Origin of the sequence: Mucilaginibacter polytrichastri, from assembly GCF_001911425.1 — a bacterium.
In the GTDB taxonomy this organism is placed as follows: domain Bacteria; phylum Bacteroidota; class Bacteroidia; order Sphingobacteriales; family Sphingobacteriaceae; genus Mucilaginibacter; species Mucilaginibacter polytrichastri.
The window spans coordinates 2,925,151-2,982,821 of sequence record NZ_MPPL01000001.1 but is presented as its reverse complement, the minus strand read 5'-3'; the positions used below and the strand labels follow the sequence as shown (position 1 = coordinate 2,982,821).

The window sequence follows — 57,671 nt, the reverse complement described above, 5'->3', positions numbered from 1 at the left end:
GTGAGCTTTAAAAATGCTTTCGTGCACCCGGCTAAAATCAAACCGAACAATTACCTTAATACCATGCTGATGGCATTTGGCAACCACATTACCCAGCATGTTATTGGGTTTTAGGTATGGATTGGTGTATTCAAAATCCAGCTTAGTGGGATAAAAAGCCATAATGCCGCCCGCATTAATAATCAGCGTATTAGCCGAACATGCCATGAGGTCTTCAACCAGCGAATCGGGGTTGAGGGTAGCTGCTTTATAATCTGGCAGGTTGGCCTGGATAACCCGCAGGTTATTTTGTTTCCACCAAAGTTTTTGAGATCCATTTTGGGCGCTAACATTAAGTAAGCCAAGTATAAAACACAGTAACAGGCAGCATTTTCTCATGTCGTGTAATTATACTGCTATTAAGGTATGCTCTTTACGGATATAGTGCGACCGGTACTCGAGCGGGTGTTTGTTGGTAATGGTTTTAAACTGGTGGTAAAAGTGCGAAATGTTATTGTATCCGCAGGAATAGCCAATTTCGGCTACATTAAGGTCTTGCTCAACCAGCAGTCGGCAGGCGTGGCCAATGCGTACTTCAATTAAAAAATCGAGGTAAGTTTTCTTGGTTTTGGCTTTAAAGTACCGGCAAAAAGAATGCTTGCCCATGGCAATCAGCGCGGCAACATCTTCTACCAGTATTTTGCGCTGAAAGTTATTAAAGGTGTATTCGAAGATTCTGTTAATCCGCGATTTATCGAGACTGTTAACCTCGTGGAAAAAGCCATTGCTGGATATGGTTTCGTACTCCTGGGTGGATGCAATAATCTCGAGCGCCGAGAGCAGGTGGATCATCCTTTTGGTGGGCGATTCATGCATCATTTCTTCAATTATTTTAGCCACTTTTCTGCGCGATTCGCCTTTAATACGTAAGCCCAGGCGGGCAGATTCGAGCAGGCGGAGCAGGCATTGGGTTTCGGGCAGGCTTAAAAAATAGTTGCCCCACAATTCCTGCTGAAAAAGCACGACTACAGATTCGCCTATTTTTTCATCGGTACGGTGCAGGTATTTTCTTTCGTGCCTGAAGGTATGCGGCAGGTTTGACCCTAAAAGGTATACATCATTGTTTTTAAACGGGCCGACAAAATCGCCGATGAGGCAGGTGCCCGAGCTGCGCTTAATAAGCAGTAACTCTATTTCGGGGTGATAATGCCACGAGCTTAGCATGGCTGCACCCACATCTTTGTGGATATTGAATGAATGATCGGGTGTGGTGGTCGTTTTTTTTAAGATTGCTTTCATGATGATAATTATTGGCGTAATTATTTTTGAAACCGTTATTTTGAAATCATTTAATTTGAGACCATAATTTTAACTACTACTCTTTTATCGGTATCGTAACCATCGGTTTTTAAACCGGCGCGGTGCACCTGCCCGGGAAAGAACAATAAAATTTGCCCCGGTTTAACCGTGTATGATGCATCTGTAGTGGCATTATAATTAATGTTATCTGTTTTAGCATCATAAGGGTTGCTGATGGTAGCCGTACTCATGGGGGCGGTTTGCATTGTTTCAGCATCTTTAAGCACACATTGAAAATCAATATACTTGAGGTGCGATTCCCATTTGGCTTGTTCGGGCGTTTTGGTGGGGCCTTGTATCACAATGGCGTATACGCTATCGCCGGCAATGGCATACCTGCCGGGTGCGGTGTTATCAAAATCTGTTTTGGCCAGGTAATCAAAAGCCCGATCCCAAAGGGCCTTGTTGCCTGTATATTGTTTTAGAAATGTGGCTTTGTTGATAGATGAGTCGGGGATAAGGGGCGTGCCATTAACCAGTTTCTTGTTTTTAAAGATCTTGTTAACTTGTGATGCCTGTTTTTTTGCCTGTGCAGCCGCATTTGAATGCAGCGCCACGATGGCAAAAAGACTCACGAATAATACGGGTAATAGTCTTTTCATCCTGATGGAAATTGGGTGCCGGTATAAAATGTATAAACGACGTTAAATTGGTTGAGTTAAAATTACATAAAACGGTAGCATTTTTAGTATGTAATATTTAACTAAAGGTTGTAGTTTATTTTCAAATTACGACATCATGTTGCCTCATTTATAGGTATGGTTTTTACACTATCTCCAACCTGTTTTCCGCTTTATAAATCATAATTAAAAATAAAATGCCTGTCCAGTTAGTATAGCACAGGCATTAATTGTCATTTCATAAAGCCAGCCCATAATTATTCTATTAAATTACCCAATGTTATTAAGGAAGTAACATTTTGGTTACTAGTGAGTTGCTTATTTAAAAGGTCAGGTTTTAATTCAATCCCGGCTCTGCCGGGTGTTGCTTGCAAATGCTGCAAATGAGCAACAGCAGGGAAGTGTTGGAAACCAGTGTGGTGGGAAGAGTTTTTTTATTCCTGGATACGGAAGATTTTTACCGCGATTATAATCGTATGTAGGCTAACAACATCACTTTTTGTGCGCGATCCATTAGTTGAAAGTTACGGTACTGTTACAGTCTTTAAGGACTTGTACGGGAACCTATGGTACCTTATTCAACGATCAAATCGTGTTTAATTTTATCCTGATTTTTTAAGTGAACAAACTAACAACCTGTTATGCTTAGCTAATTAAAGGATGCTTTCAGCTTGCAGCAAGGTGGCCAGTAGCTCATTTCCGGCATCTTCCAGCAGTCCATCATTATGTATGCTCGTAAACAGTTCGCTGTGGGTATCAATCATTTTACTACGGTTAATACGTTCGTTAATGCTTTCGCTGTCTTCGCGGCCACGTCTTAACAGTCTTTCCCTAAGCGTTTCGGCAGTTGCTTCTATCAATATGGGTTTTATTGCAGGGTATTTTTCCATGGCTATGGGCAGGTACTCGCGCGAGCCATTGATCACCACATTAAAGTCGTTTTTTAACCACAGGTTTATTTCAATGCCTATACCGTAGTACAAACCATGGCTTACCCAGTGCATGGCAAACAGTCTATTTTTTAAGCGTAGTTTAAATTCTTCTTCGCTGAGGCTTACATGGTTTTCGCCGCCTGCATTGGCCGGGCGGGTAATGTAACGATGTGCAAAAATAACCGGTAACATCCCGTCAATCTGGTTGCGGCAATAGTTAATCAAAGTGTCTTTACCTGCACCGGATGCCCCGGCGATATAAAATAGGGTGCCCATTTTTAATATAAAATAAGGTAATTGTTAAAGGAGTATTGGTGATGCAATGTTTTTGTTTTTCATGTGTTTAAGCGGTGTTTAGTGTAGTGCTTATACCAAAATGGTCGCTGGCGTACATGCCAGAATCATCCGGAAGGTTCAATACCGTGGCAGATTTTATTACGTTTGGGTATTCACTCAATCTGCCTGCGGGTAAGGCAAAAATGTAATCAACATTTCGCTCTGTTCCGTTTTCTTTCAGGCTAACTCTCGGTGCCTTACCGCCGCCGGTTTCATAGCAATCAATAGCTTCTGATTGTGTTTTAAAATGAATTAGCTCTGCAGAATCGGGTGTGGTGTTAAAATCGCCGCAAATAATATTATAATCAAAGTTTTTCCCGGCTGTTTTATGGGCTATCTGTGTTAGCTGGTTTTTACGCAATGTTGCGGCATTATGTAAGTGGGTAAGGTGTACATTAGTTAACAATAGCCTTTTATGCTCAGTTATTTCAATACTAACCTGCTGCACTTTGCGTTCGCCATCGGCCTCATTAAAAGGCAGGTCAAATGCTGCCAGCACCTTAATAGGGAAGGCAGAGAGCACACCCAGCCCCGAGTAACTGTTCACCTCATCATCGCCTAACAATCGGGGCTTCAGGCGGGCAGGGGTAAAGTGGTAATACATGTCCAGTTCTTCGGCCAAAAAACGCAGGGTGTCTACCTTTTCGTCTTCGGTCAAAAAGCATTCCTGGCAGGCTACAATGTGTGGTGTAAGGGCTTTAAGCTGGTTGGCAAGCAATTGGCGGCGGTTGTAATAGTCGCCATCGCACTTCCAGGTATTAAGGGTAACAATTTGTATCTGCATGTAGTACTGTGCTTATTATTTACTGTAAAAGTGTAAATCAGGTATTCGATATTAATTAGCCTCATGTTATTTGTTTGTTAAAATCGGGTTTTGAATTAAAGCACAACATAAATTAGGGGGTACACCCTGTAATTGTTAGCCAAATGTTAGCCAATGGCTATTAAAGCACTTTTGGTATAATAATTTAACAGTAAATGGCCATTTCTTATCAGAATTTAATATTTGGCTAAAGTTAGCTTCAAGTTATAGCGGTAATATTATACTGTAATTTAATAGGGGCAGTAAAAGCTTCGGGATGTACCGCTTAAACAAATTGCGATGAGGAAAAACAGGCTGGTTATTATTGACGATCATTACGATGTGCTGGAGCTGCTTAAGTACAATTTTGTGAAAGAAGGGTACGAGGTGAAATTCTTTTTTACCGCGGTAGATGCACTCAAATACATCACCAACGAAAACACCGATCTGGTAGTTACCGACTGGATGCTGCCCGAAATGGATGGCCTCGAATTATGTAAAAACCTTAAGCTAAGCCCTGCTACAAAAGATATCCCTTTGGTGATGCTGACGGGTAAGAATGATGAGATAGATGCCGTAACCGCCCTGGAAGTTGGCGCTGATGATTACCTGGTTAAGCCCCTGCGGGTAAAAGAAATGCTGACGCGGGTTAAAAAGATCCTTCGCCGTACAGACGCAGCGCAATTGATGCCGGCCAGGAATGATGGCAGGGAATACCTCGAATTCGGTGCTTTAAAGATAGACCTGATTAGTTATAAAGTATTTTTGAACAGTGCCGTGCTCGACCTTACCATGGGCGAGTTTAAATTACTGGAACTAATTGCCAAATACCCCGGCAAGGTTTTTTCGCGCAACCAGATCATCGAAAAAATTAACGGCCCGCAATATTTTGCCACAGAGCGATCTACCGATGTGCAAATTGTGGGCCTGCGCAAAAAACTAGGTATTTATAAGGATGCCATAGAAACCGTACGCTCCATAGGTTACCGTTTTAATGGTAATAAATTCGAGCTGGCATAGTCGCCCACTCCCCAACCCCTTACGAAAGAGTGGTACTTTTCTTCTAATTGCTCATCATTCGCTAATAATCCATTCTAACGGTTTGCTAACAAAACAATATTTCTGCACTAATTAAGTGCAAATAATTGCCGGGTACTTTTGAAATAAATAATCGAACCCCAATGCAAGATCAGGATTATATACTGTGCGAATGCGAGTTACAACTACTGGAAGCCTTTGTGGTAACGCTCGAAACAACGGTAGAAGTGCAACTGGTAAAACAACCGGCCTTATGCATGACCATGATACAGGCAGAAGACTCTGTAGAATTTCAACCCTTTTATTTAGGCGAAGCCCTTACTACCGAATGCGAATTGTTAGTTAATGGCACCCGCGGTATAGGTATTTGCCTGGGCGATGAACCGGTACGCGCTTATTGTATTGCCTTTATAGATGCTTACAGCCAACTAAGCGACGTACCTATGCAGCCGGTTGCTGATTTCCTGTCTCAGCAAGCTGCAATTATTGAGCATAACGCCAAAATAGAGAACGATTTAATACTGCGTACCAAGGTTGACTTTAAACTAATGGAACAAGATTAATATGCAAAGCGAAATAATTTACGACGAAATATTTGATGCCCAGGAGCATTTTCGTTTGATATTAGATAGCATGGCCAGGCCGGGTAAGATCAATGTGATCCCAGATCTGGATATAAGGATGACGGCCGGTATCAGCAAAGCAAGTACGCTTATTGCCTTCTCGCTGCTAAATACCGATGCCAGTTTTTGTGCCATTGGTGAATTAAGCAATGATATAGAAGAATTTATCACCCTGCATACCACTGCCAAAATTGAAACCCTGCAAAAGGCAGACTTCGTTTTTGTAAAAGGCGACCAAAGCGCAGGTTTTATAGCAGAACTTAAAATTGGAACCCTGCCTTACCCCGAAGACAGCGCCACCATTGTAGTTGACGTATTAAACATCAGTATAGACGAAACTGCAGATTCCATACAGCTTAACCTGAAAGGGCCCGGTGTAAAAACTATAGAAACGGTTTATGTTACCGGTTTAAACCACGCCATACTGGATGCAGTAAGAGAGCAGAACTATGAGTTTCCGTTAGGGATAGACCTGGTACTAACGGATCTCGAAAACAACATGATCTGCATCCCCCGGAGTAATGATTTTACTTACGAACTGGCGGAAACAGACAATCAGCCTTATTACAATTAACCAATCACCCTATGGGATACGTTGCAGTAAAAGGTGGTACCGATGCCATACATAACTCACAGCAATTAGTTGAGTTTTACAGGCTGAAGGATGCTACCACGCCGCTTGATATTAAACAAATAAGAACGCAGCTGCGCATGGCAGTTGATAAAGTAATGGGCGAGGGAGGTGTTTATGCACCCGAGTATGCCGCCATTGCCCTAAAGCAAGCCGAAGGCGAAGTTTTTGAAGCTGCTTTTATATTACGTGCTTTTCGCGCAACTTTACAACGCAAATACTATTCGGAAGCGATTAATACCCGCGAGATGTTTGTGCGCCGCAAAATCTCGGCATCGTTTCGCGAGATCCCGGGTGGGCAAATTCTCGGTCCGACACGTGACTATACCCAGCGCATTCTGGATACCACCAAAGCATTTGAAGATCAGGAAGCGATTAAGAAGTTCCTAACCGATTTTAAGGTGCCGGTAAACAGCGATAAACTGGCGGAGATCACTACGTTCGCCAAAGTAATTGATCTGTTAAAAAACGAAGGTTTGCTAAAACCTATCGACCCCGATGAAGACCGCACACTGAAAGATATTACCCGCGAGGCGATCAAATTTCCGGCCCCGCGTTCGGCAAGGTTGCAGATGCTGGCCCGTGCCGAAACCGGCGGCTTAATGGCCCTGGGTTATGCCAGCATGCGCGGCTTTGGCAGTGTGCACCCAACAGTGGGCGAGCTAAGATATGGCGCTGTAAAGGTAAAAGTAAAAGATGCCACAGGCCGCTCGCGCTATATTGGTAAAATAGAAGTAACCGAGGCCGAAACAATTTCAGCCGGAAAATCGGCCAAAAAAAAATCAGCCCCTTATTACAATATTGGATATGGTTTATGTTTTGGGCAGAACGATACCAAGGTAATCTGTATGGGCATTCTGGACACCGCCATGCGTACACCCGATGTGAACTCGCCGGCTAACGACCAGGAATTTGTACTGTACCATACCGAGGGTATCGAATCTATGGGTTTTGTAAACCACCTCAAATTGCCGCATTACGTAACCTTCCAGTCCGAATTAAAAAACATTCGCGGAGCTGTTGAGCGGAGTGCCGAAAAGCCGACTGAACAGGCTATCCAATCACCTCAATTACAATCAGTTTAAACATGGTTGAAAATATAAAGTACGCTAACAAGTACAACTTTGCCTTTATTGATGAGGCTACAAAAAAAGAGATTAGGCGCAAACTCTTGAAGGCTGTTGCTATACCGGGTTACCAGGTGCCCTATTCATCGCCCGAGATGCCCATTGCCAGGGGTTGGGGCACAGGAGGTTTGCATGTAACGTTAGCGATCATTGGCCGTGAGGATATATTCAAAATTATTGATCAGGGTAGCGATGCCAGTGTTAATGCCTGCAACCTACGCGAGTTTGTACACCAGATGACTAACTGCCAAACCACTTACGATACCTCGGAAGCCACCCTTATACAAACCCGCCACCGCATTACCGAAGAAGAACTGACCGAAAATCAAATCTTTGTATACCAGGTACCGCAACCCGAGCCACTGCGCAGTGTAGAGCGTTACGAATACCGCACCCGCCAAATGCACGGCGAGGCCGATTATGCCAAAATGTGGGTATCGTTATATGAATCTTATGTGCGCAGCGGCGATATTATGCTGGGCGCCGGTTACCCGGTAAAGGTTAACAAGCGTTATATTATGGCGCCATCGCCAATACCAAGATGGGATGTGCCGAATTTAAATCAATCTAAAGCTTTACACCTATTTGGTGCCGGCCGCGAAAAAAGGTTGTACGCCGTGCCGCCATACACCACCGTAGAGGCGCTGGAGTTTGAGGATGTGAAATTCCATACCGAAGATTTTAAGGGTACCGAATGCTATAAAACAGGTTATAAAAAAGCTTTTTTAGATGAATTGTATTTCGATGATGGTTCTAAGCACTTCATCATCAACGACAGCAATTTTCTGGATAAGCTGGTGGAAAAAGAATCGCCCAAACAACACGAAAATAAATACATCAAGCAACTGCAATCATGAGCCGTAATGCCGACAACTGGTTGCTGCGCGTAACCAACCTCACCAAAATTTACGGTGAACCCAATGAAAATACGGTAGACCAAACCGGCCCCAAATTTAACTCCAACATTTGCCCCGAAACGGATAGCATTGTGGCCTGTGCCGATATCAGCTTCGATCTTTATCCCGGCGAAGTGCTGGGCATAGTAGGCGAAAGCGGCTCGGGTAAAAGTACCGTGGTAAAGCTGCTGTACTTTGATATGGAGAAAACCGGCGGCGCTGCCTGGCTTAAGCCTTATGCCGATGGCTCGATAGATATGCTAAGCGAATCGAACCAGAAGAAACGCTTTATACGCAATAACCTGATGGGAATGGTTTATCAGAACCCGCGCGACGGTCTGAATTTCAACTTTACATCGGGCGGTAACATTGCCGAAAAACTAATTATGGCAGGTAACTACCATGTGGGCGAAATCCGCGGGCGAGCTTCAGACTTACTCAATAAAACGGAAGTGCCTGTACTACGTATGGATGACCGCCCGGCCAATTTTAGCGGTGGCATGCAGCAGCGTGTGCAGATCTCTAAAGCCATAGCCAACAACCCGCCGCTCTTATTTTTGGATGAGGTTACTACAGGTTTGGATGTATCGGTACAAGCTAAAGTTTTGGACCTGATCCGCGAGTTGCAGCAGGACCTGGGTATCGCCATGATCGTGGTGTCGCATGACTTGTCGGTGATCCGCATGCTGACCGACCGAACCATTGTGATGAAGAACGGCCGCATTGTAGAGAGCGGTTTAACCGACCAGATTTTACAAGACCCGCAGCACGAATACTCACAGCTACTTGTCAGCTCATTGCTATAAACCTTAACCATAACCACGTATAATGAACATACTGGAAGTTACTCATTTAAGTAAGGAATTTAACCTGCATATTTTAAATAATAAGCGGATTGAATCCCTTAAAGACATCAATTTCACCATGAAAGAGGGTGAGATCATCGGGCTTACCGGTAAATCTGGTTCGGGTAAATCCAGCCTCATGAAATGCCTGTACCGCACCTACCTGGCCTCAACCGGCGAGATTATTTACCTGTCGAAAAATGGTGCGGTCGATCTGGTAAAAGCCGACGATCACCGCATCATTGACCTGCGCAAAAATGAGATCACTTACTGTTCGCAGTTTCTAAGTGTAATCCCGCGGGTAGCGGCCATAGATGTGGTTTGCGAGAATTTATTCCGGGTAGAAAAGGATAAAGACTTTGCCCGCAGCCAATCTAAAAACATGCTGGAGCAGTTAGGCCTGCCTTATGATTTATGGGATGCTTTCCCGGTAACTTTTAGCGGTGGCGAGCAGCAGCGTATTAATGTGGCTCGTGCCATTATAGCCAAGCCGCGGTTTTTGCTGATAGACGAACCAACCGCATCGCTGGATGCTAAGACCAAAGATGTGGTGGTAGATATGATTTTGCGATTGAAAGCTGAAGGCACATCTGTGTTGGTGATCTCGCACGACGAATACACACTTGACCGCCTTTGCGACCGCCGCATCGACCTGAAATTTGGTGAAATAATATCTGAAGAAATGGCTACTAACCAATAAAAAAATGAACTCATTTATCATTTATAACGCAACGATAATTACTACCAACGAGGTAATTGAGAATGCCTCGCTACTGGTAGAAGACGGTATAATTGCAAGTATAGACAGGGCCAATATCCTGTCGGATAACGACTGCGATCTGATTGATGCCCAGGGTGCTATGGTGATGCCGGGCATTATCGATATCCATACCGATGCGCTGGATGCCGAAATTATCCCAAGACCGGGTGCCGATATCCCGGTAGCAATTGCCTTCCGCGAGTTGGAGCGCAAAATGAGCGGTTGTGGCTTTACCACCGTTTATCACTCCCTGCACATAGGCTATGAGGTTGCCGAACTAACTTCGCGCAGCAAATATACCCGTAAGGAGGTGTTTGATACGGTTTACAGATCATCTTTGGGGCAAACCCTGTTGAATAATAAGATCCACATGCGGTATGAATTATCGGGCGTAAATGCTTATAATGCATGTATAGATCTGATTGATAGTGGCTACGTATCTATGCTGTCGGTAATGGACCATACACCCGGGCAGGGGCAGTACCCTAAGCCGGTGTTTATAGTACAGATGCTGAAAAGTGGTAAAACAGAAGAACAAGCTTTAGCCGAATATAATCAACGTGTGTCGCGCCCCAAAATACAGGGCGAAAAACTGGCAGCCTTAATTGCATATGCGGTAAAAAAAGGCATCCCTGTGGCCTCGCACGATGATGATACGGTTGAAAAAGTAAACCTGATGCATAGCATGGGCGTAAAGATCTGCGAGTTCCCGATCAACCTGGAAACTGCAGAACATGCCATTAACCTGGGTATGCATGTGGTTGGCGGCGCATCAAACATATTGCGCGGCGGCTCGCTTACCGGTAATGCCAACATGACGCAGGCTGTTAACCAAGGCCTTGTTGATACCTTATGTTCAGATTATTATCCACCCGCTATACTGCACGCTGTATTTAAACTGCACCGGCAAGAAGGTTTATCATTACCCGATGCTGTAAAACTGGCTACCCTGCACCCGGCCAAAGCCGCAGGCATTGCCAACCAGACAGGCAGCATTGAAGAAGGCAAAGATGCCGACCTGCTGATTGTTAAAATGGTTGATAATATCCCGATGGTTACCCATACTATTGTGCGGGGCAGCATAGTATCGCAGGCTGCGCTCAAAGCACCCGAGGAAAAATTTCAAACTGCATTTTAATAATGATGTACGAGAGGAGGTTAAAATGATAAGCAACGAAGTTAGGGTGAGAGAATTGGCTTTCCACGCTTACAACCAACGGCAGAATCTGGAAATTTCGGCCGAAAGGATTTTGGAAACAGCAACCAAGGTTGTTCCGGCAGGTAATTTTACTTTTAATGGCCGCAGTTGGGTGCCTAATGAATACATGGGTTATGCGGTAGTATCTATGCTGAATGCTAACCCGGGCAACGAGAATTTAGCCAAATTCCTGAAAGAGATCCAGTCTTTGTTAAACGAAAACCTGCAGCCTGTTAATGGTTTCTATATGCTGCCGCCCGATAGCTTCCATCAAACAGTGGCCAACACCCTTTCTGCCGATCGTTTTAAAACCAATATCCTGAATGCCGGCATAGAACCGGTGTATCCCGAAATGGTGAAACAGGCTTTCGATAAAATCCCGATGAGCCGTTTGCAAAGCCCGATTAAAATGCGTGCTACCGGGTTAGGTATTATGGGTACTGCTATAGGTATGCTGTTTACCTTTGATACTGAGGCTGACTATAACCGCATTATGCGGTTTAGAGCAGGTTTATACGATAACGAAAAACTGGCCGCCATTGATGTAAAGATGACCCGCCCTTTCATAGGGCACATTACATTGGCTTATGCCGAGCAAAAGCTCAATAAAAACCAAAAGGAACACCTGGCCACTATTATTAATGAGATCAATGAGTACATCCGCGCTAGAAAGAATTACTTTCTGATATCCAAAACAGGCTTGCGCCGGTACGATCATTTAGCTGAGTTCAAAAATGCGGATAACTATCCTGTTTATCATTTTACTGCCTAACAACAATTATCGATGAAATATATTGATAACTATCCGCCCGTAGCCGACCCCAAGCTTGCCCACGTGCTGACTAAAGAACCAAATATCCACCCCAGTTGCAAAATAAAAGACAGCACCATAGGTGACTATACGGCCCTTGCCGAAAATACTGTGATGGTTGAAACTTCATTCGGTGATTATAGCTATACAGCAGGCAACGTCCATATGATGTATGCCGAGATTGGTAAATATTGCTCGATAGCCATTAACGTGCGTATTAACCCAAGTAACCACCCGCAATGGCGCGTTACGCAGCACCATATGACGTATCGCCGCATAGATTATGGTTTGGATACGGTTGATGATACGGAGTTTTTTAACTGGCGCCGTGAACATAAATGTACCATTGGCCATGATGTATGGATAGGGCATGGGGCATTAATTATGCCGGGCGTAAAAATAGGTACAGGTGCAATTATAGGCAGCGGTGCCGTGGTTACCAAAGATGTTGGCCCTTACGAAATTGCAGTAGGCATACCCGCCAAAGTAATTAAAAAACGGTTTGATGAGGTAACCATAGCTAAACTACTGGATAGCCAATGGTGGGACTGGGACCGCGAAACGCTGGAGCAAAACTTTAAAGACCTGTTTGATGTAGCGGTTTTTTTGAACAAACACAGCACAGAAAAATTAGTATGAGAAAGATTTCCATAATGCGTTTGTACCGTACTAACTTGCCGCTAATATTAAGGGATAGTTTGATGACCGATACAAGCCTAAGCTATCTATACCAAAACACATGAAAATTGGTATCATCAGCGATATTCACGAGGATATTGTTTCTTTAAAAAGCGCGTTCCAATTACTGGAACAACTGGGATGCAGCGAAGTGATTTGCCTGGGTGATATTGCCGGTTATAAAGTTACCACCTATAATTACCTGGATACCCGCAGCGCGCACGAGTGTGTGGCCATGATAAGGGCCAACTGCAGCACCGTGGTTATTGGCAACAACGACCTTTTCCAGATCCGTAAAAACCCGGTATACCACGAGGGTGGGTTTGAGTTTCCTGAAAACTGGTACGATCTCGACTTTTTTGAGCGTAAACAATTAGGCGGCGATAAAGTTTTTTTGTATGAAGATGTACAATTACCGGCCCTGCTAACCAAAGCCGATACGGCATGGCTGCAATCTTTACCAGAGCATGCCATCCGCACTTTTAACGGCAAAAATGTCTTCTTTTCGCACTTTGCCTACCCGGATATGACGGGGATGAAAACCAGCTTCCCCAAGATGGCCGGAGACTACTATGAACACCTGCAATTCATCGCCCAAAATAACAGTAATATTGGCTTCTCGGGCCATATGCATTTTGAGGGGGTGAGTATATGTGATGTAAATAATATTCAAAGAAATATTTTTGGTAAATATTATTTATCAAGCGAATTGCAATGGCTTTACGGCCCCTGTGTGGCCCGCTGTTACTTTGCAAATGGCGCACTTGTTTTTGACCCGGATACCATGGAGATCGAAGCATTAACTATCGTGTAGCCAATGTGATAAATATTAGCTAACTGTTAGTATTGTGTTATTTTTTTAATAATAAAGTAGTTTTTGATTGAAATATCATTCCTGTTTATGCTGTAATTACTCACCCTCTCAGATGGTTTACAAGCGCAACTAACGCTATCTCAACAAAAAAAGTTTTGATTACCAAAATTGGAATTTAACCATAAGTTACAATATTTCTTTATTGCTATTAAGTGACCTTAATATTAACAATATCTAAATAATGGTAGTGTTTCATTACCATATGGTAAAGTATTGTTATTGAATAGTGACTATTTTCTTAACAATGCCAGGGTAGTTTTGCTTCAAAAAGTTATACATGAAACAAGTTTTACTTAGATTTAAATGGCTGATAATGTGCATCGTAATAACGATGGCATACGGCAATCTTTATGCCCAAAATGTGATCAGGGGTGTAATCACTGATGAAAACAATCAGCCGATGCCCGGGGTAAGTGTGTTGCTTAACAGCACCCATCAGGGTACAACCACCAATGAGGGTGGGCGTTTTACCATTTCTGCACAGAAAGGTCAAACGTTAACTGTACGTTTTTTAGGTTATCAGCAACAGGATGTTGTTATCGGTGCCGAAAATACGATAGCTATCCAGATGAAATCTGAAGGCAAAAACTTAACTGAGGTAGTAGTAACTGCCTTGGGTGTAAAAAAAGAAGTACAAAAATTAGGTTACTCGCAATCTCAAATCAGGGGCGACGAGTTAACAACTGCACGTGATGCCAACCCGCTTAACTCAATGGCCGGTAAAGTAGCCGGTTTAAGTATTGGTGCCAATGCCGAATTTGGCGCTGCACCAACTGTTGTTTTACGTGGTAGTAAAGATGTATTGTATGTGGTAGATGGTGAACCGGTAAACTCGGACACTTATGACTACAATGCAGATGATGTTGATACCTACACCGTATTAAAAGGCCCAAATGCTGCTGCGCTTTACGGTTTTAGAGGTATTAATGGTGCTATTGTTATTACTACCAAAAAAGGCAGTAAGGATAAAAAAGGCTGGCAGGTAGATTTTAACAGTACCAATATGGCCGAAAAAGGTTTCCTGGTAATGCCTAAAAGCCAGACTGAATATGGCCGTGGTAGCAACTTTGCTTATACTTACGGTAACGTATTATATGATAATACCCAGCGTTTGCCAGAATGGGGCCCGCGTTTTGATGGTATTTTCCAAACCCAGCAATACGATAGCCCATATGATCCAATAACCGGTATCAGAGGAAAAACACCTTGGTTGGCCCGTGGTGCAAACAACTTCGATAACTTTGTACAAACAGGTTATACCTCTACCAATACCATATCATTAGGAGCAAGCGGATCAAACTATGATATCCATACTTCTTATGGTCACACTTTTCAACAGGGTGATTTCCCTAACACAAAATATAACATCGATAACTTTAAGTTAGCCGCAGGTTATGATATTACTCCTAAGCTGCGTGTTGATGCTGATATTAACCTGAACGAGCAATACTCGCCAAACATCCCCGATGTTGACTATAGCCCGCAAAGTTATGTGTACATGTTTAAGGTTTACGGCTCTGCAGATTATGATGTCCGTAGCATGAAAAATTATTACCAGGGTCCGCAGGGTGTACCGGGTTTAACCCAGTATGCAGCAGAATACGGCCGTTTAAATAACCCTTACTTTGTAGCTGATAAATGGTTGAAAGGCAGGACTAAACAAACTATCAATGGTTCGTTAAAATTAACTTATAAGTTCACTAAAGATCTGAGCTTATTTGTACGCACATCATTAAATACATATAACGAAAAGAATACAGAAGATGTACCTGCAGGTGCTAACCTTAACCAATACCTAAGCTGGTATAGTTTTGGTTATTACGGTGATTACAGGCAAGATCAGCGTAACCTGTTAGAGAACAACACAGATGCGATACTGAATTATAGTCACAAATTTGGCAATTGGAATGTTTCTGCCTTAGCAGGTGGTAACGAGCGCTCTTTCACCTATACATCTGATTGGGCAACCACGCAGAACTTATCGCTTCCGGGCGTATTCGATTTGGCAAACTCTGCCGGTAAACCATACATCTACAGTTTCGATTCAAAAATGCAGGTTAACAGTGGTTTCTATTCATTTGATGTGGGTTACAAAAACTACTTTAACATTAATACTACAGGCCGTGTAGATCATCTTTCTACCTTGCCTTCCGGAAACAATACTTTCTTCTATCCATCTGTATCATTAAGCAGTGTGGTGACAGATTATATTAAATTCCCTGAAGTTATCTCTTTCTTTAAAGTGCGTGGCTCGTTTGCCGATGTTAAGGGTGGTTTAACATCAACAACTATCGGTAGCTCATACAACGCTTTACAATCTACCGCATTAGGTACCGGTTGGAACACTAAACCGGTTAGCGGTTTGCTGGGTTACGGTACAGAGCGTTACACCCCTTACAACGGCCCTACTTATGTAAATGAGTCGCCATCTGCATCTGCTACTTATTATAATGGTACACCATCTGTATCTTTATCAAATACCATAGCAAATGCTAATATCAAGCCTTATGACGTTGAATCGTACGAGGCAGGTTTCGATGCTAAGTTTTTAGGAAACAGGTTAGGTTTAAACGCCACTTATTTTACAACTACCAACGGCCCGAACATTTTCCAATTGCCGGTATCAACAGCTACAGGTAACATTAACCAATTGGTAAATGGTGTAACTACACTAAAAAAAGGTTTCGAAATTGAATTAATGGGTTCTGTTTTGAAAAACAGGGATGGTTTAAATTGGGATGTTAACGTTAACTACTCAACCTACAAAGAAACCCTGAAATCAATTTATGGCGATCAGCAATTGTTACAACAGAATGGTCACAATTATAAAGTTGGCGAAAGACTGGATGACATCTACGGTACCAAGTTTGTAAGAGACGGTAACGGTAATATTGTTAACGCAGGTGGTTTACCTGTAACATCACCGGGTGGTATCAATAACAATGGTTTATTAGGCCATGCCAACCCTGATTTCTCTTTCGGTATTACCAACAGTTTCAGCTATCATGGCTTCTCTTTAAGCTTTCAGTTTGATGGCCGCATAGGTGGTAAAATGTACGACAGAACTTACTACCAGGCTATGAATGGTGGTACAGACCTTGAAACGGCTACCGGCGCTTATGGCGCAGCACGTTTAGCAGAGTGGAACAGCACTGCCGAGGGTACTAAATCTGCAACGCCGGCATATATTGGCCAGGGTGTTGTAATTACCAGTGGTACACCGGTGTATGCCAATGGCCAGATCACCAATTTAAGCCAGTTAACCTTTGCTAAAAATAATGTGCCTGTTTTGGTTCAATCTTATGTATCAAGCGGTATAGGAGGTAATTTTGACGAATACTATATGATTAGCCGCTCTTACGCTAAGCTGCGTGAGGCTACACTTGGCTACTCGCTGCCATCTAAATTACTGCAAGGTACATTTATTAAAAAAGCAACTTTCTCTATTGTAGGCAGAAACCTGTTATACTTTGCAGCACGTAAAGACATTGACCTTGACCAGTATGCTTCTGGTTACAATGCAACAGACCGTACCCTGGTTGGCGCAAACAGCGGTGCTGACCTGGAAAGCCCTACCGCCCGCCGTTATGGTTTTAACGTCCACCTAACATTCTAATTGATCATCAATTACAAAAAATATTATGAAAATAAGATCATACATTATTCCACTGGCCTTAGCCATAACAGGCATGGTATCTTTTACCGGCTGTCAGAAAGGCGATCTGGTTGCCAACCCCAATGTTTCTGGTGCTAATGCACTTGTGCCGCCCCCATTATTGCTTAACGCACTTACAGCTACTTTAATCCGCCAAAGTGAGTTACCATGGGGTTCATCTGCGCTTGCCTCACAATACGTAGTATCTAACTATGCTTACTACAGGAGTTCTAACAGTTACAACTTTGGTAATACAACAGATAGTTATGATATCCTGAAATATGCGATAAAATTGCAACAGCAGGCTGTGGCACAACAGGGAAATTCAACCAATAAATATTACGCTTTAGCTCAATTTTTTAAGGCTTATGCAGGTATCTGGTTAACACAAAGAGTGGGTGATATTCCATTCTCGCAAGCGGGAGATGCTACCAATCTTACGCCTAAATATGATACCCAGCACGATGTTTACCAAAGCGCCCTTACACTATTAGATAATGCGAATACCTTATTAGGCAATCTCATCACTACTACACCGGCTCTTTCGAGTACTGTTTTAGATACCAATGATATTTTTGGATTTACCTACCTGCAGTGGCAAAAATTAATTAATACCTATCGTTTAAGGGTATTAATAAGCCTCAGCAAACGTGCTGCAGATAATGCCGACCTGCAAATTCCGCAGCAGTTTGCAACCATTATCGGTAACCCAACCAAATACCCGATCATGACATCTAACACCGATAACATGATCCTGAAATCTACCACAGTATCGCGTTATTCTATCTTCTCGTTAAACTATAACCCGTATAATAACTACGCAAATATTGGTAATGCTTATTTGAGCATCACCACTGCAAACTTAGATCCACGTACTTATCTATCGGCCACACCTGCGCCAATACAATTGGTAAATGGTAAAACGGTGAGCGACTTTACAGCGTATGTTGGTTCAAGCCCTAATACAGCGCAAGGTACCTTATTAAGCAATGCCAGTGCAGGCAGCCCGGCTTATAGCCAGAGCCCATATTCATTTGCTAATTATAACCGCTATTATACTTCTAACGTAGGTGCCAATGCCGAGCCGTTTGTATTTATCGGTTACCCGGAATTGTGCTTCAATATTGCCGAAGCTGTTAACAGAGGATGGGTAGGCGGAAGCGCATCAACATGGTATAACAATGGTATCACTGCTTCATTTGGTGTATATGGTTTAACCAATGGCCAGTCTATCACTATTGGTGACCTTGCCGGTAAAACATTGGGTACCGTTACGGTAAACATTCCGCAGTTCTTGACCAAAGTTGCTTACTCTGCCGACCCTGCAACAGGCTTAAAACAAATCTGGACCCAGAAATATACCGCGTTATTTAACAACTCGGGCTGGGAAGGATTTTACTTATACCTGCGTACAGGTGTACCTGCTTTAGACCAGGGTGGTGCCGGTATTGGTACGCCTAATAGCTTAATATCACGCCGTTGGATGTACCCTGCTACAGAAGCTGTTTATAATGCAGCCAATTACAAAGCAGCTATTACCTCGCAATACGGTGGTACCGATGACATGACTAAAGACATGTGGCTTTATAAATAGAATTTTCAGTTCAATTTTTTATACCGACAGGGGTTGCGCGATGCGACTCCTGTTTTTTTAATTAAATCAAAAAATGAGAAAGAATATCATCTTATCAATATTCACACTGGTGCTTAGCCACACTGCGTTTTCGCAGGTGGCCGATAGTGTGCAGCGCCATGTTGTGTTACAGGGTGCCGCCAACTTTAGAGATTTGGGTGGATACAAAACCAAAGATGGCCACGAGGTTAAATGGGGTAAGGTTTATCGCAGCGCCGATATCAGCAAATTAACCGATGCCGATTTGCAGGTATTGCAGAACAAGCACATTACTGCCGACATTGATTTTCGCGGTCATCAGGAATCTGCTTCCGCGCCAGATAAAATGAACCCTAATACTGATTATATACTTTGCCCTGCCGGCAGCGATAGTCTTAATAATTCGATGATGAAGGGTTTGATGGCACACCGTAATAATGGCGATTCGCTCATTACATCCTTTTACAGTAATACCAAATATTTGAAAGACCGTTACAAACCATTTTTTGATAAGCTGATTAACCTGCCCGATGAGCAGAGTCTGCTGTTCCATTGCACCGCAGGTAAAGACCGTACAGGTATTGGTGCAGCTTTATTTTTATACAGTTTAGGCGTACCTTACAACACCATTGTAGAAGATTATACAGCAACCAACTATTACCGCAAAGATGAAAACGTTAAGGCAATTGCCGGTATGACAAAGATGATGAATATTGACCCCAATGCTGCCAAAGCAATGATGGCTGCTAAAAAAGAATATCTGGATGCTGCGTTTGCGGCTATTAACCAGCAGTATGGCTCGGTAGATAACTTTTTGAAAACACAAATTGGCCTAACCAGCCAGCAAATTAAAACGCTTAAAGCTAAATATTTGCAATAGTTTATAATACCCTCCCCGGGTGGGTTTGCTCACCCGGGTTAATTAGTAATATGTCTGATCAATTTATAATCAGGGACGCTAGGGCAGAAGATGTTTCGCAGCTGAGTACGTTAATTACCCAGCTTGGCTATCCCAGTACCGCAGAAGAAGTACAGATCCGTTTTAGTGATATTAGCCAAAACCCGGACTACCGTAGCCTGGTAATTGCCGAAGGTGAAAATGTAATAGCATTTGCCGGTTTGGTAAAAGGGCTTTGGTATGAAAAAAATGGCACTTATGTACGTCTGCTCTCCTTTGTGGTGCGCGAAGATTACCGGGGCAGGGGCATCGGGAAAATACTGATTAAAGCGGTAGAGGACTGGGCCACAGCATTGGGCTGCAACTCGGTAGTATTGGGTAGCGGTAACCGCGACGACAGGATAACAGCCCATCATTTTTACAAAGCGCAGGGCTACGAGATCAAATCGTCGGGCTTTATAAAGGTGCTTTAAGCTATAGCTATATTTATTGCTGTAGGTTCATCTGCAAAACAGCTAACGCTTTTGTTTTCTTACTGTTGGCGTTCTGCATAAAGTAAATAAGCGACAGCACCGTACTGATACCGCCGATTACAGCTACTGCCATAGCGCCCTTGTTAAAAAACAACAACCAGCTGATTGTACCGCCATTAAGTTCTTTTACCAACAGAATGCTTACACTCCCCAGGTAGGCAATAGCATCGGCCACGTATACCACAAAGCCAACATTACTGCGGCATTTAAAAACGGCTATCATGCGTTCAAAAAACACGGCGTTATAGGGTACATAGCCCAGGTAAAGGCCCAGGCCAGCCATCGTCATCCAGGCTACAGGGCCAATTAAATGCAGGTTGAATAAAATGGTACCGCCGCCCACTAATATATACCCGCCAATAATTAGGAAGTGGATGATCCCGAATGCAAATAAATTCTTTTTAATCAGTATCAGCAGGCTCAGAATAACCAGTACGATGATAGAGATAAGTGAATCTATGCTGGCATAAATGGAGGTTGTTTTGATGCCCATGCCGGCCCATATTTCTACCTCGAAGTTATCCCGTATATCGCGCATCACCGTCAGCATAATATAGCTGATCACCGAGAGTATAATGCCGGGTAAAAAACGGATGAGAAAGCGTTTGCGGTCATCCCCATTCATTGGTACACGCTCTGCCCGGAGTAGTTTGTCTTCTTCGGTTGGCGGGGGTAGCAGTTCGAGGCAAAATATAAATAGCAGCAAGGGCAAGGCAAATATGGCACCGGTAGCAAAAGGCATGTGGTATTCATTAACATGAAAAGTGCTCATTAGGGTACGCCCCACTGTTTTAACAAAACCCGATGCAAATATTAAACTGATGGACATTACTGCTGCCATAAATTCGGTAGACCGGCGGCCTTCTATGTAACCGAAGATCAGCCCCCAGATCATTCCCAAAGGCAAGCCGTTAACAAACAGAAAAATAATATTATACGGTGCAGGCACAACAGCAAAAGCCAGCAGGGCCAGCCATGCAATGCCAATAAACAGCAGGATACTCTTTGCACGGTTACCATGCGTTACCTCGGCAATAAAACGAATGCCGTAAAACTTGCTTAAGGTATAGCCGATAATTTGCGCAATAACCAGCCATACTTTATAATCAATGTGCAGGTACTGGTGCCCTGTAAACGTACCGGCTGTAAATGCTTTGCGAAAAGAGTACATACAGGTATAAGCCCCAAATGCCGAAAATGCTGCCATTACAGAGAGTAATGCATAAGGCATACGGGCTACTTTTGCGCTTAATTTATCTTTTATAACCATTTACTTTAACCTCATTGGCAGTAGCTAAATAGTTACTGCACAGTTAAATCAATAATAAGCCGGTATTATAAATACCAAACCAACTGCGGGTTAAGGATAAATTAAGGATCATAAGAAACCGCCGCGTAATATGAATTTAATGTGAGGGATAGCGTTCTATATCCGTAGTGCCAAACTAACTTGTTTCGGCATTCCACAGCACAGTTATATGACTTAGTAAATCTGCAACTTGTATCCGTCAACTCAGCACATTTTATATTGGTATGCGGAATGCCGAAATAACTTCGTGCTCTATGCCCGTCGTGCCGAACTTGTTTCGGCATCCCACAGAGCAGGTGTATGACTTAGCAAATCTGCAACTGGTATCCGTCAACTCAGCACATTTTATCTTAGTATATGGGATACTGAACAAGTTTAGGACGACGGACTGGTACAACCCGAACCCCAACCTTAATACTAAATTAACCAGCAGGTAAAGCGCAAAGCGTTACTTCGCCCGTACAAACATCAACATGAAAAGAAGAGAGTTTTTTCGCAATGGTACCCTGGCAACTTTGGGCGCTACCCTGTTTAATCCGTTTAATTCGGTAGCGAACGTACTGAACCCAATTGCAGCTAACGGCAAGGCTAAAAATATTATATTTATGGTAAGCGACGGCATGAGTACCGGGACACTCAATATGGCCGATCTGTTTTTGAATCGTAAATATGGCCGTTCTAGCAACTGGTTGGGTTTATATCGCGAAAGCCGGGGTACCAGGGCGTTGATGGATACGGCATCTGCCAGTTCGCTGGTTACAGACTCTGCGGCCGCAAGCTCATCATGGGGTGGTGGTGTAAGGGTTAACAATGGTTCGTTAAACGTTGGCCCCAATGGCGAAGAGCATAAACCTATTCTTCAAAAGTTTAAAGCAGCCGGTAAAGCGGTTGGCTGTGTTACCACTGTGCCTATTACCCATGCAACACCGGCTGGGTTCTGCATAAATGTAGGCAGCCGCGGCGACCAGTCTAAAATTGCCGAACTGTACCTGCCGCTAAAATTTGATGTAATGATGGGCGGCGGTAACGATTATTTTAGCGCAGCCAAACGCAAGGACGCAAAGGATATGTACAAGCAGTTTGATCTCAACGGTTATAACATTGTTAGAAACCGTATCGAGATGATGGCTCTAAAACCCGGAAAACCGATTTTAGGTGTGTTTGCAGATGATGGCCTGCCTTATACGCTTGACCATAATCAGGATAAAGACCTCCAGAATACCGTACCCACATTGGCCGAGATGACCAAAACGGCCATTGCTATCATGAATAAAAACAGTAAGGGTTTTGTACTCCAGGTAGAAGGTGGTAAAGTTGACTGGGCTGCCCATGGTAATGATGCAGGCGCTTTGATCTACGACCAGATTGCTTTTGATGAGGCCATTGGCGAGGCTTTAGCCTTTGCCGAAAAAGATGGTAACACACTGGTTGTGATGACTACAGATCATGGTAACTCGAACCCCGGCCTGTTTTACAGCGATAAAGCCAATGCCAATTTTGATAACTTCCAGAACTTTAAACACTCTAACGAGTGGGTTTTAAAGCAAATTCATAAAGGTGATACTGCCGGGAGGGTAATAGAGCAAATCTCCAATGCGCAAAATATTGTGATCACTTCTGCAGAAGCTACTGATCTGTTAAAATACTATAACACAGTAGACGAGGCTGGCCTATACAACGAAGCTAACTTGCCGCTTCGTAAACTGGCCGAAATTCAGCAGAAATATACCTCTGTAGGCTGGGGTGCCATGGAGCACTCGGCAGATTATGTAGAACTGGCCATGTTTGGCCCTGGCAGTAATTTGCTGAAGCCATTTGTAAAAAATACCGATTTGCACAATTTAATGTTGCATGCTACTGGGATGATGTAGTCATTGGTAGGTGTGAGTGTTAATTACTTAAGTATTTTGTCATTCTGATCGTAGTGAAGAATCTGCTACTACTCGTTAAGCGGCTAAGTAGATCGAAGAAGATTTTTCACTACGATCAGAATGACAAATAGGAGATGGGCAGAATGTTATCTGTCAAATACGCGCGCGAATGTTTGGATCCACCGTCATCCTGAAACAAGTTCAGCACGACGGTCGAAGAGAACGAGTAACTCTGTCACCTATAAATCATAATCGGCAAACAAACTACCGCATTTAGTTTTTGTGTATAGTATCTACGTAACATTTGCCGTAGCTTATCATCCAACACAAAAACACAGAATAAAGCGTGGAAAACATACTTCATATTGCTGATCTCAGCAAAACATATCAAAGTGCGGGGCGTACCCTTACCGTGCTCGATAATATTAACTTCTCGGTTACTGCAGGCTCAACCAATGCCATTGTAGGGCCGTCGGGTAGCGGCAAAACTACATTGCTGGGGCTTTGCGCCGGCTTGGATCGTTCCAGTTCGGGTATTGTCGAATTAAATGGCATCAACCTCGGAAATATGAGCGAGGATAAGCGCGCGCAGGTGCGCAATCAGTACGTAGGCTTCATTTTTCAAAACTTTCAATTACTACCCACGCTTACAGCTTTAGAGAATGTGATGGTGCCTTTAGAACTTCGCGGCGAACGTAACATTAAAGCCCGTGCGCTCGATCTTTTGGATAAAGTAGGTTTGGCCGAACGCAGCCATCATTACCCAACACAACTTTCGGGTGGCGAGCAGCAGCGGGTATCATTGGCCAGGGCCTTTAGCAATCAGCCTAAAATTTTATTTGCAGATGAACCTACCGGTAACCTGGATGCTGAAACTAGCGAAAAGGTAATTAAACTCATCTTCGACCTTAATAAAGAAGCGGGCACTACCCTGGTTGTGGTAACGCACGATCTGGAACTGGCTGCGAAAACGCAGCGTATTATCAGAATAAAAGGTGGCAAACTGGTGTCGGACGAAAAAACTAGTGTCAATGTCTGAACCAAATCAACTGGAAAAACCGCCGCTTAAATTAGGCTGGCTTTTTGAAATGGCCTGGCGCGATAGCCGTAAAAACCGGTCGCGCTTGTTCTTGTTCATTTCGTCTATCATATTTGGTATTGCGGCTATTGTGGCTATCTATTCGTTTGGGTACAACGTAAAGAAGGATGTAGATAACCAGGCTGCCACGCTGATTGGTGCCGACTTATCTATCTCGGCCAGTAAGCCTGCCGATGAATCTATGATGCCGCTGCTTAACTCTTTGGGCGACCGCAGATCGCAGGAGCGGAGCTTTGCTTCGATGATCTATTTCCCCAAGGGGGACGGAACGCGCTTAGTGCAGGTGCGTGCCCTGCAAGGTGAATTTCCATACTACGGGACTTTGGAAACCACGCCAACTGCCGCCGGAACCGATTTTAAGAACGGCAAAAAAGCATTGGTAGACCAAACCCTGATGCTGCAGTTTAATGCACAGGTGGGCGACTCGATTAAGGTGGGGAATTCTACCTTTTTAATAGCCGGTATACTAAACAAAGCACCCGGACAAACCGGTATTGCATCCGGCATAGCGCCGATAGTTTATATCCCGCTGCAATATCTGGATCAAACTGGGTTGATGCAAAAAGGCAGTCGCATTAATTATAACTACTATTACAAGTACGACCATGATGTAAACGTAACCAAGCTGGTTAAAGGCATGGAAACCCGGCTAGAGAAAGCCAACCTGAACTACGATACCATTGATACCCGCAAGGAAAATACCGGCCGTAGCTTTGAAGACTTGACCCGGTTTTTATCCCTGGTAGGTTTTATTGCTTTGCTGTTGGGCTGTGTAGGTGTGGCCAGCGCTATTCATATTTATATCCGCGAGAAAATTGCCTCTATAGCCATTATGCGCTGTTTAGGCGTACGCTCTACTCAGGCGTTTTTAATTTATCTTATTCAAATTATTAGTATAGGGTTGATAGGTTCTGTTATTGGCGCTGCACTGGGTAGCGGGATAGAACATTTATTGCCGCTGGTATTTAAAGATTTTCTGCCGATCAGTGTATCTACGGCTATATCGTGGATGGCTATTGGTCAGGGGATTTTGTTAGGAGTTGTTATATCGGTATTGTTTGCTTTGCTGCCGTTAATTGCTATCCGCAATATTTCGCCGTTAAATACCTTGCGCATGTCATACGAAAACATAAACCTGCTGCGCGATCCTTTACGCTGGCTGGTGTATACGCTTATTGTGGGTTTCATTGTGGTGTTCAGCTATTTTCAACTGAGCAGCTGGCAGGCGAGTATTTTCTTTACTATCGGCATACTTGTTGCTTTTTTAATCCTAACCTTAATTGCCAAGCTATTAATGCGACTGGCCAAATTGGTATTAAGCAACTCCTGGAGCTATTTATGGCGACAAGGTTTTGCCAATTTATACCGGCCTAATAACCAGACGATTATACTGATCGTCTCTATCGGCTTAAGCACTACATTTATCTGTACTTTGTTTTTCATCCAAAGCATGCTGGTAAAACAGGTAAGTATTTCTGCTACTACCAATAGCGCCAACATGATTTTGTTTGATATCCAAACCAGCCAGAAAAAGCAGCTGGAAGCCTTAACCGCGCACTATCATTTACCGGTAATACAACAGGTGCCCGTAGTAACCATGCGGATTAATAAGGTGAACGGTAAAAATGCAACACAGGTAAAAAAAGATACTACCATACAGCTATCGCCGCATGTGTTTAGTTATGAATATCGCGCTACTTACAGGGATACCATTATACCTACCGAGAAGGTTATAGATGGCACGTGGAAAGGTACTGCGGTAAGCGGTACTGAAGTCCCAATTTCTATCGAAGACCGTTATGCTAAAAAGAATCACCTGAAACTTGGCGACCATATTGAGTTTAATGTGCAAGGCTCGCCGGTGCAAACAGTGATAGCCAGTATCCGTACCGTAAACTGGACTAAGATGCAGACCAACTTCCTGGTCGTTTTCCCGAAAGGAGTACTCGAGGATGCGCCGCAGTTTTATGCCATGTTAACCCATGTACCATCCAAACAGGTATCGGCCAAATATCAGCAGGCGGTGGTAAAGCAATTTCCAAATGTATCGCTGATTGATCTGGGGCAGGTATTGAGCGTACTCGACGAACTGTTGGATAAACTAGGTGATATCATTAAGTTTATGAGTGCATTCAGCATCATTACCGGCATTGTGGTACTCATTGCTTCGGTAAGGATCAGCAAATATCAGCGCATCCAGGAGAGCGTATTATTAAGAACCATGGGGGCAAGCCGCAGGCAGATATTAACAATAACCGCACTGGAATATTTGTTCTTGGGTGCACTATCGGCCCTAACCGGTACTTTGATTGCTTTTACAGGCAGCTGGTTACTGGCTAAGTTTAGCTTTGATATTCCGTTCTCGGCAGATGTAACGCCGGCGGCTGGCATATTTTTAGCTATTACTTTGTTAACCATTACCATCGGCCTGTTAAATAGCCGGGGTGTGTTGAATAAACCGCCGCTAGAAATTTTAAGGGGCGACTCGTAATTTTATAAACATGTATCCATTTAAAAAAAGTGCCGCCATCTTATTATCCCTGCTCGTCATTAGCTGTGGTGATAAGAAAACTGCTAAAAATACCCTGGCAGACACGCTAGCCAACAAAGCTGACCTGGCTGGGCAAACTACGCCCACAAGCACCAAAACGATTTTGGTTTTTGGCGATAGCCTGACCGCAGGTTATGGTTTGGACGATCCATCAGATGCATTTCCGGGGGTAATTAAGGCTAAAATAGATTCGCTTAAATTGCCTTATGCCGTTATAAACTCCGGCGTAAGCGGCGAAACTTCCGCAGGGGGCTTAAGCCGCATTGACTGGGTGCTGAAACAAAAGCCGGATATATTTCTGCTGGAACTTGGTGCAAATGATGGACTGCGTGGTAATTCTGTGGCGCAAACCATTACCAACTTACAGGCAATTATTGATAAGGTAAAGGCTAAATATCCCGATGCAAAGATCATACTGTTAGGTATGCAGGTGCCGCCAAGCATGGGCCAGCAATATGTAAATGACTTCAAGAAAATGTACCCTGATCTGGCCGCGAAAAACCACATCGGCCTGGTGCCTTTTTTATTAGAAAACGTGGGTGGTATTACTAAACTAAATCAGGCAGATGGTATCCACCCAAACCCGACCGGTGCTAAAATAGTAGCCGAAAACGTTTGGAAAGTATTGCAACCAGAGCTTCACTAAATTTTACCTATTCATTTATATATTCCCAAGCGCTCTCGTAACCGTTCAGCTGTTCGGTATAACCAACAAAGTCAGCGTAGAAAGGTAACTGTGATAGGGTAGAACTATCGCCGATAACCACCAGTTTCTTGCGTGCGCGGGTCATGGCTACGTTCATGCGGCGGATGTCTGACAGGAACCCGATCTGGCCATCGGCATTACTACGCACCATACTGATGTATACGATGTCGCGCTCCTGCCCCTGGAAACTATCTATGGTATTTACCGTGATCTTATCCTGGTGTAAAAGCAGCAATGGGAAGTCGGGCAGTTGCTCTTTTAGTAGCCTGATCTGCTCTTTGTAAGGCGAGATTACGGCCACTGTCGGGAAGTTCTCAACGGTGTAATTGGCATCCAGTATACCAAACAGGCGGTCTAGATGTTTTAATACAAATGCGGCTTCTTCGGGGTTGGTACTGCTGGTGCCTTCCAGTTTTTCGTCGAAACCACAGCCTGCGGTATCTATAAAATTTACCGGTAAATCATCGGCAAATAACAACTGTTTGGCAACCGAAGCATTAGCTTTTAACAGGCCGTCATAAAATATGCGGGATGAAAAACCCATAATATGTTCATTCATCCGGTATTGCTCGTTTAATAGCACAACTGCTTCGGGATGCAGGGCGGCACATTTCTCGAGCAGGGTGGTGCTTAGTCCGTTCCGTGCTGCCTCTGCCGATTTAATGGTGGGCGGCAACTGGCAATGATCGCCCGCCAGAATTACTTTTTGCGCTTTCAATATCGGGATCCAGCAGGCGGGCTCTAAGGCTTGCCCGGCTTCGTCAATTACCACAGTATTAAATTTTAGCTTGCGGATGGTATAATGGTTAGCGCCAACTAGGGTAGCGGTAATCACCTGCGATTTTGCCACCACATCATCAATTATGTATTGCTCTGTTTTCTCCACATCGCGCATAATCTTGTGGGCTTCATCAAACAGGGCCTTGCGTTGGTCGCGCTCGGCTTTGCCAAAGCTGCGCTTGTATTTATGCGCCATGTTTTTGTATTCTGATGCCTGTTTTTTGAGTTTCTTAATCTCTTTGGTCATGGCATGGTCGGTCATCTTGCTATCCAAAGTGAGCGACATCAACCGGTCTGATACCCTGGCCGGGTTCCCGATGCGTAAAACATTTAACCCTTCGCCTGATAGCTTTTCGCTCAATAGGTCTACAGCCGTATTGCTTGGCGCAACCACTAAGATCTGCTGTTTATTTTGTGCCGATAAAGCCTTAATAGCCTGCACCAATGTGGTTGTTTTGCCCGTACCAGGCGGCCCATGCACTACGGCCAGCTCATTGGCATTCAGTATTTTATTAACTGCTAATTGCTGCGAAGGGTTTAAATTATTGGGCTTGGTATAAACTACCTCCGACTGAAATGTGGGCGCCTTATTACCCGTTAGGATCTGGATCAGCCGGCCTTCTTCTGGTTTATCTGCCAGGATATTACCCATCTTAAGGGCATTCTGCATTTCGTCGTAGCTGTTATCATCAAACAGCAGGTCAATGCCCAGTTTGCCATCGCGTGCCCAGTCGGGGAGTTCTTCGGTGAGTAAAGTGATCTTAAGTTTATTGCCGCCCTGGTAAGTTACTGTCCCATCAACACGATCTTTTTTAGGATCGTGGTTGGAGAATAAAGCTGCCGAAGCCCCAAATCTTAGCTGGTGGCTTACATCCTGGTGGGTGGTTCGTTCTACTTCAACGCTGATATAATCACCACGGCTGGGTTCTGTTCCCCTGATTGCAATCGGGTACCAGGTAACACCCGCCATACGGCGGTCGGCCACAGATGCAGTTTCGGTTAATTTTTGATAAGCACGTTTGTCTTCATCACGTTCAATTTTGAGTAAGTCAAGCAGCTTTTTGAAATAGTCCATAAAAGCAAAGGTAGTTTTTAGTCGGGAAGTTTACTTGCGCGCGTTTGCAACGCGTGCTCAATTCGGTCGGGCATTTGTAATGCCCTCTCTATCCGTTGGGTATTACAAATGCCCAACCAGTACGCACGCGTCAAAAGACGCGCGAGAGAGTTATTCAACTATCCCTTCAACCTTGCATAACACTGGTTGGCAATCTCCAACTCTTCATTAGTCGGTATTACTAAAATTTTTACAGGCGAATCTGCTGTACTTATTTCGCGGATACCTGGCGAACGGGTGTAGTTGACGTCTTTATCTATATTGATACCCATGTATTGCATGTCTTCGCAGCTTAACTGACGTACCTGGGCATCGTTTTCGCCCACGCCTGCGGTAAATATGATGGCATCTATGCCATTAAGCACGGCAGCGTACGAGCCGATGAACTTTTTAATGCGGTAGGCATACATATCGTAAGCCAGTTTGGCATCTTCATTACCTTCATTAATGGCTTTGGTAATGTCGCGCATATCGCTAAAGCCGGTTAGGCCCAGCATGCCGCTTTGCTTATTAACCAGGTCGCTTACTTTATCTATACTATAGCCCAGTTCGTTAACCAAGTAAAAGATAACGGTTGGATCGATATCCCCGGTACGGGTACCCATAATTAAGCCGCTAAGCGGACCAAAACCCATGCTGGTATCTAATGATTGCCCGTTTTGGATAGCCGTCATGCTGCAGCCGTTGCCCAAGTGGATAGAGATCAGCTTGGCATCAGGCTTATTAAGGTAGGCAACTGCCTGCTCTGATACGTATTTATGGCTGGTGCCGTGGAAGCCGTATCCGCGGATATGATAGTCTTTATAATAAGATACAGGTAGCGCAAAACGGTAAGCCTTTGCCGGCCTGGTTTGATGGAAAGCGGTATCAAAAACTGCCAGTTGTACGGCGTTGGTAAAAATAGTTTCGGCAACTTCTATGCCTTTATAGGCAGATGGGTTATGCAGTGGCGCAAGTTGAAATGTAAGCTTTAATTCTTCCTTTACCTCGGGTGTAATTTGGGTAAGCTCGGTAAAGCGTTCGCCGCCGTGTACAATGCGGTGGCCTACCGCTATAATTTCTGATGTGTCTTTAATCACACCCAGCTCCGGATCGCTAAGCAGGCGGTTTACTTCGTTTAGTCCGGTTTCATAATCGGGAATGGGCATGGTATGCGTTACCGATTTTTCTTCGCCATTAATATAAGTTTTATGGGTGATGGAAGCATCGCCATAGCCAACACGCTCAACCAAACCCACACAAACCGGGCTGGTTGAGGGCATTTTAAATAACTGATATTTGATAGAGCTGCTGCCCGAGTTAATTACAAAAATATTCACTTCGAAAATGTTTATTAGTTTACTGTTAGTCCTGGCATTGTATGGCGGTAATAATTACCGTGTTAAAAATATCGTCTACGGTACAACCTCGGCTCAGGTCGTTTACGGGTTTGTTTAAACCTTGCAGCATCGGGCCAATGGCCAATGCGCCGGTTTCGCGCTGAACTGCCTTATAGGTGTTATTACCGGTATTGAGATCTGGGAAAATCAATACACTGGCCCGGCCCGCCACCTCAGATCCCGGTAATTTACTGCTGCCCACAACAGGGTCAACCGCGGCATCATACTGGATCGGGCCTTCCACCTTCAGATCCGGACGTTTTGTTTTAACAATTTCTGTAGCGCGGCGTACTTTCTCTACATCCTCGCCCTCGCCAGATGTGCCTGATGAGTAAGACAGCATAGCCACCCTTGGTTCGATACCAAACCGCTGACTACTTTCTGCTGATGAAATCGCTATCTCGGCCAGTTGCTCGGCAGTAGGATTAGGGTTAACGGCACAATCGCCAAAAACAGAGATCCTATCTGGCAGGCACATAAAGAAGATGGATGATACCACTGAGATGCCCGGTTTGGTTTTAATAAACTGCAATGCAGGCCTTATGGTGTGCAAGGTAGTATGTACAGCGCCTGATACCATACCATCGGCATGGCCTTTGTAAACCATCATGGTGCCGAAGTAAGATACGTCGGTCATTAAATCGCGGGCCATTTCGAGGTTTACGTTTTTGGTTTTGCGCAACTCGTAAAGTGTATTTACATAGTCGTCGTAGTTCTCATCATCGGCCGGGTTAATAATGCGGATGGCGTTGAGGTCGAGGTTAATATCCAGCCGGTTAATGGTGGCGGTTATCTCGGTAACGTTGCCCAAAAGGGTAAGGTTAACAATGCCTTGGTTGATAAGCCTTGCAGCTGCTTTTAGTATGCGTTCGTCGTTACCTTCGGGCAGTACAATATGTTTCTTTGCACTCTTGGCCCATTCGGTTAGCTGGTACTGGAACATACGCGGAGTAATGCCAGATGGTTTAAAGCTGAACAGGCGTTTATCCAGTTCTACGGTGTTAATGCAGCGGTTAAAGGTATCAATAGCAAGTTGAATTTTCTTGGTATTGTCTGACGTTATCTTAGAGCGAATGGCCCCAATCTCGTTACTGGTTTGGAAAGTACCTGTTTCTACTGCGATGATCGGGAAAATGGTCTGTAAACCATTGATTAGCCTGATGATGGGCTCCTCGGGCTCGTAACCTGCTGTGAGGATAATGCCTGCTACTTTGGGATAGTTAGTAGAGAGATTGGCCTGCAAGGCGCTGATGATAATATCGCCACGGTCGCCAGGGGTAATAATTAAGGTGTTTTCTTTCAGGTAATTTAAAAAATTAGGTACCTGCATGGCACCGGTTACAAAATTATCGGCAAGGTTGCTCAATTGGTTTTCACCAAACAATAATTTACCATTCAATTTATGGTAAATCTCTTTCATAGTGGGGCTATTTAAGCTCGAATTGCTCGGTATAACGGCTAAAAGAATATCAGCAGACAATTGTGCTTTAAGTAGGTCTTCAATGTCTTTCGCATTCTCCGGCTTTACTTTATTAGCTACCAACGCTAAAACCTGTACCTCGCGCTCATCAAAATTACGGATGGAGTTTAAAGCACCATTCACAACCTGCGCGGTGGTTTTATCCTCACCGCTTACCACAATGATAACTGGGGCACGCAGGTTTTTGGCTATTTGCACATTAATTTCAAATTCAAAGGCTGCACCTTCGCCCAGGTAGTCGGTGCCTTCTACAACCGTAAAATCGTTCTGACTTTCCAGGCTTTTAAACTTGCGGATAATCGTATCTATCATCTCGCCTCTTCGTTCGCTTTCCATCTGGTGCGTGGCCTCTTCCCAGGTAAAGGAATAGGTATCGGCATAGGTCATCGGTAAATCGAAGTGGCTGATAATGGCATCCGTATGATGTTCCTTGTATAATAAAGGGTCGTGGCTGATGATCGGTTTGTAGTAACCAATTTTTTGCGCCTTGCCCAAAAGCATATTCACCAGGCCAATAGATATAATAGATTTGCCGCTATGCGGCTCTGTACTGGCAATAAAAACAGTTTTGATCATTTTAGTATTTTGATTTCACCGATATGATTTTGATTTCACGGACTATACTGTGCTTCCACCAATTTCGGTGAATTTTCACATATCATCATATAATTTCAGGGATATAATAACATTTAGCCAATAGTTGTTTGCTAACATTGGCCATACTGTTTATATCAATAAAATTCAGTTGGGCCGCAAGTTACCCACTGCGGCTGTAATAGGCAAAAAAATTAATTTAATTGAGACGGCTATGATATAAACACAAAAGCTCACCGAAATACAGTGAGCTTGTTATAAGCTTAGAGCGTACTGGTTATTACTGCGCTATTTCTTTCAAATACTTATTCATATCGTCATTCATATTTACACCGTACCCGTTTAGTTTTTTGATGTAAAAGGCTTTCAAATCGCTCCATTTGTAGTAGGGGTAGTTGCTGGTTTGTAAACCTATAATGCGGGCTTCTTTCTCGTTCAACAATACTTTAACCAAATAGCTTGGGTTGTTGGCTTTTTTGTAAAGTATCCATTGGATGTTGGAGCTTAGTGGTGCTACCTGTGCGGCCTGCCAGTCTTTGTTGATGCGGCTTAGGTCTTTAGTAGCTTTATTAGCTATGTCTATGCCTAACAAAGCAGCATAAGGTGCAATTGTTTCTGCATGGGCAAAACGTAGCTGGGCAGTATATTTACCCGTAGCTATAAACTCGTCGGTCGTTTTGATAAAGTTGATGAGTAAGGGTACCGCAATACGAACCTGGATACCGTTAACATCCATACCCGGGCCTTTTTTATAAAAATCATCGGCCACGTCAACCTGGCTTAAGTGCTGTAATTCGGCACAGGTGAACAGCGATTTAAAGTTGAGTTCTGCTACCGAAAAACCTGCCCGTACAATTTCGTTCTTTAAGGAGTATACAATGGTGGTAAAGCCAAATATATCGCCTGTAAACTTATCCAGTTGTTTTGGCGAAAGGGCGGCGATAAAATCAGGCTTAAAAATCCGGCTGGCCAAGGCTTTGTTTACTTCGGCAATATGTTCACTCTTTTCCAACGATTCCATGAGGGGTGCCCAGGGGCCGCTTTGCTCAAAGGCTTTGTAGGCAGGTGCGGTGTCATAAAAACGCAGGTCGGTATCGTCGTTATATTGATTAATAGCGGGCTGATCTTTAATACCTTCTTTCAATCCGCTCAAAAAAGCATCTGCGCTTTGTTTGGTGCGGATCTCTTTGGTAATACCTACGTTTAAATTCGCCGTTTTAGCAAATACGTTTTTGTTTTGTGCGTACATGCGGCGGGCAATATCCTGTAACTCGATACGGCCTTCTTCCGAGATCGATTTAACGTCCACCCCCTCAACCTTCTCTAAACGTAATATCATTTGCTTAAGCAGCTGGCCTTGCTTAGTTAAAGCATTTGCACTGTCGGCTTTTTGCAAAAGCTGGTAGGCGTAGGCAATTTTAACTTCTTTGGTTAAATGCCTGGCACCATGGCGGCCTACATGGTTTATAAATACCGGTTCGTAACCTTTGGGTACCGGCGCATATTTTTGGTTAGGGGCTGGGTATAGGGTTTTAGTACCCAAAAATGTATCGGGGCAGTTTTGCGCTAATGCAGCTGTGCTGATGGTGCTGCAAAATAAAAGGGCTTTAAATATCTTCATGCTGATTGCGGGTGCTAAATATAGCATTTATGAAAAACCCGAGAATGTTTTTAAGCATTCCCGGGTTAAATTATGATGAGGTTTAGAGATTAGTGCTGGTTGCCCGTACCATCATTCTGGTAAGCGCCAATGTCTTTACCCGGCAGTGTAATGGTAGTACCATAAGTGCCGGTTGTTTTTACCGAAGCTAAAGGCGAAAAGTCTGTTTTACCTTTACCCAATCCCGGTGATGATGCCTGTAGTTTAAAGTTACCTGTACCAATAGCAATAACAGCATAAGGTTGCAGCGTAGCACTTATAGGGCCCGGGTTGGCCGTGAAGTTGTACTGATTTACATCATAACCATAAAACATCGGGTTGTTGGCTTGTGGTGTGGTTGATAAAATATCATTAGCTTGTTTTACGCCTACACCATCTGTAGAATAAAATTGGGTTACAATAGCCGGAGAATAACCATATAAATACTGGTTATTGTATTTAATATTAGCTACATCTGCATCGCTGGTAATACGGGTACCAAAACGGCAGTTAACAATAAGGTTGTTGTAAATGCTGCCTTTAGCGCTTTTTTCATAATCGATAGAGCCACCACGACCAGTTTTGGTTTGGCGGTAGCCACCGTTAACCATGGTGTTATTATACATGTTTACGTTACACTGTGTGCCTGTAGTACCAGCATCAGATGCTTTTAGTGAGTTTGTAGCAGCGCCGATACACATGTTGTAAGCCAAATCGCCAACGGTGCCGCTTTTCATATTAAAGAACTCGCCGCCTACGCCGCCGCAAAGTTCGAAGGTATTACGCATGACACTGATTTTGCCGCCGGATACACGGATATTGTCATCTTTAGATCCAAAGAACCAAGAATCTTCAATGATTAAATTTTTAGTGATGTTGGCAAAATACATATTATAGCGCGGAGAACCTGTTGTGTAAAAGGACTGGTCATCGCTGGTTCCGGCAGGCCCGCCGCCAAATTCAATGTGCGTCCATTTGATAATGGCATCACCACCGGTTGGGCTTGGATGGGTTACAGTGGCCGTGGCAGGGGTACAGGTTATACCTCCCCACCAACCTTTTAGTGCATTTGTATAGTTTTGAGCAGTAGCTTGTGTATGCAGATCTGCGGCATTTTGTACAGTAATGTAGTTTGGTGCTGCTTGTGTACCTAAGCTAATAAAGGTGCCATGCATAAATATTTCTGGGCTGGTAGCGGGTGTTAAGCCATCGCCTATGGCAACTAAGTGTACACCGCTTTGCATCATTAGCGTATCGCCATCGTTAACGGTAATATCACTTTTAAAGTAATAGGTTTTACCGGCAAGCATGGTGCCTTTAACGGTACCTTTTAAAGTATCTGAAGTAATGCCGTTTGCGGTTGATACCAGCGGTTGTGATATATTAACCATCTCTGCCTTATGACAAGCACTTAGCATTATACCCAGGCCGGCTAGTACGGCTAATTGAGTGAATATCTTTTTCATTTTCAGTTAGATTATAATTTGTAGTGCAAACCAAGTATGTAATATTGCTGGTAGGTATCACGGCGTACAAAGGTGTCTTCGCCCGCAGCCTGGTACTCAACCGCCTGGCCGCTGGCACCCGGTTTACCCAGTGGAGGGTAAGGCAATTTGATAAACAATTTATAAGGCGTGTTTAACAAGTTGGTAGCCTTGGCATAGATGTACAGGTTTTTGTAGATCTTTTTCTCGGTAGAAAAATCTAACGTTACGAAACCTTTTTGCCATACATCATTATTAAGGTAGGCAGATACACTGTTGATGCGTTCGCCGGTATACACAGCAGAGATCTGCGCATCGAAACCGCTCTTGGCATCTTTATAGAGTAATGATAAGTTACCTATGTTTTTAGATTGGCCTTGCAGCGGGCGGCTTTGATCAACCGTTCTGAAGGTATTGTTGCCGTTGGCATCTTTATAATCTTCCCGTTTAGAAGAAGTGATCTTGGACTGGGTATAAGCGTAATTGGCCCTGATACCAAAATGGCGGATATATTTAGTAACATCTAACTCGAAACCATAGTTATGTGCGGTACCAAAGTTGCCGGCCTGCGAAACATAATCTAAAGATGAGCCTTGTTTTACCAATGCATATTCAATCGGGTTTTCTATGCGTTTGTAGAAAACACCGGCCAGGAACTGATCTAATGCTTTAGGGAAAAACTCGTAGCGTAAATCGTAGTTATCGGCAGTGGCACGTTTCAGGTTAGGGTTACCCACTTCCTGGTAATCGGCATCCGGGTCGCCGGTTGTATGCGGGATTAACTCGTAAAAGTTAGGGCGGCTAATGGCCGAATAATAAGTGGCGCGGATGTTTTGCTTATCACTCAGTTCGTACTTTAAGTTTAAGCTCGGTAAAAAGTCGTAATATTTAATTGAACCTGTTTTACCTAGTTGGGTAACCGGCAAAGCGTCAGTCCAGTTTTGGTCTGTATGTTCGTAACGCACACCACCTAATACGTTTAATTTACCTACAGCAAATTTAACCTGGCCGTATCCGCCACCTATGTTCTCGGTAAAGTCATAGTTAAGCGGGTCTGACGCGGTACCTTGCAGGGTTGATACGATAAAGGTATTATTGTCGATATTGCCGTTGTAAGTTTGTGTAGAGTTGGTTAACGGTAAACCCAGGGTATAGCTATCATAAGTACTGTTACGGGTTTTGTTACGGTACATACCACCTGCGGTAAATTCAACTTTGGTACCTGCTATGGTTGGCGAGTAAACAAAGTTTAAATAGCCACTTTTATCCTGATCTGCGTTGTAAGCAAAAGTTTGGGTCTGGCCTTTCAAAGCATCGATAGTAACCGGCTGCTGGGCTACAGAACCATCCGTTTGTAAAGTACGGCCTGTAATTAAAGCTAACTGGTAGCGGTTTTCGTTAGCGGTTGCCTTAGAGTAAATACCTGTCCAGTTGATACTGAATTTATCAGACAGTTTATGATCGCCGTGTAACTTAAAGTTATAGATCTTTTGTACCATACGGTCGCTGCGCGGATTTTCTGTAACACGGCCCTGGCCTATGCCTGTACGGGCAAGGTTTAAGCTGGTATCAGATACATAACGATATTGGTTTTGCGCCAGGTCAATAAATGACGAGGTTAAATCAATTTTGTTATTACGGTTAAATATATAATCGAACTTGCCAATTGCACTTGTACGTTGCTGTTGCGTGCTGTAAGTTCTAGCTTGGATGTCAGTAACCAGCGGTGCGTTGCTAACCGGATCAACATCTGTTTGGAAGAAAGTGCCTTTTGTGTTTTTGTAAATGTTTTGATAGCTCACCGCTACAATTGCGCCGAATTTTTTATCAGCACTTCTGCCGCCGATGCTTAAGCCGGCAATGGTACCAAGCGGCGATTTAGAATTGTTAAAATGCTGCCCGTTATTAGAGAAATCATTAATTATAGCATTATAACTGTTGCCATTGTTAATTCTCGGTGAGCGGAATGTTTTGTCATTGTTGCCAAAGTTGGTAAAACCATGGTCGAGCACGCTTTGTGATAAGCCTGTACCCAGATTAAATTTCATAGTGAAATCATCTGGTGCGGTTTTTAATACTAAGTTAATCGCGCCGCCAATTGCATCGCCTTCCATACTTGGGGTAAGTGATTTGTATACTTCCAGGCGTTCAATAATATCAGCCGGGAAAATATCCAGTGGTACATAACGGTTTTTGTTGTCGGGGCTTGGAATCTTAAAGCCGTCTATCAGCGTATAGGTATAACGTTTTTCCATACCACGGATAATGGCATACTGGCCTTCGCCATTGTTGCTACGCTCTATAGATACGCCGGATACACGCTGGGTAACGTTGGCCACGGTAATATCCGGTGATACTTCGATAGTTTTGGCCGATACTGCGTTTAAAACCTGGTCAGACCGTTGCTCCAGTTTGCGGGCGCTTTGGTCGCTTTCGCGGTTACTGTGGCCGCTAACTATAACATCCTTCAGGTTGTTTATTTTGGCTTCTAATTGTATTTTAAAGTAGCGGGGAGTGCCGCTCTTTATTTCAAAATTTAACTCTGCTTTTTGAAACGATATATATTTTACTTCAATTTCCAAATTGCCATCGGGCACATTTTTAAAAACGAAGCTACCATCTAAGCCGGTGCCTGATGATTTAGCATAACCAGATTTGTTTTTTAACGTAACCATAGCACCAAGCATGGGTTCGCCGGTTTGTTTGTCTATTACTACACCTTTAACACTGGCTACACCTTGTGCAAATGTAAAGGCAGAATAAAACAATAAAATTAATAGGGGGAGCAGTTTTTTCATCTATTAGATAATTTACCGCAAAGGAATAGTTGTAATATAATGGCAGCATCAACCCAATGTTAACATATTGTAATCATTGCATTGGATGTAACATCTATGTAACAATGAATTAACCTTTGAGAAAATGATTTGCTCAGATTGAGGCAGTAACTGAGTAGATGTTTCAGATCGCTAGAGAATACGCCAGAATGACTTTTAAGCTATCCTGGCCTGCTGTCTGTTCTGTAAGATACCGAAACAAGTTCGGTACAACTGGCGAAAACTAAATTCCTAAACCTCAATATTCTCCAGGTACTTATACCCGCTACCTGTATTGATGAGTAGTATTTGTTCGCCGGGTTGTATCCAATTGGATGCTTTAAGTTTTTTGTACGCTTGCCATAGGGCGGCGCCTTCCGGGGCTATCAACATGCCTTCGTGGCGGGCTATTTCTTTAAGGGCATGGCTCATTTCGCCGTCACTGATTGTTAAGGCAGTCCCTTTACTTTCGCGCAGCACGTTTAAAATTTGTTTATCGGCATAAGGCTTGGGCACCCGCAGCCCGTTGGCTATGGTAAAGCCACCGTCGGCAAATTCAGAAACCGGCATGCCGGCATTAAATGCATTAACAATCCCATCGCAGCTTTGCGATTGTACGGCCACCATACGCGGGCGTTTGCTGCCAATCCAGCCCAGTTGTTCCAGCTCGTCAAATGCCTTCCAGATACCAATTAGGCCCGTACCACCGCCGGTAGGGTATAAGATAACGTCGGGCACCTGCCAGTTAAACTGCTCGGCAATTTCGTAGCCCATGGTTTTTTTGCCTTCCAAACGGTAAGGCTCTTTCAGGGTAGATACCTGGAACCAATTGTTGATTAAAGCATGCTCGTGGATCAGTTTGCCGCAGTCGCTGATGTTGCCATCTACTTCCAGTAGTTCGGCACCGTACAGGCGGCATTCATCCTTAAAAACCTGTGGGGTTTGTTTGGGCATATATACTACAGCCTTTATGCCTGCACGTGCGGCATAAGCCGCTAATGCGCCACCTGCATTGCCAGCAGTGGGCGTGGCAATGGCTTCGATACCCAGTTCTTTAGCCTTAGATACTGCCGCGCTGATTCCCCTGGCTTTGAATGATCCTGTTGGGTTGCCAGATTCATCTTTCCATAATACCTCGTTACCGCCGGTAAACTGTTTCAGGTTTTCAATAGGGATAATAGGGGTGAAGCCTTCGCCCAGCGTAATAATATTTTTTGGATCGATAACAGGTAAAAACTCTTGGTACCGCCACATGGTTGCCGGGCGGCCCTGTAAAATGGTTTTGCTAATACCCGTAGATAAATTGTACTGTGCAAACAAAGTAGATTTGCAAGCCTCATTAATGCAAACTGTATTTACAAGGGCAGCATTATGTATGGTGCCACATTCGGGGCATTGCAAGTTTGTTAGCAGGGAATGCACTTCCAGTTCAGTCGGAGTAATCATTAAAATACAGATCTATTATTCTAACGTTATAAAAACGTTTGAAGTTGCTTGTGGTTGAAACTTATTTGGTGGCAAATATATCGCCGGTATTCCAGGTTGGCCTTGCCGGGTCTTGTGCTACCAGGTAGCCGATTAAGAAATTGAGCTGCGCATATTTTTTACCCGCTTCAAAATCAAAGATACCATTAATATCATCTTGTGGTTTATGGTAATATTTGGCGCGCCAGGTGGCTACAAAATCATTCAGGTTGTTTTTGCCATCAGCTGTTTTAGCACCGTATTTAACATGCAAAGCGGGGATACCTTCGAGCACAAAACTGTATTGATCGCTGCGGGTAAAGCGGGCCTGTTTAGGCTCCGGGTCGGGTTCAACATCCAACCCTAAATAAGCTGCTGCCTGTGCTACATTTTTCTCCAGCGAAGAATGTTCGGCCCCCAAAGCGGTGATAGACAGCAACGGAGCAATGATAGTGGGCATATCGGTATTTACGTCGGCCACCATGCTTTTAACCGGCACGGTTGGGTGTTTGGCAAAGTAGTTAGATCCCAGGTCGCCCAATTCTTCACCGGTAACCAGTACCACCAATATAGAACGCTTTGGTTTTAGTTTGATGTTATGATAGATCTTAGCAATGCTGATCACACTTGCTACGCCAGATGCATTATCATGTGCGCCGTTATAAATAGAATCGCCCTGAACCGGTGTGCCGATACCCAGGTGATCAAGGTGGGCGCTGTGCACTACATATTCTTTCTTTAATTTAGGGTCTGATCCTTCTATTTTACCGATCACATTGTAGCTTAAAATGTCCTGATAGGTAGAGCTTAGTGAAGCGCCAACACTTGCTTTTAACAAGGCCGACGATGGCTGACCAGCCTTTAATTGTGGCAATACGGTTTGCAGGTTTTTATCTGCTTGTTGTAATAGCGCCTTAAATAAGGCATAGTTAATGGAAGCATACAGACTAATCTGCTTTGAATAAAAAGTACGCGATACAGAAACTGCACCCTTATCATCCATAATACTGTAAACGCCACGACTGATATTGGGTACACGCGCAGCAGAATCTGCAGAAGCCATAATTACACCTACTGCGCCATGCTGTGCAGCCACTTTCAAAATCTGCGAAGCATTCATCACATGGGCCGAAACTGACGACGAAAATTTCTCGGGTGCGCCACGGGTAATGATCACAATTTTGCCTTTAACATCTAGCCCGGCATAATCATCATAGCCTAAATTAGGTTCGCTAATGCCGTAACCCAAAAATGCCAGCGGCGCACTTATGCTTACCTTTGGTAATAAAGGATTGGGGTAAATGACGTAATCTTTGCCTTTGCTTATGTTGGTATTGGCCGGGGCATCAGATAGGGTTAGGTTGGCATCGCCGATAAATGCTTTGCGTAACCTTACCGTTTGCAGCCAGGTATTATTTTCGCCGGCAGGTTTAACATCGAGGCCTTTAAGCTGGCCAACCACGTAATCAACAGCCATCTGGTAGCCTTCTGTACCGGGGCCACGGCCTTTCAGCTTATCATCGGCCAAATAAGTAATGTGCGCCTTAATATCATCCGGACTAACCTGTTGCATGGCCTGCTCAACTTCGGTGCTTAATTTTACCTGTTGCGCAAAGCTGCCGGTTGCCGATAGCAGGAGAGCTGCACTTAGTAAGTGCTTATATAGTTTAATCATTTGTAACGCTTTTATATACTGCCGTAAAAGGCAGTAAGCAGCAAGGTATTAACTAAGCAAATTACAGGCAAGTTTTTAGCGATAATGTTACTTGTTGAATATCGTTATGGTGGCATTCTCCAAATTACCCTTCGGAGTGAGGATAATGCAATAGCAGTTAGTTAATTTTGATACTTTTGATGATGTTTTCAATGACTATTAACTCATTTTCGTTCTCAAAAGAGTTTTCTTGATCTTTATCAATAACAAAAGAGCAAGTAAATAAATAATTATTGAGCCCTGTTATCCAATAATATATTAAAAGATCGTCATTCCCCTGAATCAGGTTTTTCTCGAAATAAGCACATTTATAATCCCCAATCTGAACTGTTATTGTAATATTGTTTCCTGCAATTTCTTCTGAGATCACATCAATGACACTATTGTTTGTCTTAAATATTATAGGTGTAATTCGAAGATTACCTGTCCATGATGTTGTATTGAAGAAGGCGTATGTACCTTCATCGTCTTCATATTCAGACCAAGTTGCGGGGATGTCCCAACTAAATAATTTATCTGAGGAAATAAAAAACTTGTAGTTACTGGATGTTTGCATAATTAAGCGTCATATTCGCTTGGGTATCCCTCATCTTTCATGCCCCTGGCCGATTCTTCTACTTTACTGGCAAGGTCTGCTTTGTATTTAATGAGGTTTTGAGTGATGTATTCGTCAGCGGTAGAAAGGATTTGAGCCGCCAATATGCCCGCATTTTTAGCCGCGTTTAAAGCTACCGTAGCCACAGGGATACCATTAGGCATTTGCAGAATTGATAATACAGAATCCCAACCATCGATAGAATTGCTGGATTTTACAGGTACGCCGATAACCGGTAAGTGGGTTAACGAAGCCACCATGCCCGGTAAATGCGCTGCGCCGCCGGCACCGGCAATAATTACCTTCAGGCCACGATCTGCCGCAGATTTGGCGTAGCTAAACATACGGTCTGGTGTGCGGTGGGCTGATACTACGGTAATTTCGTAATCAACACCCAGCTCTTTTAATACATCAGCAGCATCCTGCATAATATGAAGGTCGGACTTGCTGCCCATGATGATTCCGATTTTAGCGCTCATTGGTTTATATCTGTTTTTGATCTGGTGATCGGTGTAAAGTTTTATTTATTAATAGCCCCCTGTCAGAAGGTTTGGCACTGGCCAAATTTACAATTAAGCCGGTTAATTTTTCATGGTCGATATTGCTTACGGGGCCAAGGTCGATGTTTATTTCTTCGTAGCCCATCGCTTTGGATAGCTTCCTTAGTTTTTCATTGCCTTCAATTAAATGTTTAAACTCATCTTTAATAATGAGGCAAACAAACGCTTGTTTGTACGATGTGTTCCAATAAGCATGATCTATAATGTCCCAGTTGATGAAATCTTTATAGGCCGACCGGTCAAAAATACCGGTTTCGTTAATAATGATCTGCGGCCGCTTGTCGAACAAATTAAAAATGCCAAAAGGTATGCCTAATCCAAAGAAACAAATACAGCACCACGATACCCAATCTGACTCGAAATTATGGTAAGACAAGTCCAATACCCCTAAAACTACAAACGGCAGGCAAAGTAACAGCAACCTTATTGCTTTCCATGGCGATTTATATAACTTTATTTCATTCAATTATAAGGTATCTTGATTCCTGATTCTTTTCTAAGAAACTACCTTCAATATCTGCTGCACGTAGCGTGCCCGTTCAATCGCCTTATCGCGGTCGGCATCTACAATAGTAATATGCCCCATTTTACGGAAAGGTTTAGTTAAGGCCTTACCATATAGGTGAATGTATACGCCAGGGCACTTCAGTGCTTTTTCAATTCCCTGGTATATTGCCGGGCCTTCGTGGCCGGGTTCGCCCAGCAGGTTAATCATAATGGCATTGTTCAGGCAATCAGTTTCTCCCAATGGCTGGTTAAATATGGCGCGTAAATGCTGCTCAAACTGCGATACAATGTTGCCCTCAATGGTTTGGTGGCCGCTGTTGTGCGGGCGCGGGGCAAGTTCGTTAACCAGTATGCGGCCATGCTTATCTAAAAACATTTCGACCGCTAACAGGCCCACTATTTTAAGTTGGCTTGCAATGTTCTTTGCTATTTGCTCGGCCTGCTCATGCACCTCGAAAGGTAGGGTAGATGGGGCTATTAAAAACTCAACCAGGTTGGCTTCGGGATTAAACTCCATCTCCACCATCGGGAAGGTTTTAATGTCGCCTTTTTCGTTGCGGGCAACTATTACGGCAATTTCCTTTTCAAAATCAATCCAGCGCTCAATAAGGCTGGGTTCGGTAAATGCTTTGGCTAATGATTGCTCATCAACCACTTTATAAACCCCTTTGCCGTCATAACCGTCGCGTCTTAATTTTTGAATATAAGGGAAAGGGATATGCGTTTTATTAAAATCCTCCGGCGATGAAATGATCTGAAATTCGGCTGTTGGGATACTGTTTTCTTGAAAGAACTGTTTTTGCAGGCCTTTATCCTGTATCAGCCTGATCACACGCGGTTGCGGGTAAACCTGCACGCCTTCACGTTCCAGTTGCTCCAGTGCGTCCACATTTACTTTCTCAATTTCAATGGTTAATAGATCAACTTTTTTACCAAAATTATACACGGTTTCATAATCGCTCAGTGAGCCAACTACAAATTCGTCGCACAGTTTACGGCATGGCGCTTCCCGGTCAGGGTCAAGTACTTTAACCGTAACATTATAGTTTAAAGCTTGTTGTATCAGCATGCGGCCTAACTGCCCGCCGCCTAATATACCTAATTTGAGGTCTCCGTAAAATGCTTTCATTTGCTAGTGCAAGTTTACCGCAAATCTTTTAAAAAGCCTAAGTGAATATAATATCCATTATTCGCAGTATTCGTTACTCGAATGAATTATCCCATTTTCATTGTCGGATAAGCCTTAACCATCCTGTAATATAAAATAACCTGCACCACAAAAAACGAAATACCGCAGGAAGCATAAAATACTTTATTGGATTCGCTCATTTGGTGGATAAAAACATAAGCCATAAATGCAACGGTACCGCCAAAAAATACCAGCAGGCGTAAAAACAGGTTCACATAAATGCTTTTGTGCATTAAAAGCATGGTAGCAAAAGCCATCATGGTAAGGATGGTGTTGAGCAGTAGCGAACCGGACACAATTGAGGGCATAGCCTGCACGTAATTGCCCGTTTTAAATGTAACAATATAATAGATAGACCCCAGTATTAAAGATAGGGCAAAAGAGAAGGCAAGGGCCTTAAATAGTAGTTGAAGCAGGTATTTAGCAGTCATAAGGTGTGCAAGGTATAAATAATTGAATAGATGTCATAAAAACAGCTATAACTAGTGCTTTGGCCTCAAAATTGTGTGTTTAGCCGTATATTTGCAGCGTTTTTTACATGCAGGAGATTATCTATGAAAACTAAAATAGCAGTAGCAAAGGGCGACGGTATAGGTCCCGAAATAATGGATGCCGTAATTAAAGTATTTGAAGCAGCTGATGTGCAACTGGAATATGATTTTGTTGAAATGGGTAAATCTTATTTCGACGCAGGGCACTCAACCGGGATGACAGCTAAGGCTAAAGAAACTATCGAAGATCTGGGTATCCTTTTTAAAGGCCCCATGGAAACCCCTAAGGGTAAAGGTGTAAAAAGTATTAATGTTACCGCACGTAAAGTGTGGAATACCTATGCCAACCAACGCGATTTCCGTACGTTAAATGGTGTGGAAACTGTTTTTTCTAAAGCTGGTATCCCGATTAATCTTACCATAGTTCGCGAAAATATTGAAGATACTTATGGAGGTATTGAGCACATGATGACCAATGATGTTGCCGTGGGCCGCCGTATTATTACCCGTGCAGGCTCGGCGCAGGTAATCCGTTATGCTTTTGAAATGGCGCGCCGTAAGGGTTACAAAAAAGTAGCCTGCGGACACAAAGCCAACATTATGAAATTAACGGATGGTTTGTTTTTAGAAACCTTCCAGGAAATAGCTAAAGAATATCCGGACCTGGAGGCCAGCGATATCATCGTGGATGATTTGTGTATGAAACTGGTTGGCCGCCCGCAATTGTTTGAGGTAATTGTGTTGCCTAACTTACAAGGCGATATCGTGTCTGACCTTTGCGCCGGCTTAGTTGGCGGCTTGGGTTTTGCACCATCTGCAAACATTGGCGATAACATTTCTATTTTTGAAGCCGTACACGGTACCGCACCAGATATTGCAGGTCGTAACATAGCCAACCCAACTGCTTTGTTATTATCAGGTATTTCTATGCTGCGTTATATGGGCTTTACTGCCAATGCTGCAAGTATCGAAAACGCTTTATTATACACACTGGAACAAGGTATCCACACTGGAGATTTTGGTGACCGTGCAACCCCGGCATCAAATACCACAGAATTTGCCGAAGCCATTATTGCTAACTTAGGTAAAGAGCCTGCCAACGGCGGGGCATTTGCCCAGGCTAATTTCGAGTCTAAAACCGAAGCGCGTTTTCGCCCTACAACAAACAAGATGACCGTATCTGATCCTGATATTAAGGAAGAGATTTTAGGTATCGATTTGTTTGTAGAGTATACCGGTCAGCCTGCAGAATTAGCTACTTTGGCTAAAACTAAGATGAGTGATGCATTTAAAATGGTAATGATCTCTAACCGCGGTACACAGGTTTGGCCTACCGGATCTATTTTTACAGAACTGGTTAACCAATACCGTATCCGCTTTGAAAGCGCAACCGATGGTACTTTTACCCAGCGCGAAGTATTAGGCTTAGCTGCCGAAGTATCAGACGTGGTTAAAGTATGCTCAACTGAAATGCTGATGAAATTTGGAGATAAGCTTGGCTACTCTTTGGCGCAAGGACAGTAGTTGTTAGAGCCAAGAAATAAGAGACAAGAAACAAGATAAGAGAAGGGGCAGGTACCGAGAGGTAGCTGCTCTTTTTGTTTTTGTCAATTGCGAGGAGTACGACGTGGAAATCTCGTAGCAATTGCTTATTCGCCCTGTATAGTTAAGAGATTGCCACGCTATCGCTATTCATGACAACAAAAGAGAATTTATTTCTTTTCAACTTCAACTTTTACTTTTCGGGCATTCTTATAATACTCACTAGCCATTAAAGCGGTTGGCAAGCCAATACACAACACCAATGTTGCCATGCCTATACCTGCGCCATACAAGGTCATCCCGTGGGTTCCTTTAGGCGTATGGCTAAGCGGAATCACAATAAAGCTCATGATAAGCCAGGTGAAGAGGCCGTATAGCGTGCCAATCACAAATTTATTTCTAAACAGCCTGGTAAATAGGGGGAAGCTGATAAACCAGGTAGTGGTAAAAACGTAACTGATCATATAATGGAATATAATGCCATAGGCAACCATTTTGCCCGATAAGGTAAACGCTGCTTTACCAAAAACTCCACTGGCAATAAAGCAGAATACCTGGCTTACGGGTACTTTACTATTCAATAACAGCGTGGCTGTAGCATCGAGTGTGCCGGTTATAAAAACGGTTAGTATTAAGGCGAGGTAAAGATTATTAATGCGCACGGTGATTCGAGATAGATTGTGGTGCTAAAATAAGAAAAATGTACGTTGCCATTCACAGCGATAGCGAAGAATCTTCGCTTTGTATAGCTGTTATGGATATTAAATAGGATTCTTCATTATATTAAGAATAATAAAGGGGCTAAAACGACAAAAGGTGAAGTCCTTATTCCCTTGTCTTTCCTCCTTCATCTTTTCTCCCCCTTCAGGGGGCAGGGAGGCTCACATGCTCAGCACATGCTCTCCCTCAATCTTCTTTTGAAGCTCGAGTACAGCACCAATCAGAGCTTCGGGGCGGGGAGGGCAGCCTTGTACGTATACATCAACAGGGATTACCCGGTCAACACCTTTAACTACATGATAGCCGTGCTGCCAGTAGGGGCCGCCACAGTTGGAGCAAGAGCCCATTGAGATTACATATTTTGGCTCGGGCATTTGTTCGTAAAGGCGTTTAATGCGTTCTGCCATTTTAAAAGTTACGGTACCGGCAATAATAATTACATCTGCCTGGCGTGCAGATGGGCGGGGGAATACGCCAAATCTTTCAAAATCGTATGTAGAAGCATAAGAGCCCATCATTTCTATCGCGCAACAGGCAATGCCAAAACTAAGCGGCCACAGGGATGATAAACGTGCCCAGTTAAGCAGGTCATTTACTTTGGTAATCACTACACCACCATTTTCGTTCATATCCTGGGTCATTCGCTTGCTTTTTTAAATGCTGGTTTAAACATGGGTCTTTTACTGGCGGTTACGGTATCTGTTGCGGGTTCTGATGGAGTAGCACTTGTCAGCGCAGCCCTTTCTGTTTGGATAGAAAATGGTTTTACTTTAAATGCGCTTTGCTCCAAATTCAATTTTTCGTAAACTGAAGATGGAATTTTTACATCAACAGCTGGTATCACAGGGCTGGCTTTAATCCATTCCAGGTCGCCTTTTACCCAAACGTAAACTAAACCTAATATCAGGATGCCTACAAATACAAACATTTCGATTAGGCTTAAGGCCGTCCATCGCGAATCGACGGCGGCTATTTCCTTGCTGCTAAAAACAGTAGCCCAAGGAAAAATGAACATCATTTCTACATCAAACAGCAAAAATATAAGTGCAATAACGTAAAAACGCGAGTTAAATGGTAACCACGCGCTGCCGGTAGGTTCTTCGCCGCACTCGTACGATGTTAATTTTTCGGGATTAGGATTATTGGGTGCTACCAGCTTGTTGGCAAAAAAAGCAGCCCCGGTCATCACAATACCGATAATTAAGAAGATAAGTATCTTTCCAAATTCAGATATTTGCGCAACTTCGCCCATGGTTGCAAAAATAACAAAACAAACCCAGTTTGATGCTATAATAATAGGAGCAGGTGCATGCGGATTAATGTGCGCCGTGCAAGCCGGTTATTTAGGCAAACGCACCCTCATTATTGAGCATAATGATAAACCCGGTGCCAAAATCCTCATTAGTGGGGGCGGGCGCTGCAACTATACCAACATGTATGCTTCGGCAGCGCAGTTTATTTCGCAGAATGAGCATTTTGCGAAGTCGGCCTTTGCGCAATGGACGGTAGAAGATACGATCACCTTTTTTGAAACCTATGGTATTGAAGGCGCTGAGAAAACCCTTGGTCAGCTCTTCCCGGCTAATGGTAAAGCTAAAGATGTGGTGCAAATGTTCACCGATCTGTGCGATCAGCTAGAGCAGGGACTTTGGCTTGATACCCGTGTAACTGATGTTGCCAAAAATGAAGATGAAAGCTTTACACTCAGTTACGAGCGTTACGGAAAAGTCTCAACCATCAATACGGATAAGGTAGTAATAGCTACCGGCGGGTTGCCCATCAGCAAGTTGGGTGCCACCGATTTTGGCTTACGTATTGCCCGTAAGTTTGGGTTAAAGATTGTAGAGACTGTGCCAGCATTAGTACCGCTTACTATTACAGGTAAGCAACAAAGCTGGTACGAACAATTATCTGGTAGCAGCATTTTTTGCAGGGTATGGAATGAGGAGATCAGCTTTGATGAAAATATCCTGTTTACCCATTGGGGATTGAGCGGCCCGGCTATATTGCAAATTTCTTCCTACTGGAAACCGGGAGAAAGCATTTACATTGATCTGCTGCCTAATCAGTCAATACTCGATATCATTAATAACGAGCAACGCACCAATAGTAAACAGCTATTGCAAACGCTGTTATCAGGCTTATTTACCCGCAAGTTTGCCGAGGCATTAGGGCTATATCTGCCCATTACTAAAAATCTGGCTACGCTAAGTAAATCAGATCTCGAAACGATAGATAACCTGATTCATAATTTTAAGGTTACCCCCGCAGGTACTAAAGGCTATGATAAGGCCGAAGTAATGCGGGGTGGTATATCAACCGATGAACTATCGTCCAAAACCCTGGAAGCTAAAAAAGTGCCCGGCTTGTTTTTCGGCGGCGAATGTGTAGATGTTACCGGCTGGCTGGGTGGTTATAACTTTCAATGGGCTTGGGCAAGCGGCTTCGTAATTGCTCAACATATATAATTGCAACGTAAAAGTAACATAAAAGTTACTTTTACGTTGTGGACTTAAAAAAGGAAATATATCTTTGTCACAGCTCTGTTACAAGTGACTAAAAAATTCCCCTTTTTAACCAACTATAGATTGGTGTGCCTGCTTTGGATCGCAGTAGCTGCGTTCTGCTGGCAATACAAATATTTCCATAACAGGTATAATAATTACCTTATCTTTAAATACGTATACTACCATACGGTAGCAGAAACCAACCTTTATAGTTACTACCCCCAATACGTTGACTCTAACCATTATGGCCCTTTGTTTAGCGTAATAGTTGCGCCAATGGCCCTAATGCCCGATGCCTGGGGCTTTTTCTTTTGGTCGGTTTTAAATGCGGTGGTGCTGATATGTGCCATCCATTTGTTGCCACTTAGCGAGAAGAAAAAGATGCTCTTATTGCTGCTCTGTGCCATAGAGTTTGCCAATGCCGAGCATTATATCCAGTTTAACCCCATAGTTACAGCTTTTATATTTTTCAGTTTTGTACTGGTAGAAAAAAAGCGCGACGAATGGGCTACGCTTTTTATTGTATTGGGTACGCTTATTAAGCTATACCCTGTTGTAGGCTTTGTGTTCTTCCTGTTTTCAAAGGATAAAAAGAAATTCATCTGGTCAACCGTGATGTGGTTTGCTGTTTTTCTTGCTTTGCCAATGGCTATATCCAGTCCTCATTTTATCATACAATCTTATGCCGACTGGTTTCATTCACTACAGGAAAAAAATGGTTTTAATGTAGGCTTAACCTCCTCGCAGGATATTTGCCTCATGGGTACTATCCGCCATTTAACCCGCGATGCTACAATCCCTAATATGCCTTTCCTATTAGCGGGGGCTGCTATTTTTGGGGCGGCATTACTTCGGTTTAAACAATATCCGTCGCAAATATTCAGGATGCAGATCCTGGCATCTGCGCTTATTATGGTAGTAATATTTAGTACAGGATCAGAACATCCCACTTATATTATTGCAGTACCCGGCGCCTTTTTATGGATGCTGATACAGGAGAAGCCATTTACCCGTACCAACATTGTTTTACTGGTATTGTTGCTCGTAATAACCGGCTTAGGCCCAACAGATGCCATGCCTGCATTAATTAGAAGGGGCTACATTAATAAGTATGTAATGAAGGCATGGCCTTGCATTATTGTTTGGTTCATCATTTCTTACCAGTTGCTGTTTAACGATTTTACAACGGCAAATAATGTAAATAGTAACGAGCGGACATTACAACCGGCACAAGAGGAAAATTTAGAGCCTGCCTGATTTTATTGATGCGATGCCTGGACTTGCTTAAAATAAGCGATTAGCTTATCGATATTGCCAAGATTATACATATGGCTTTTTATACGGTCGACAACATCGGGTTCATCACCCATAATTTCGGCCATAATATCTTCAAAGTTTAGCGGGCTAAGTTCGCGCAATTCGGCTGTATTGTTGCCATAATAATAGGTAATTACGTGTTTGGCACCACCGCCGCCAAATGATATGCCCAAGCCGCCGCCTACATAGCTGCCGCCTGTACCTGCACCAAGGCCTAGCCCCGGTGATATTTGTACAGGGCTTCCACCTTTAATAGTGCCACGGTATACGTACAATTTAAGTTCTTCATTAAGTACCACGCGTACAAAATCAAACTCGTTGGGCCAAACCTCGCCCATAGCAGGGTGGGTAACCACAAAACTGTCTTTACCGGCAACAAAATATTTAAGCTCGCCTGCGCTCAGCTTCATTTCGTTAGCATCTTTGTTTTGTTTGTAAACAATAAATGCCTGGCCCTTAACCGGTGCCTTGCCACCTGGATAAGGCTGAATGAGGCCATCCATCCGGTTGTCTTTACTGTCGATAAAATATCCGGGTTGCCATTTTTGGGCAAAAGATAAAAGGCTTGTTGCTGCTAAAAAAGCAGTTAGAATGATACGGCGCATAAAATATAAAACTGATTAACGTAGTAAAGACGATTTAAATATAAGCAGGTTTAATATTCGCTGTATTTTTTATCATTTGGATTGTAGGGAATCTCGCCGGTGTGGTAATAAGTGAGCAGATCATCCATTAAAAAAATATCAAAGCTTTTGTCTTTTATCTTGGCAACCACTTCTGGTTTGTCGGCCAGGATGCTGCTCATGATCTCTATAAAGTTTTTACGGGTTATCAGTTGCAGTGTATCTGGGTTTGATCCGTAAAAATAGGCCGCACTAAAACCTTTTGTAAGGTTTGATTTCGCTTTTGGTGAAGCAACTGCGGCATTAATTACACCGCCAACCGCGCCAAAATAAGTACCCCAGTTAACTACTTCTGCCGTCCAGTAATATAGTTTGGTTGGGCTGTTAACTAACACTTTTAATACCGGGGCATAATACAGCGCTTTATGGTGCGATATGGTAAAGCTATCTGTACCCATGGTAAAGGATGAAACTCTAAACGTGGGGATCTTTATTTTATCGCTGTTTTTCTCGGTTTTATAATATATATAATCGCCCGAATCCTTAGACATCTTTTCGGGGCGCTGCCAGGCTATTAAACCAGTAGTTTTATTCCCAAGCGTATCGTAATAGCTGCCTTTCGTCCAGTTTCTTCCAAAAACCTGAGCTTTAGTAGTAGATGTAACGCTGAAAATACAAAAGAGAATAAAAATAGATACAACAGAACGCATAAGATTTAGATATTTGAAAAAGCGAAAATAATAGAATTAAACAAAACTATGATAACTGTTGATCTGCGCAGCGATACTGTAACCAAGCCAACCCCGGGTATGCTCGAAGCCATGTGGAGTGCCAAAGTAGGGGATGATGTTTTTGGTGAAGATGAAAGCATAAACGAGCTGGAAGCCAAAGCCGCTACTATGTTCGGCATGGAAGCCGGGATGTTTTGTCCATCTGGTACCATGACCAACCAGATTGCCATTAAATGCTTTACCCAACCGCTCGACGAATTAATTGCCGACCAAACCGCCCACGTTTACCGTTACGAGGGTGGGGGTATCGCCTTTAACTCGGGCGTATCAACCCGGTTGCTGAATGGTTACCGTGGTATTATTACTGCCGAAATGATTGAGCCCGAGATTAACGCCGAAAATATACATTACCCCCATACCAGTTTGGTAGTGCTTGAAAACACGGTGAATAAAGGCGGAGGTAGTTGCTATACCTTGGATCAAATTGCACCCATCGCACATTTGTGTAAAGCCAATAACTTAAAACTGCACCTGGATGGTGCGCGTATTTTTAACGCGCTTGCCCATACTGGCGATAAATCGGTTGATTATGGTAAATACTTTAACGGTGTATCGGTCTGTTTATCGAAAGGACTGGGTGCGCCTGTGGGTTCGGTTTTACTGGCCGATACAGCAACCATTAAATATGCCCGCCGTATCCGTAAGGTATTGGGTGGCGGTATGCGCCAGGCAGGCTTTTTGGCTGCTGCAGCAATTTACGCCTTAGATCATCATGTAGAGCGTTTAAAGATAGATCACGCCCATGCCCAAATCTTGGCCGACGAATTAACCAAATTAGATTGGGTAACCGGCGTTTTACCTGCCGAAACCAATATCGTATTATTTGATACCGTACAACCGGCAGACCAGGTACTGGCCAAGTTATTAGAAAAAGGCATTAAAGCCAGTGGTACAGATAAACACCGCATCCGTTTTGTGACCCATTTGGATGTACACCCCGAACAGGTGGAGTATACGGTGCAGGTATTAAAGAGTCTTTAGTTCATAGATAATGGTTCATAGATCATAGCCGTATGAATGTTTCTTACCATGATCTATGAACCATCAACTACAATCTCTTTAAATCCGATCCCCGGCCTGTCTCTCTACCATCCAGCCCGGATATTCTTTAGCTAATGCGCTTACTTCGTCAATTTTTTTCAGATCGAAATCAGAAAGCTCGATATCTGTAGATTTAATATTGTCCAGTAACTGATCCACACGCTTAGCACCTATAATAGTACTGGTAACGCCTTTTTGTAAACGAACCCAGGCTAAGGCGATCTGTGCAGCAGATACATTGTATTGGTGGCCAATTTCGGTGATCACGTCAATCACATCATATGCTTTGTCTTTATTCAGCGGTGGGAAATCGAAACTATCCCTGCGCGAACCATCTGCTGTTTGGTTATTACGGGTGTACTTGCCCGATAAAAAGCCACCTGCCAATGGGCTCCATGGCATTACACCCAGGTTCTGGTCGGCTGCAACGGGGAGGATTTCTCTTTCAATATCGCGGCTGGCTACCGAATAGTAGTACTGCATGCCGATAAATTTGTTCCAGCCTTGTTTGTCGGCAATGCCTTGGGCTTTCATCACCATCCACGACGGCCAGTTACACACGGCTATGTAGCGCACCTTACCGGTCAATACAATATCATTCAAAGCGCGCATGGTTTCTTCTACAGGTGTTTTAGGGTCTACACCGTGTACGTATAAAATATCGATATGGTCCAGTTGTAAACGTTTCAGACTCTCATCAACCGATTGGAAAATATGGTAGCGCGACAGGCCCACGTTGTTAACCGCTTCGCCCATTTTGCCGCGTACTTTGGTAGCAATCACCAATTCGTTACGGTTGAGGCCAAGGTCGATAATAGACTGCCCCAGCATTTTTTCAGATTCGCCAAAAGAATAAACATTGGCGGTGTCGATAAAATTTATACCGTTTTCTACCACGGTTTTCATTAGTTCATTTACATCCTTTTGTGGCACTTTGCCAATGGCTTCCCAATAGCCTTTGCCGCCAAAGGTCATGGTACCGAAACAAAGCTCGGATACCAAAAGACCGGTATGGCCCAGATAATTATATTTCATGTTTTTTGCTGGTTTTTGTATTCAAACTTAACTTATCTAGCTTAAGTATTGTTTAATCAGATGGTCAGTTTGGGGTAAAACTTATGTTACCCAACCTTGTTGTAATTCAATATTTCTCTTATGAACCGTCTAATCAAAAAACTGGAAAAAATAGGCCGCGATCCTAAGATCACGGCTAAGGCTATTGGCTTACGCTACGTATCTGACAGTTCGCCGGGGTATACCCGCAAAAAAGCGGGCAATGGCTTTAGTTTTTATGATGCCGACGGTAAATTGGTTAAAGATAAAGAACTGGTACAGCGCTTTACTAAAATGGTGATTCCGCCTGCTTATACCAACGTGTGGATATCGCCTTTTGAGAACAGCCACCTGCAGTTTACCGGTGTAGATGCCGCTGGCCGAAAACAATACCGCTATCATGCTGGCTGGAACCAGATCCGCAATCAATCCAAATATCATCGCTTGCAGGCTTTTGCTGCACACCTGCCAACTATCCGCGAGCATGTAGATAAAGACCTGGCACGCCGTAATCTCGATCATGATAAAGTTGTGGCTCTTATCGTACGGTTAATGGAACTAACCAGTATCCGGGTGGGTAATGAATCGTACAAAAAACTTTATGGTTCATTTGGTCTAACCACGTTACAAGACCGGCATGTGAAAATCGAGGGCTCAGCAATGAAGTTTGAATTCAAGGGCAAGAAAGGTGTTTTTCATAAAATAGATCTCAAGAGTAAAAAGCTGGCCCGCTTGGTTAAGCAATGTCGCGATATACCGGGTAAAGAACTTTTTCAATATTATAATGAAGACGGTAGTCGTTGCTCGGTAGGATCGGGAGATGTAAATACTTATCTCAAGAATATTACGGGTGAAGATTTTACCGCTAAAGATTTCCGTACCTGGGCGGGTAGCGTAAGCAGTTTGTACGCATTTAAAGAAGCCGGTGAATTTAATAACCAGTCGGATTGCCGTAAAAAGATTATCAGCGTGCTGGATGAAGTGGCGCTTAACCTGGGGAATACCCGTACGGTTTGTAAAAAGTACTATGTACACCCAACCATTATAAAAAGTTACGAAGCGGGCACATTATATAAATACATTAGTAATTTGGAAGAGGAGCATGACAACAGGGCGTCAGAATTAAATAATGCCGAGAAAGCTTTACTGCATATTTTAGAACACGAAAAACTAGCTGATGCAAGTTGATGTTTTAAGACGGTTTATAACAATATGCTAAGGGCTTACCAACGAAAAAGTAGCTTTTGTAATGAAAATATTATATTGTCATATTAATGTAATGCAATAATCATTTATTAACTTAGGTGTTTCAACTGATAAACGTTTATGATCCTGATTAACAAGAAACTCATTGTAACTCTTGGGCTATCGTCTGTTGTGGTATTTTCTGCCATGACTGCTATACAACCCGGCCCGCCCCAACCGGAAATGAAAGCGCAAAATTTAAAAGTGCTTCCAAAAAATTTAACCCACAAACAGTTAGATCATATCATGGACGATTGGTCGCACTCGTTGGGTGTACGTTGTAACTTTTGCCACGCTCGCAACGATGAAACCAAAAAAATGGATTGGGCAAGCGATGCCAAACCAGAAAAAGAGATGGCCCGCGAGATGTTTAAAATGACGGCATCTATCAACAAAAAATATTTTAAAGCAGGTAAAGATTCGTTAAATATGGTATTGTATACCGGTGTTAACTGTTATAGCTGCCACCAAGGTAAAGAGCACCCCGAAGTAGTGGATGCACCAGCACCTAAACGTATGGGCCCTCCGCCAGGAGGTATGCCAGCACCAGGCACACCTCCCCAAGGAACTCCTCCGGCTGGCACGCCGCCAAACAACGGACGATAAATATTTGAGAGCCTGTGTATTTTTACACGGGCTCTTTTGTTTTGTGTGATTTGAGCGTAACAGGGACGGCCCAATACCCACCCGTCATGCTGAATTTATTTCAGCATCCCACACGCTAATTATGCATTTTGAATTGCATGTGGTTAACCTATCCTGTGAGATGCTGAAATAAATTCAGCATGATGGGCAAAGAATTATTCAAGTCTTGATTCTCGATTCTCTTCTATTGTCTGTTTCCTCTAAAAAGTTAACTTTGAAACCATCATGCAAAAGATTCTGGTAGCCAACCGTGGCGAAATTGCCATCAGGGTAATGCGCTCTGCGCGCGAAATGGGGATAAAGACCGTAGCTGTTTATTCGGCTGCAGATCGTACTGCTTTGCATGTACGTTATGCAGATGAAGCAGTTTTTATTGGCGAAGCCCCGGCTAATCAATCTTACCTGGTTGGCGAAAAAATTATTGAAGCATGCCGCTTAACAGGCGCCACGGCTATCCACCCCGGTTATGGTTTCCTGTCAGAAAATTCTGCTTTTGCGGCTAAGGTGCGCGAGGCAGGTTTAACCTTAATCGGCCCATCGCCAGAGGCTATGGAAATTATGGGTAATAAGCTATCGGCAAAGGCTGCGGCTTTAAAATATAATATCCCGATGGTGCCAGGTACCGAAGAAGCAATTAC

At 43.5% G+C, this 57,671-nt stretch carries 51 protein-coding genes (1 of these 51 running past the window's edge); 26 read left to right on the top strand and 25 right to left on the bottom strand.

Going from position 1 to position 57,671, the window contains the following annotated elements; all coding sequences use genetic code 11:
• The 5 genes from RG47T_RS12680 to RG47T_RS12660 form a co-directional block, all read right to left on the bottom strand.
• A protein-coding gene (locus tag RG47T_RS12680; protein WP_074489817.1) for an alpha-amylase family protein crosses the window boundary here: on the bottom strand, positions 1 to 378 show its 5' portion. Its footprint begins 1,725 nt before the window's first position; only the first 378 of its 2,103 coding nucleotides appear in the window; its start codon is at positions 376 to 378; the stop codon falls past the left edge of the window.
• 9 nt (positions 379 to 387) lie between these two features.
• Entirely contained in the window at positions 388 to 1,278 is an 891-nt protein-coding gene (locus RG47T_RS12675; protein WP_074489816.1) for an AraC family transcriptional regulator, read from the bottom strand.
• A 50-nt stretch (positions 1,279 to 1,328) separates the two neighbouring features.
• On the bottom strand, positions 1,329 to 1,940 hold the full coding sequence (locus RG47T_RS12670; RefSeq protein WP_083627397.1) for a NanQ anomerase/TabA/YiaL family protein: 612 nt from the start codon (positions 1,938 to 1,940) through the stop codon (positions 1,329 to 1,331).
• Positions 1,941 to 2,611: 671 nt separating this feature from the next.
• A complete protein-coding gene (phnN, locus tag RG47T_RS12665; RefSeq protein WP_074489814.1) occupies positions 2,612 to 3,166 on the bottom strand; it encodes a phosphonate metabolism protein/1,5-bisphosphokinase (PRPP-forming) PhnN in 555 nt (184 codons plus the stop codon).
• A 67-nt stretch (positions 3,167 to 3,233) separates the two neighbouring features.
• Positions 3,234 to 4,010 carry an endonuclease/exonuclease/phosphatase family protein gene (locus tag RG47T_RS12660; RefSeq protein ID WP_074489813.1) on the bottom strand — a complete coding sequence of 259 codons (777 nt, stop codon included), beginning with the start codon at positions 4,008 to 4,010 and terminating at the stop codon, positions 3,234 to 3,236.
• 318 nt (positions 4,011 to 4,328) lie between these two features.
• On the opposite strand from RG47T_RS12660, the gene RG47T_RS12655 reads away from it, so the two are divergent.
• From RG47T_RS12655 to RG47T_RS12585, 15 genes are all read left to right on the top strand, one after another.
• Entirely contained in the window at positions 4,329 to 5,048 is a 720-nt protein-coding gene (locus tag RG47T_RS12655) for a response regulator (RefSeq protein WP_074489812.1), read from the top strand.
• A gap of 161 nt (positions 5,049 to 5,209) precedes the next feature.
• Entirely contained in the window at positions 5,210 to 5,629 is a 420-nt protein-coding gene (locus RG47T_RS12650; RefSeq protein WP_074489811.1) for a phosphonate C-P lyase system protein PhnG, read from the top strand.
• A 1-nt stretch (position 5,630) separates the two neighbouring features.
• The gene (gene phnH / locus RG47T_RS12645; RefSeq protein ID WP_074489810.1) at positions 5,631 to 6,263 is read left to right on the top strand and encodes a phosphonate C-P lyase system protein PhnH; all 633 of its coding nucleotides are present in this window, start codon (positions 5,631 to 5,633) and stop codon (positions 6,261 to 6,263) included.
• Positions 6,264 to 6,274: 11 nt separating this feature from the next.
• On the top strand, positions 6,275 to 7,405 hold the full coding sequence (locus RG47T_RS12640) for a carbon-phosphorus lyase complex subunit PhnI (RefSeq protein ID WP_074489809.1): 1,131 nt from the start codon (positions 6,275 to 6,277) through the stop codon (positions 7,403 to 7,405).
• Positions 7,406 to 7,407: 2 nt separating this feature from the next.
• Entirely contained in the window at positions 7,408 to 8,304 is an 897-nt protein-coding gene (locus RG47T_RS12635; protein WP_074489808.1) for an alpha-D-ribose 1-methylphosphonate 5-phosphate C-P-lyase PhnJ, read from the top strand.
• A complete protein-coding gene (locus RG47T_RS12630) occupies positions 8,301 to 9,149 on the top strand; it encodes an ATP-binding cassette domain-containing protein (protein ID WP_074489807.1) in 849 nt (282 codons plus the stop codon). The genes RG47T_RS12635 and RG47T_RS12630 overlap by 4 nt, the downstream gene beginning before the upstream one ends.
• A 22-nt stretch (positions 9,150 to 9,171) precedes the next feature.
• A complete protein-coding gene (locus RG47T_RS12625; RefSeq protein ID WP_074489806.1) occupies positions 9,172 to 9,888 on the top strand; it encodes a phosphonate C-P lyase system protein PhnL in 717 nt (238 codons plus the stop codon).
• Positions 9,889 to 9,892: 4 nt separating this feature from the next.
• A complete protein-coding gene (locus RG47T_RS12620; protein ID WP_074489805.1) occupies positions 9,893 to 11,086 on the top strand; it encodes an alpha-D-ribose 1-methylphosphonate 5-triphosphate diphosphatase in 1,194 nt (397 codons plus the stop codon).
• A 25-nt stretch (positions 11,087 to 11,111) separates the two neighbouring features.
• Positions 11,112 to 11,918: a hypothetical protein gene (locus RG47T_RS12615; RefSeq protein WP_074489804.1), complete on the top strand. Its 807-nt coding sequence runs from the start codon at positions 11,112 to 11,114 to the stop codon at positions 11,916 to 11,918.
• A gap of 12 nt (positions 11,919 to 11,930) precedes the next feature.
• On the top strand, positions 11,931 to 12,596 hold the full coding sequence (locus RG47T_RS12610) for an LbetaH domain-containing protein (RefSeq protein ID WP_074489803.1): 666 nt from the start codon (positions 11,931 to 11,933) through the stop codon (positions 12,594 to 12,596).
• Positions 12,597 to 12,696: 100 nt separating this feature from the next.
• The gene (locus RG47T_RS12605; RefSeq protein WP_074489802.1) at positions 12,697 to 13,449 is read left to right on the top strand and encodes a metallophosphoesterase family protein; all 753 of its coding nucleotides are present in this window, start codon (positions 12,697 to 12,699) and stop codon (positions 13,447 to 13,449) included.
• 391 nt (positions 13,450 to 13,840) lie between these two features.
• Positions 13,841 to 17,125 carry a SusC/RagA family TonB-linked outer membrane protein gene (locus tag RG47T_RS12600; RefSeq protein WP_171972524.1) on the top strand — a complete coding sequence of 1,095 codons (3,285 nt, stop codon included), beginning with the start codon at positions 13,841 to 13,843 and terminating at the stop codon, positions 17,123 to 17,125.
• 25 nt (positions 17,126 to 17,150) lie between these two features.
• Positions 17,151 to 18,758 (top strand): SusD/RagB family nutrient-binding outer membrane lipoprotein, encoded by a 1,608-nt coding sequence (locus RG47T_RS12595; protein ID WP_074489800.1) that lies wholly within the window; start codon positions 17,151 to 17,153, stop codon positions 18,756 to 18,758.
• Between the two features lie 73 nt (positions 18,759 to 18,831).
• Entirely contained in the window at positions 18,832 to 19,656 is an 825-nt protein-coding gene (locus RG47T_RS12590; protein WP_074489799.1) for a tyrosine-protein phosphatase, read from the top strand.
• A gap of 50 nt (positions 19,657 to 19,706) precedes the next feature.
• Entirely contained in the window at positions 19,707 to 20,147 is a 441-nt protein-coding gene (locus RG47T_RS12585; protein ID WP_074489798.1) for a GNAT family N-acetyltransferase, read from the top strand.
• 13 nt (positions 20,148 to 20,160) lie between these two features.
• Here RG47T_RS12585 and RG47T_RS12580 read toward each other — a convergent pair whose 3' ends face one another.
• Complete coding sequence (locus RG47T_RS12580; protein WP_175538894.1) at positions 20,161 to 21,477, bottom strand: DUF5690 family protein; 1,317 nt, start codon at positions 21,475 to 21,477, stop codon at positions 20,161 to 20,163.
• A 512-nt stretch (positions 21,478 to 21,989) separates the two neighbouring features.
• On the opposite strand from RG47T_RS12580, the gene RG47T_RS12575 reads away from it, so the two are divergent.
• The 4 genes from RG47T_RS12575 to RG47T_RS12560 all read left to right on the top strand — a co-directional run bounded on the left by RG47T_RS12575 (position 21,990) and on the right by RG47T_RS12560 (position 27,683).
• The gene (locus RG47T_RS12575; RefSeq protein WP_074489797.1) at positions 21,990 to 23,387 is read left to right on the top strand and encodes an alkaline phosphatase; all 1,398 of its coding nucleotides are present in this window, start codon (positions 21,990 to 21,992) and stop codon (positions 23,385 to 23,387) included.
• Positions 23,388 to 23,733: 346 nt separating this feature from the next.
• Entirely contained in the window at positions 23,734 to 24,426 is a 693-nt protein-coding gene (locus RG47T_RS12570; RefSeq protein WP_074489796.1) for an ABC transporter ATP-binding protein, read from the top strand.
• Entirely contained in the window at positions 24,419 to 26,977 is a 2,559-nt protein-coding gene (locus RG47T_RS12565; RefSeq protein ID WP_074489795.1) for an ABC transporter permease, read from the top strand. Before RG47T_RS12570 ends, RG47T_RS12565 begins: the two co-directional genes overlap by 8 nt.
• Before the next feature lie 10 nt (positions 26,978 to 26,987).
• Positions 26,988 to 27,683, top strand: a complete 696-nt coding sequence (locus RG47T_RS12560; protein ID WP_074489794.1) for an arylesterase — start codon at positions 26,988 to 26,990, stop codon at positions 27,681 to 27,683.
• Positions 27,684 to 27,690: 7 nt separating this feature from the next.
• Here RG47T_RS12560 and RG47T_RS12555 read toward each other — a convergent pair whose 3' ends face one another.
• From RG47T_RS12555 to RG47T_RS12495, 13 genes are all read right to left on the bottom strand, one after another.
• Entirely contained in the window at positions 27,691 to 29,598 is a 1,908-nt protein-coding gene (locus RG47T_RS12555) for an AAA domain-containing protein (RefSeq protein WP_074489793.1), read from the bottom strand.
• 158 nt (positions 29,599 to 29,756) lie between these two features.
• Complete coding sequence (locus tag RG47T_RS12550; protein WP_074489792.1) at positions 29,757 to 30,956, bottom strand: acetate/propionate family kinase; 1,200 nt, start codon at positions 30,954 to 30,956, stop codon at positions 29,757 to 29,759.
• 25 nt (positions 30,957 to 30,981) lie between these two features.
• A complete protein-coding gene (gene pta, locus RG47T_RS12545) occupies positions 30,982 to 33,072 on the bottom strand; it encodes a phosphate acetyltransferase (RefSeq protein ID WP_074489791.1) in 2,091 nt (696 codons plus the stop codon).
• A gap of 298 nt (positions 33,073 to 33,370) precedes the next feature.
• Positions 33,371 to 34,711 carry a histidine-type phosphatase gene (locus tag RG47T_RS12540; RefSeq protein ID WP_074489790.1) on the bottom strand — a complete coding sequence of 447 codons (1,341 nt, stop codon included), beginning with the start codon at positions 34,709 to 34,711 and terminating at the stop codon, positions 33,371 to 33,373.
• A gap of 89 nt (positions 34,712 to 34,800) precedes the next feature.
• Positions 34,801 to 36,195, bottom strand: coding sequence for a hypothetical protein (locus tag RG47T_RS12535; protein WP_074489789.1), 1,395 nt, complete (start codon positions 36,193 to 36,195; stop codon positions 34,801 to 34,803).
• 11 nt (positions 36,196 to 36,206) lie between these two features.
• Positions 36,207 to 39,011, bottom strand: a complete 2,805-nt coding sequence (locus tag RG47T_RS12530; protein ID WP_074489788.1) for a TonB-dependent receptor — start codon at positions 39,009 to 39,011, stop codon at positions 36,207 to 36,209.
• 270 nt (positions 39,012 to 39,281) lie between these two features.
• On the bottom strand, positions 39,282 to 40,475 hold the full coding sequence (locus RG47T_RS12525) for a threonine synthase (RefSeq protein ID WP_074489787.1): 1,194 nt from the start codon (positions 40,473 to 40,475) through the stop codon (positions 39,282 to 39,284).
• Between the two features lie 61 nt (positions 40,476 to 40,536).
• Positions 40,537 to 42,168: a M28 family peptidase gene (locus RG47T_RS12520; protein ID WP_074489786.1), complete on the bottom strand. Its 1,632-nt coding sequence runs from the start codon at positions 42,166 to 42,168 to the stop codon at positions 40,537 to 40,539.
• Positions 42,169 to 42,325: 157 nt separating this feature from the next.
• Entirely contained in the window at positions 42,326 to 42,763 is a 438-nt protein-coding gene (locus RG47T_RS12515) for a DUF3805 domain-containing protein (RefSeq protein ID WP_074489785.1), read from the bottom strand.
• Between the two features lie 2 nt (positions 42,764 to 42,765).
• Complete coding sequence (gene purE, locus RG47T_RS12510; protein ID WP_074489784.1) at positions 42,766 to 43,281, bottom strand: 5-(carboxyamino)imidazole ribonucleotide mutase; 516 nt, start codon at positions 43,279 to 43,281, stop codon at positions 42,766 to 42,768.
• Positions 43,282 to 43,285: 4 nt separating this feature from the next.
• Positions 43,286 to 43,828, bottom strand: a complete 543-nt coding sequence (locus RG47T_RS12505; RefSeq protein ID WP_074489783.1) for an STM3941 family protein — start codon at positions 43,826 to 43,828, stop codon at positions 43,286 to 43,288.
• Between the two features lie 30 nt (positions 43,829 to 43,858).
• A complete protein-coding gene (locus tag RG47T_RS12500) occupies positions 43,859 to 44,998 on the bottom strand; it encodes a 5-(carboxyamino)imidazole ribonucleotide synthase (protein WP_074489782.1) in 1,140 nt (379 codons plus the stop codon).
• An 86-nt stretch (positions 44,999 to 45,084) separates the two neighbouring features.
• Positions 45,085 to 45,489, bottom strand: coding sequence for a hypothetical protein (locus tag RG47T_RS12495; RefSeq protein WP_074489781.1), 405 nt, complete (start codon positions 45,487 to 45,489; stop codon positions 45,085 to 45,087).
• 123 nt (positions 45,490 to 45,612) lie between these two features.
• Between RG47T_RS12495 and RG47T_RS12490 the strand changes: the two genes are divergently transcribed.
• Complete coding sequence (locus RG47T_RS12490; RefSeq protein WP_074489780.1) at positions 45,613 to 47,073, top strand: NADP-dependent isocitrate dehydrogenase; 1,461 nt, start codon at positions 45,613 to 45,615, stop codon at positions 47,071 to 47,073.
• Between the two features lie 188 nt (positions 47,074 to 47,261).
• On the opposite strand, the gene RG47T_RS12485 is transcribed toward RG47T_RS12490, so the two are convergent.
• The 3 genes from RG47T_RS12485 to RG47T_RS12475 form a co-directional block, all read right to left on the bottom strand.
• Entirely contained in the window at positions 47,262 to 47,753 is a 492-nt protein-coding gene (locus RG47T_RS12485) for a hypothetical protein (RefSeq protein ID WP_074489779.1), read from the bottom strand.
• Positions 47,754 to 47,972: 219 nt separating this feature from the next.
• The gene (locus RG47T_RS12480; RefSeq protein WP_074489778.1) at positions 47,973 to 48,452 is read right to left on the bottom strand and encodes an NADH-quinone oxidoreductase subunit B; all 480 of its coding nucleotides are present in this window, start codon (positions 48,450 to 48,452) and stop codon (positions 47,973 to 47,975) included.
• The gene (locus tag RG47T_RS12475; protein ID WP_074489777.1) at positions 48,449 to 49,063 is read right to left on the bottom strand and encodes an NADH-quinone oxidoreductase subunit A; all 615 of its coding nucleotides are present in this window, start codon (positions 49,061 to 49,063) and stop codon (positions 48,449 to 48,451) included. The genes RG47T_RS12480 and RG47T_RS12475 overlap by 4 nt, the downstream gene beginning before the upstream one ends.
• On the opposite strand from RG47T_RS12475, the gene RG47T_RS12470 reads away from it, so the two are divergent.
• Entirely contained in the window at positions 49,062 to 50,279 is a 1,218-nt protein-coding gene (locus tag RG47T_RS12470) for a BaiN/RdsA family NAD(P)/FAD-dependent oxidoreductase (RefSeq protein ID WP_074489776.1), read from the top strand. The genes RG47T_RS12475 and RG47T_RS12470 overlap by 2 nt on opposite strands.
• An 84-nt stretch (positions 50,280 to 50,363) precedes the next feature.
• The gene (locus RG47T_RS12465; protein WP_083627395.1) at positions 50,364 to 51,575 is read left to right on the top strand and encodes a glycosyltransferase family 87 protein; all 1,212 of its coding nucleotides are present in this window, start codon (positions 50,364 to 50,366) and stop codon (positions 51,573 to 51,575) included.
• 2 nt (positions 51,576 to 51,577) lie between these two features.
• On the opposite strand, the gene RG47T_RS12460 is transcribed toward RG47T_RS12465, so the two are convergent.
• Both RG47T_RS12460 and RG47T_RS12455 read right to left on the bottom strand, forming a co-directional pair.
• Entirely contained in the window at positions 51,578 to 52,240 is a 663-nt protein-coding gene (locus tag RG47T_RS12460; RefSeq protein WP_074489774.1) for a hypothetical protein, read from the bottom strand.
• Positions 52,241 to 52,290: 50 nt separating this feature from the next.
• A complete protein-coding gene (locus RG47T_RS12455) occupies positions 52,291 to 52,968 on the bottom strand; it encodes a hypothetical protein (RefSeq protein ID WP_074489773.1) in 678 nt (225 codons plus the stop codon).
• Positions 52,969 to 53,016: 48 nt separating this feature from the next.
• Here RG47T_RS12455 and RG47T_RS12450 point away from each other — a divergent pair, with 48 nt between their 5' ends.
• Positions 53,017 to 54,030, top strand: coding sequence for a threonine aldolase family protein (locus RG47T_RS12450; RefSeq protein WP_074489772.1), 1,014 nt, complete (start codon positions 53,017 to 53,019; stop codon positions 54,028 to 54,030).
• 78 nt (positions 54,031 to 54,108) lie between these two features.
• Here the strand turns inward: RG47T_RS12450 and RG47T_RS12445 are convergent, their stop codons facing one another.
• Positions 54,109 to 55,125 carry an aldo/keto reductase gene (locus tag RG47T_RS12445; RefSeq protein WP_074489771.1) on the bottom strand — a complete coding sequence of 339 codons (1,017 nt, stop codon included), beginning with the start codon at positions 55,123 to 55,125 and terminating at the stop codon, positions 54,109 to 54,111.
• 120 nt (positions 55,126 to 55,245) lie between these two features.
• Here RG47T_RS12445 and RG47T_RS12440 point away from each other — a divergent pair, with 120 nt between their 5' ends.
• The 3 genes from RG47T_RS12440 to RG47T_RS26725 all read left to right on the top strand — a co-directional run.
• A complete protein-coding gene (locus RG47T_RS12440) occupies positions 55,246 to 56,331 on the top strand; it encodes a DNA topoisomerase IB (protein WP_074489770.1) in 1,086 nt (361 codons plus the stop codon).
• Between the two features lie 138 nt (positions 56,332 to 56,469).
• Positions 56,470 to 56,994: a c-type cytochrome gene (locus RG47T_RS12435; RefSeq protein WP_074489769.1), complete on the top strand. Its 525-nt coding sequence runs from the start codon at positions 56,470 to 56,472 to the stop codon at positions 56,992 to 56,994.
• Between the two features lie 264 nt (positions 56,995 to 57,258).
• Positions 57,259 to 57,671 (top strand): biotin carboxylase N-terminal domain-containing protein (locus tag RG47T_RS26725; protein WP_290439119.1); only part of this gene is annotated, 413 nt, incomplete at its 3' end.

Coding starts and splice junctions, on each gene's coding strand:
- RG47T_RS12675 (WP_074489816.1), bottom strand. CDS start 1,278: ATGAAAGCAATCTTAAAAAAAACGACCACCACACCCGATCATTCATTC.
- RG47T_RS12670 (WP_083627397.1), bottom strand. CDS start 1,940: ATGAAAAGACTATTACCCGTATTATTCGTGAGTCTTTTTGCCATCGTG.
- phnN (WP_074489814.1), bottom strand. CDS start 3,166: ATGGGCACCCTATTTTATATCGCCGGGGCATCCGGTGCAGGTAAAGAC.
- RG47T_RS12660 (WP_074489813.1), bottom strand. CDS start 4,010: ATGCAGATACAAATTGTTACCCTTAATACCTGGAAGTGCGATGGCGAC.
- RG47T_RS12655 (WP_074489812.1), top strand. CDS start 4,329: ATGAGGAAAAACAGGCTGGTTATTATTGACGATCATTACGATGTGCTG.
- RG47T_RS12650 (WP_074489811.1), top strand. CDS start 5,210: ATGCAAGATCAGGATTATATACTGTGCGAATGCGAGTTACAACTACTG.
- phnH (WP_074489810.1), top strand. CDS start 5,631: ATGCAAAGCGAAATAATTTACGACGAAATATTTGATGCCCAGGAGCAT.
- RG47T_RS12640 (WP_074489809.1), top strand. CDS start 6,275: ATGGGATACGTTGCAGTAAAAGGTGGTACCGATGCCATACATAACTCA.
- RG47T_RS12635 (WP_074489808.1), top strand. CDS start 7,408: ATGGTTGAAAATATAAAGTACGCTAACAAGTACAACTTTGCCTTTATT.
- RG47T_RS12630 (WP_074489807.1), top strand. CDS start 8,301: ATGAGCCGTAATGCCGACAACTGGTTGCTGCGCGTAACCAACCTCACC.
- RG47T_RS12625 (WP_074489806.1), top strand. CDS start 9,172: ATGAACATACTGGAAGTTACTCATTTAAGTAAGGAATTTAACCTGCAT.
- RG47T_RS12620 (WP_074489805.1), top strand. CDS start 9,893: ATGAACTCATTTATCATTTATAACGCAACGATAATTACTACCAACGAG.
- RG47T_RS12615 (WP_074489804.1), top strand. CDS start 11,112: ATGATAAGCAACGAAGTTAGGGTGAGAGAATTGGCTTTCCACGCTTAC.
- RG47T_RS12610 (WP_074489803.1), top strand. CDS start 11,931: ATGAAATATATTGATAACTATCCGCCCGTAGCCGACCCCAAGCTTGCC.
- RG47T_RS12605 (WP_074489802.1), top strand. CDS start 12,697: ATGAAAATTGGTATCATCAGCGATATTCACGAGGATATTGTTTCTTTA.
- RG47T_RS12600 (WP_171972524.1), top strand. CDS start 13,841: ATGGCATACGGCAATCTTTATGCCCAAAATGTGATCAGGGGTGTAATC.
- RG47T_RS12595 (WP_074489800.1), top strand. CDS start 17,151: ATGAAAATAAGATCATACATTATTCCACTGGCCTTAGCCATAACAGGC.
- RG47T_RS12590 (WP_074489799.1), top strand. CDS start 18,832: ATGAGAAAGAATATCATCTTATCAATATTCACACTGGTGCTTAGCCAC.
- RG47T_RS12585 (WP_074489798.1), top strand. CDS start 19,707: ATGTCTGATCAATTTATAATCAGGGACGCTAGGGCAGAAGATGTTTCG.
- RG47T_RS12580 (WP_175538894.1), bottom strand. CDS start 21,477: ATGGTTATAAAAGATAAATTAAGCGCAAAAGTAGCCCGTATGCCTTAT.
- RG47T_RS12575 (WP_074489797.1), top strand. CDS start 21,990: ATGAAAAGAAGAGAGTTTTTTCGCAATGGTACCCTGGCAACTTTGGGC.
- RG47T_RS12565 (WP_074489795.1), top strand. CDS start 24,419: ATGTCTGAACCAAATCAACTGGAAAAACCGCCGCTTAAATTAGGCTGG.
- RG47T_RS12560 (WP_074489794.1), top strand. CDS start 26,988: ATGTATCCATTTAAAAAAAGTGCCGCCATCTTATTATCCCTGCTCGTC.
- RG47T_RS12555 (WP_074489793.1), bottom strand. CDS start 29,598: ATGGACTATTTCAAAAAGCTGCTTGACTTACTCAAAATTGAACGTGAT.
- pta (WP_074489791.1), bottom strand. CDS start 33,072: ATGATCAAAACTGTTTTTATTGCCAGTACAGAGCCGCATAGCGGCAAA.
- RG47T_RS12540 (WP_074489790.1), bottom strand. CDS start 34,711: ATGAAGATATTTAAAGCCCTTTTATTTTGCAGCACCATCAGCACAGCT.
- RG47T_RS12535 (WP_074489789.1), bottom strand. CDS start 36,195: ATGAAAAAGATATTCACTCAATTAGCCGTACTAGCCGGCCTGGGTATA.
- RG47T_RS12530 (WP_074489788.1), bottom strand. CDS start 39,011: ATGAAAAAACTGCTCCCCCTATTAATTTTATTGTTTTATTCTGCCTTT.
- RG47T_RS12525 (WP_074489787.1), bottom strand. CDS start 40,475: ATGATTACTCCGACTGAACTGGAAGTGCATTCCCTGCTAACAAACTTG.
- RG47T_RS12520 (WP_074489786.1), bottom strand. CDS start 42,168: ATGATTAAACTATATAAGCACTTACTAAGTGCAGCTCTCCTGCTATCG.
- RG47T_RS12515 (WP_074489785.1), bottom strand. CDS start 42,763: ATGCAAACATCCAGTAACTACAAGTTTTTTATTTCCTCAGATAAATTA.
- purE (WP_074489784.1), bottom strand. CDS start 43,281: ATGAGCGCTAAAATCGGAATCATCATGGGCAGCAAGTCCGACCTTCAT.
- RG47T_RS12500 (WP_074489782.1), bottom strand. CDS start 44,998: ATGAAAGCATTTTACGGAGACCTCAAATTAGGTATATTAGGCGGCGGG.
- RG47T_RS12495 (WP_074489781.1), bottom strand. CDS start 45,489: ATGACTGCTAAATACCTGCTTCAACTACTATTTAAGGCCCTTGCCTTC.
- RG47T_RS12490 (WP_074489780.1), top strand. CDS start 45,613: ATGAAAACTAAAATAGCAGTAGCAAAGGGCGACGGTATAGGTCCCGAA.
- RG47T_RS12480 (WP_074489778.1), bottom strand. CDS start 48,452: ATGACCCAGGATATGAACGAAAATGGTGGTGTAGTGATTACCAAAGTA.
- RG47T_RS12470 (WP_074489776.1), top strand. CDS start 49,062: ATGGTTGCAAAAATAACAAAACAAACCCAGTTTGATGCTATAATAATA.
- RG47T_RS12475 (WP_074489777.1), bottom strand. CDS start 49,063: ATGGGCGAAGTTGCGCAAATATCTGAATTTGGAAAGATACTTATCTTC.
- RG47T_RS12460 (WP_074489774.1), bottom strand. CDS start 52,240: ATGCGCCGTATCATTCTAACTGCTTTTTTAGCAGCAACAAGCCTTTTA.
- RG47T_RS12455 (WP_074489773.1), bottom strand. CDS start 52,968: ATGCGTTCTGTTGTATCTATTTTTATTCTCTTTTGTATTTTCAGCGTT.
- RG47T_RS12450 (WP_074489772.1), top strand. CDS start 53,017: ATGATAACTGTTGATCTGCGCAGCGATACTGTAACCAAGCCAACCCCG.
- RG47T_RS12445 (WP_074489771.1), bottom strand. CDS start 55,125: ATGAAATATAATTATCTGGGCCATACCGGTCTTTTGGTATCCGAGCTT.
- RG47T_RS12440 (WP_074489770.1), top strand. CDS start 55,246: ATGAACCGTCTAATCAAAAAACTGGAAAAAATAGGCCGCGATCCTAAG.
- RG47T_RS12435 (WP_074489769.1), top strand. CDS start 56,470: ATGATCCTGATTAACAAGAAACTCATTGTAACTCTTGGGCTATCGTCT.